The organism is Burkholderia lata (genome assembly GCF_000012945.1).
Classification (GTDB): Bacteria; Pseudomonadota; Gammaproteobacteria; order Burkholderiales; family Burkholderiaceae; genus Burkholderia; species Burkholderia lata.
Map to the genome: position 1 here is coordinate 172099 of NC_007510.1, position 57031 is coordinate 229129.

At 67.9% G+C, this 57031-nt stretch carries 50 protein-coding genes, 1 tRNA gene and 2 riboswitches (2 of these 53 running past the window's edge); of the genes, 31 read left to right on the forward strand and 20 right to left on the reverse strand.

Going from position 1 to position 57031, the window contains the following annotated elements; translation table 11 throughout:
• The 5 genes from gcvH to BCEP18194_RS06690 all read right to left on the reverse strand — a co-directional run.
• On the reverse strand, positions 1 to 175 hold the start of the coding sequence (gene gcvH / locus BCEP18194_RS06670) for a glycine cleavage system protein GcvH (protein WP_041492714.1). It extends 209 nt beyond the left edge of the window; the window shows 175 of its 384 coding nt (coding positions 1-175); its start codon is at positions 173 to 175; its stop codon lies beyond the left edge, outside the window.
• Positions 176 to 293: 118 nt separating this feature from the next.
• On the reverse strand, positions 294 to 1412 hold the full coding sequence (gene gcvT / locus BCEP18194_RS06675; protein WP_011350563.1) for a glycine cleavage system aminomethyltransferase GcvT: 1119 nt from the start codon (positions 1410 to 1412) through the stop codon (positions 294 to 296).
• A gap of 84 nt (positions 1413 to 1496) precedes the next feature.
• A riboswitch (glycine riboswitch) is annotated at positions 1497 to 1630 on the reverse strand.
• 34 nt (positions 1631 to 1664) lie between these two features.
• A riboswitch (glycine riboswitch) is annotated at positions 1665 to 1767 on the reverse strand.
• 113 nt (positions 1768 to 1880) lie between these two features.
• Positions 1881 to 2243: a hypothetical protein gene (locus BCEP18194_RS06680; RefSeq protein WP_011350564.1), complete on the reverse strand. Its 363-nt coding sequence runs from the start codon at positions 2241 to 2243 to the stop codon at positions 1881 to 1883.
• Between the two features lie 158 nt (positions 2244 to 2401).
• Complete coding sequence (locus BCEP18194_RS06685) at positions 2402 to 3454, reverse strand: oxidoreductase (protein WP_011350565.1); 1053 nt, start codon at positions 3452 to 3454, stop codon at positions 2402 to 2404.
• Positions 3455 to 3688: 234 nt separating this feature from the next.
• Positions 3689 to 4396: an SGNH/GDSL hydrolase family protein gene (locus BCEP18194_RS06690; RefSeq protein WP_011350566.1), complete on the reverse strand. Its 708-nt coding sequence runs from the start codon at positions 4394 to 4396 to the stop codon at positions 3689 to 3691.
• A 286-nt stretch (positions 4397 to 4682) separates the two neighbouring features.
• On the opposite strand from BCEP18194_RS06690, the gene BCEP18194_RS06695 reads away from it, so the two are divergent.
• Positions 4683 to 6770 (forward strand): UvrD-helicase domain-containing protein, encoded by a 2088-nt coding sequence (locus BCEP18194_RS06695; protein WP_011350567.1) that lies wholly within the window; start codon positions 4683 to 4685, stop codon positions 6768 to 6770.
• 98 nt (positions 6771 to 6868) lie between these two features.
• Here the strand turns inward: BCEP18194_RS06695 and BCEP18194_RS06700 are convergent, their stop codons facing one another.
• On the reverse strand, positions 6869 to 7759 hold the full coding sequence (locus BCEP18194_RS06700; RefSeq protein ID WP_011350568.1) for a c-type cytochrome: 891 nt from the start codon (positions 7757 to 7759) through the stop codon (positions 6869 to 6871).
• 251 nt (positions 7760 to 8010) lie between these two features.
• Here BCEP18194_RS06700 and BCEP18194_RS06705 point away from each other — a divergent pair.
• The 3 genes from BCEP18194_RS06705 (at position 8011) to BCEP18194_RS06715 (ending at position 10339) form a co-directional block, all read left to right on the forward strand.
• A tRNA-Arg gene (locus BCEP18194_RS06705) sits at positions 8011 to 8086 on the forward strand.
• A gap of 222 nt (positions 8087 to 8308) precedes the next feature.
• On the forward strand, positions 8309 to 8638 hold the full coding sequence (locus BCEP18194_RS06710; protein WP_011350569.1) for a helix-turn-helix domain-containing protein: 330 nt from the start codon (positions 8309 to 8311) through the stop codon (positions 8636 to 8638).
• Between the two features lie 153 nt (positions 8639 to 8791).
• Positions 8792 to 10339, forward strand: a complete 1548-nt coding sequence (locus tag BCEP18194_RS06715) for a TIGR04222 domain-containing membrane protein (RefSeq protein ID WP_041492715.1) — start codon at positions 8792 to 8794, stop codon at positions 10337 to 10339.
• A gap of 70 nt (positions 10340 to 10409) precedes the next feature.
• On the opposite strand, the gene BCEP18194_RS06720 is transcribed toward BCEP18194_RS06715, so the two are convergent.
• The 6 genes from BCEP18194_RS06720 to BCEP18194_RS41110 all read right to left on the reverse strand — a co-directional run bounded on the left by BCEP18194_RS06720 (position 10410) and on the right by BCEP18194_RS41110 (position 18400).
• Entirely contained in the window at positions 10410 to 13775 is a 3366-nt protein-coding gene (locus BCEP18194_RS06720; protein WP_011350571.1) for a glycosyltransferase family protein, read from the reverse strand.
• 2 nt (positions 13776 to 13777) lie between these two features.
• A complete protein-coding gene (rffA, locus tag BCEP18194_RS06725; RefSeq protein ID WP_011350572.1) occupies positions 13778 to 14935 on the reverse strand; it encodes a dTDP-4-amino-4,6-dideoxygalactose transaminase in 1158 nt (385 codons plus the stop codon).
• Positions 14936 to 15076: 141 nt separating this feature from the next.
• Positions 15077 to 15799: a WbqC family protein gene (locus BCEP18194_RS06730; RefSeq protein ID WP_011350573.1), complete on the reverse strand. Its 723-nt coding sequence runs from the start codon at positions 15797 to 15799 to the stop codon at positions 15077 to 15079.
• A complete protein-coding gene (locus tag BCEP18194_RS06735; protein ID WP_011350574.1) occupies positions 15796 to 17181 on the reverse strand; it encodes an NAD(P)/FAD-dependent oxidoreductase in 1386 nt (461 codons plus the stop codon). Before BCEP18194_RS06735 ends, BCEP18194_RS06730 begins: the two co-directional genes overlap by 4 nt.
• On the reverse strand, positions 17181 to 17963 hold the full coding sequence (locus BCEP18194_RS06740; protein ID WP_011350575.1) for a class I SAM-dependent methyltransferase: 783 nt from the start codon (positions 17961 to 17963) through the stop codon (positions 17181 to 17183). The genes BCEP18194_RS06735 and BCEP18194_RS06740 overlap by 1 nt, the downstream gene beginning before the upstream one ends.
• A 194-nt stretch (positions 17964 to 18157) precedes the next feature.
• Positions 18158 to 18400 carry a hypothetical protein gene (locus BCEP18194_RS41110; RefSeq protein WP_157687157.1) on the reverse strand — a complete coding sequence of 81 codons (243 nt, stop codon included), beginning with the start codon at positions 18398 to 18400 and terminating at the stop codon, positions 18158 to 18160.
• Here BCEP18194_RS41110 and BCEP18194_RS06745 point away from each other — a divergent pair.
• From BCEP18194_RS06745 to BCEP18194_RS06755, 3 genes are all read left to right on the forward strand, one after another.
• Positions 18399 to 20186, forward strand: a complete 1788-nt coding sequence (locus tag BCEP18194_RS06745; RefSeq protein WP_011350576.1) for a tetratricopeptide repeat protein — start codon at positions 18399 to 18401, stop codon at positions 20184 to 20186. The genes BCEP18194_RS41110 and BCEP18194_RS06745 overlap by 2 nt on opposite strands.
• A 246-nt stretch (positions 20187 to 20432) precedes the next feature.
• Positions 20433 to 22631 carry a tetratricopeptide repeat protein gene (locus BCEP18194_RS06750; protein WP_011350577.1) on the forward strand — a complete coding sequence of 733 codons (2199 nt, stop codon included), beginning with the start codon at positions 20433 to 20435 and terminating at the stop codon, positions 22629 to 22631.
• The gene (locus tag BCEP18194_RS06755; protein WP_011350578.1) at positions 22628 to 25114 is read left to right on the forward strand and encodes a tetratricopeptide repeat protein; all 2487 of its coding nucleotides are present in this window, start codon (positions 22628 to 22630) and stop codon (positions 25112 to 25114) included. Before BCEP18194_RS06750 ends, BCEP18194_RS06755 begins: the two co-directional genes overlap by 4 nt.
• A 219-nt stretch (positions 25115 to 25333) precedes the next feature.
• On the opposite strand, the gene BCEP18194_RS06760 is transcribed toward BCEP18194_RS06755, so the two are convergent.
• From BCEP18194_RS06760 to BCEP18194_RS06770, 3 genes are all read right to left on the reverse strand, one after another.
• Positions 25334 to 25630: a flagellar protein FliT gene (locus BCEP18194_RS06760; protein WP_011350579.1), complete on the reverse strand. Its 297-nt coding sequence runs from the start codon at positions 25628 to 25630 to the stop codon at positions 25334 to 25336.
• 30 nt (positions 25631 to 25660) lie between these two features.
• A complete protein-coding gene (gene fliD / locus BCEP18194_RS06765) occupies positions 25661 to 27079 on the reverse strand; it encodes a flagellar filament capping protein FliD (protein WP_011350580.1) in 1419 nt (472 codons plus the stop codon).
• Positions 27080 to 27272: 193 nt separating this feature from the next.
• Entirely contained in the window at positions 27273 to 28091 is an 819-nt protein-coding gene (locus BCEP18194_RS06770; RefSeq protein WP_011350581.1) for a flagellin domain-containing protein, read from the reverse strand.
• A 545-nt stretch (positions 28092 to 28636) separates the two neighbouring features.
• Between BCEP18194_RS06770 and rpsU the strand changes: the two genes are divergently transcribed.
• A complete protein-coding gene (rpsU, locus tag BCEP18194_RS06775; RefSeq protein ID WP_006401410.1) occupies positions 28637 to 28849 on the forward strand; it encodes a 30S ribosomal protein S21 in 213 nt (70 codons plus the stop codon).
• 165 nt (positions 28850 to 29014) lie between these two features.
• Here the strand turns inward: rpsU and BCEP18194_RS06780 are convergent, their stop codons facing one another.
• On the reverse strand, positions 29015 to 31138 hold the full coding sequence (locus BCEP18194_RS06780; protein WP_041492717.1) for a TonB-dependent siderophore receptor: 2124 nt from the start codon (positions 31136 to 31138) through the stop codon (positions 29015 to 29017).
• Positions 31139 to 31364: 226 nt separating this feature from the next.
• Here BCEP18194_RS06780 and BCEP18194_RS06785 point away from each other — a divergent pair, with 226 nt between their 5' ends.
• Positions 31365 to 32600: a PepSY-associated TM helix domain-containing protein gene (locus BCEP18194_RS06785; protein WP_011350583.1), complete on the forward strand. Its 1236-nt coding sequence runs from the start codon at positions 31365 to 31367 to the stop codon at positions 32598 to 32600.
• A 99-nt stretch (positions 32601 to 32699) separates the two neighbouring features.
• On the opposite strand, the gene BCEP18194_RS06790 is transcribed toward BCEP18194_RS06785, so the two are convergent.
• Positions 32700 to 33302 carry a DNA-3-methyladenine glycosylase I gene (locus BCEP18194_RS06790; protein ID WP_011350584.1) on the reverse strand — a complete coding sequence of 201 codons (603 nt, stop codon included), beginning with the start codon at positions 33300 to 33302 and terminating at the stop codon, positions 32700 to 32702.
• A gap of 142 nt (positions 33303 to 33444) precedes the next feature.
• On the opposite strand from BCEP18194_RS06790, the gene BCEP18194_RS06795 reads away from it, so the two are divergent.
• Complete coding sequence (locus BCEP18194_RS06795) at positions 33445 to 34326, forward strand: BadF/BadG/BcrA/BcrD ATPase family protein (protein ID WP_011350585.1); 882 nt, start codon at positions 33445 to 33447, stop codon at positions 34324 to 34326.
• 183 nt (positions 34327 to 34509) lie between these two features.
• Positions 34510 to 35334 (forward strand): Cof-type HAD-IIB family hydrolase, encoded by an 825-nt coding sequence (locus BCEP18194_RS06800; protein ID WP_011350586.1) that lies wholly within the window; start codon positions 34510 to 34512, stop codon positions 35332 to 35334.
• A gap of 118 nt (positions 35335 to 35452) precedes the next feature.
• Here the strand turns inward: BCEP18194_RS06800 and aqpZ are convergent, their stop codons facing one another.
• On the reverse strand, positions 35453 to 36196 hold the full coding sequence (gene aqpZ / locus BCEP18194_RS06805) for an aquaporin Z (protein WP_011350587.1): 744 nt from the start codon (positions 36194 to 36196) through the stop codon (positions 35453 to 35455).
• Positions 36197 to 36496: 300 nt separating this feature from the next.
• Between aqpZ and BCEP18194_RS06810 the strand changes: the two genes are divergently transcribed.
• Positions 36497 to 36793, forward strand: a complete 297-nt coding sequence (locus BCEP18194_RS06810; RefSeq protein ID WP_011350588.1) for an H-NS histone family protein — start codon at positions 36497 to 36499, stop codon at positions 36791 to 36793.
• Positions 36794 to 36898: 105 nt separating this feature from the next.
• Here BCEP18194_RS06810 and BCEP18194_RS06815 read toward each other — a convergent pair whose 3' ends face one another.
• Positions 36899 to 37963 carry a glycosyltransferase family 4 protein gene (locus BCEP18194_RS06815; RefSeq protein ID WP_011350589.1) on the reverse strand — a complete coding sequence of 355 codons (1065 nt, stop codon included), beginning with the start codon at positions 37961 to 37963 and terminating at the stop codon, positions 36899 to 36901.
• A gap of 663 nt (positions 37964 to 38626) precedes the next feature.
• On the opposite strand from BCEP18194_RS06815, the gene flhD reads away from it, so the two are divergent.
• The 16 genes from flhD (at position 38627) to BCEP18194_RS06895 (ending at position 53604) form a co-directional block, all read left to right on the forward strand.
• Positions 38627 to 38947 (forward strand): flagellar transcriptional regulator FlhD, encoded by a 321-nt coding sequence (gene flhD / locus BCEP18194_RS06820; protein ID WP_011350590.1) that lies wholly within the window; start codon positions 38627 to 38629, stop codon positions 38945 to 38947.
• A 92-nt stretch (positions 38948 to 39039) separates the two neighbouring features.
• Positions 39040 to 39594, forward strand: coding sequence for a flagellar transcriptional regulator FlhC (gene flhC, locus BCEP18194_RS06825; RefSeq protein WP_011350591.1), 555 nt, complete (start codon positions 39040 to 39042; stop codon positions 39592 to 39594).
• Between the two features lie 181 nt (positions 39595 to 39775).
• On the forward strand, positions 39776 to 40636 hold the full coding sequence (gene motA, locus BCEP18194_RS06830; RefSeq protein ID WP_011350592.1) for a flagellar motor stator protein MotA: 861 nt from the start codon (positions 39776 to 39778) through the stop codon (positions 40634 to 40636).
• Between the two features lie 13 nt (positions 40637 to 40649).
• Entirely contained in the window at positions 40650 to 41666 is a 1017-nt protein-coding gene (gene motB / locus BCEP18194_RS06835) for a flagellar motor protein MotB (RefSeq protein WP_011350593.1), read from the forward strand.
• A gap of 24 nt (positions 41667 to 41690) precedes the next feature.
• The gene (locus tag BCEP18194_RS06840; protein WP_011350594.1) at positions 41691 to 42068 is read left to right on the forward strand and encodes a response regulator; all 378 of its coding nucleotides are present in this window, start codon (positions 41691 to 41693) and stop codon (positions 42066 to 42068) included.
• Between the two features lie 33 nt (positions 42069 to 42101).
• On the forward strand, positions 42102 to 44351 hold the full coding sequence (gene cheA, locus BCEP18194_RS06845; RefSeq protein WP_011350595.1) for a chemotaxis protein CheA: 2250 nt from the start codon (positions 42102 to 42104) through the stop codon (positions 44349 to 44351).
• Positions 44352 to 44402: 51 nt separating this feature from the next.
• The gene (cheW, locus tag BCEP18194_RS06850) at positions 44403 to 44918 is read left to right on the forward strand and encodes a chemotaxis protein CheW (RefSeq protein WP_011350596.1); all 516 of its coding nucleotides are present in this window, start codon (positions 44403 to 44405) and stop codon (positions 44916 to 44918) included.
• A gap of 37 nt (positions 44919 to 44955) precedes the next feature.
• On the forward strand, positions 44956 to 46923 hold the full coding sequence (locus BCEP18194_RS06855) for a methyl-accepting chemotaxis protein (RefSeq protein WP_011350597.1): 1968 nt from the start codon (positions 44956 to 44958) through the stop codon (positions 46921 to 46923).
• A 3-nt stretch (positions 46924 to 46926) separates the two neighbouring features.
• Positions 46927 to 47910, forward strand: a complete 984-nt coding sequence (locus tag BCEP18194_RS06860) for a CheR family methyltransferase (protein WP_011350598.1) — start codon at positions 46927 to 46929, stop codon at positions 47908 to 47910.
• A complete protein-coding gene (cheD, locus tag BCEP18194_RS06865; protein WP_011350599.1) occupies positions 47907 to 48632 on the forward strand; it encodes a chemoreceptor glutamine deamidase CheD in 726 nt (241 codons plus the stop codon). Before BCEP18194_RS06860 ends, cheD begins: the two co-directional genes overlap by 4 nt.
• A complete protein-coding gene (locus BCEP18194_RS06870) occupies positions 48629 to 49720 on the forward strand; it encodes a protein-glutamate methylesterase/protein-glutamine glutaminase (RefSeq protein WP_011350600.1) in 1092 nt (363 codons plus the stop codon). The genes cheD and BCEP18194_RS06870 overlap by 4 nt, the downstream gene beginning before the upstream one ends.
• 67 nt (positions 49721 to 49787) lie before the next feature.
• Entirely contained in the window at positions 49788 to 50183 is a 396-nt protein-coding gene (gene cheY / locus BCEP18194_RS06875; RefSeq protein ID WP_011350601.1) for a chemotaxis response regulator CheY, read from the forward strand.
• 1 nt (position 50184) lies between these two features.
• Positions 50185 to 50916, forward strand: a complete 732-nt coding sequence (gene cheZ / locus BCEP18194_RS06880; RefSeq protein ID WP_011350602.1) for a protein phosphatase CheZ — start codon at positions 50185 to 50187, stop codon at positions 50914 to 50916.
• 261 nt (positions 50917 to 51177) lie between these two features.
• Positions 51178 to 51681 carry a DUF2844 domain-containing protein gene (locus BCEP18194_RS06885; RefSeq protein ID WP_011350603.1) on the forward strand — a complete coding sequence of 168 codons (504 nt, stop codon included), beginning with the start codon at positions 51178 to 51180 and terminating at the stop codon, positions 51679 to 51681.
• 16 nt (positions 51682 to 51697) lie between these two features.
• A complete protein-coding gene (locus tag BCEP18194_RS06890) occupies positions 51698 to 52939 on the forward strand; it encodes a DUF3443 family protein (protein ID WP_011350604.1) in 1242 nt (413 codons plus the stop codon).
• 167 nt (positions 52940 to 53106) lie between these two features.
• Positions 53107 to 53604, forward strand: coding sequence for a VOC family protein (locus BCEP18194_RS06895; protein ID WP_011350605.1), 498 nt, complete (start codon positions 53107 to 53109; stop codon positions 53602 to 53604).
• Positions 53605 to 53712: 108 nt separating this feature from the next.
• Here BCEP18194_RS06895 and BCEP18194_RS42245 read toward each other — a convergent pair whose 3' ends face one another.
• Positions 53713 to 53838, reverse strand: a complete 126-nt coding sequence (locus BCEP18194_RS42245) for a hypothetical protein (RefSeq protein WP_279626930.1) — start codon at positions 53836 to 53838, stop codon at positions 53713 to 53715.
• A 401-nt stretch (positions 53839 to 54239) separates the two neighbouring features.
• On the opposite strand from BCEP18194_RS42245, the gene BCEP18194_RS06900 reads away from it, so the two are divergent.
• From BCEP18194_RS06900 to flhA, 3 genes are all read left to right on the forward strand, one after another.
• The gene (locus BCEP18194_RS06900; protein WP_011350606.1) at positions 54240 to 54620 is read left to right on the forward strand and encodes a DUF805 domain-containing protein; all 381 of its coding nucleotides are present in this window, start codon (positions 54240 to 54242) and stop codon (positions 54618 to 54620) included.
• A gap of 340 nt (positions 54621 to 54960) precedes the next feature.
• On the forward strand, positions 54961 to 56157 hold the full coding sequence (flhB, locus tag BCEP18194_RS06905) for a flagellar biosynthesis protein FlhB (protein ID WP_011350607.1): 1197 nt from the start codon (positions 54961 to 54963) through the stop codon (positions 56155 to 56157).
• Positions 56154 to 57031: the 5' portion of a flagellar biosynthesis protein FlhA gene (gene flhA / locus BCEP18194_RS06910; protein WP_011350608.1), read on the forward strand. Its footprint extends 1222 nt past the window's final position; the window shows 878 of its 2100 coding nt (coding positions 1-878); it begins with the start codon at positions 56154 to 56156; its stop codon lies beyond the right edge, outside the window. Before flhB ends, flhA begins: the two co-directional genes overlap by 4 nt.

A 57031-nucleotide genomic window follows, 5' to 3' on the forward strand; every position in this document is an offset into this window, starting at 1 on the left:
CGATGGCGTCGCCTGCCTTCACCTGCTTGCCGGCTTGCGGCAACTCGAGGAACACGATGTCGCCAAGCGTGCTCTGTGCGTGATCGGTGATGCCGACCGTCAGCGTGCCGTCTGCTTCGGTGCGGATCCACTCGTGTTCGTCGGTGTATTTCAGATCGGCCGGGACGTTGCTCATCGGAAGCTCCTGATTAAAAGGGTTTATTCGTTTTGCTGACGCGCCGCCGGGGCGCGCCGGGTGTGGTGTTGCGCCGGGCGCCATCTCCCGGCTTCCCGGGAGGCGGGCCTCCCGGCCGTTACGCAGCGAGGACCTTGCCGTTGCGCACGAACGGCAGTTTTACCACGCGCGCGGGAAGATTCTTGTCGCGAATTTGCACCTGGACCAGGTCGCCGATCTGGACGGCCGCCGGCACGCGCGCGAACGCGATCGATTCCTGCATCGACGGCGAGAACGTGCCGCTCGTGATCTCGCCTTCGCCGTGCGGCGTGACGACCTTCTGGTGCGCGCGCAGCACGCCGCCGGCCTTGCCGTTTTCCTTCTGCAGGATCAGGCCGACGAATGCGGCGCGGGTGCCGTTGGCTTCCAGTGCGGCGCGGCCGACGAAGTCGCGCGGCGCGGTAAGGTCGACCGTCCACGCGAGGCCCGCGTCGAGCGGCGACACGGTGTCGTCCATGTCCTGGCCGTACAGGTTCATGCCGGCCTCGAGGCGCAGCGTGTCGCGCGCGCCGAGCCCGCACGGGCGCACGCCGTTTTGCTGCAGCGCGTTCCACAGCGCTTCGACGTGCACGGCCGGGACGATCACTTCGAAACCGTCTTCACCGGTGTAGCCGGTGCGCGCGACGGTGAGATCGCCGAACGGCGTGCCGGCGACCTGCGCGGCGTTGAACGGCTTCAGTTCGCTGGTGGCGGCGCGCGCGGCGGGCACCGTCGACCACGCTTTTTCGCGGGCGTTCGGGCCCTGTACGGCGACGATCGCGAAATCGCGGCGCGGCGTGATCGTGACGCCGAAGCCGCCTTGCTCGTTCAGCTGGTTGAACCACGCGATGTCTTTCTCGGCCGTGCCGGCGTTGACGACGACGCGGAAGAATTCCTCGGTGAAGTAGTAGACGATCAGGTCGTCGATGACGCCGCCCTGCGGATTGAGCAGGCACGAGTAGAGGGCCTTGCCGGGCGTCTTGAGCTTGCCGACGTTGTTCGCGATCGCGTGCTCGAAGAACGCGCGCACGCGGCTGCCGGTGAAATCGACCACGCACATGTGCGACACGTCGAACATGCCGGCGTCGGTGCGCACGGCTTCATGCTCTTCGATCTGCGAGCCGTAGTTGACGGGCATGTCCCAGCCGCCGAAGTCGACCATGCGGGCATTGAGCGCGCGGTGCGCGGCGTTGAGCGGGGTGTGATTCAGTGCAGTCATCGAGGCCTCAGGCAAGGCGCTTGCGCGCGGATCAGAACGGCCATGTGCCGACCACCGCGGCCAACGGCCTGCGAGCGATCCGGTACATGCCCCTCTGTCCTCGATACCTGAGAGATTGCGCTGCCGGCCGAGCCTGGCGAACGCGCGCCCCTTCGGTGGGCAGCTTGCCCGCGCAGCGGATGCGCTGCGGGCTACTGCCGCTCTCCAGAGTGCGGGGAGAGTGTGGCCCGCGCAATGCGCGGACGGGATTCCCCGACGCGGTCGGTCCTTTTGCCTGAGAGTTTGCGGGTGTGCCCCTTCGGCGGCGCAACCGGTGCTGAAACAGCCTGGTTACACGCTCTCCCGACGCGTGCGGGCGACTGTACGCGAGCGGGTGGGCCTTGTCAATTTGAGCAAAAGAATGTCGCTTCGCGACAAGCGACGGCAACCGGTGCCGCCGCTTTTTCCGCTCCGGCGGGCGCCGGTGCGTTACTCGCCGATCGCGCGCGCGGCCGTGTCGAGTTCCTGGTTCAGCACGCGCTGCTCGTCGCCGGACAGGCCGCCGCTGTGTTGCGCGGACATGTCGTTCGATTCCTGGCGAATCACGTCGAGGCGGTGATGAAGCTGTGCGCCGTAGGGCGGCGGGTAGTAGCCGCCGTTCACGCGCGCATCGATGCGGCGGTGCAGGTTGTCGATCCGGCCCTGGATCTGCTGCATCCGCTCGTTCGCGACGACCTGCGGATTGGGCCGCGGCGGGGGTGCCGGGCGGACCGGCTGCTGCGGCTGCACGATACAGGCCGCAAGCGAGGAAACCAGGACGCAGCACGCTGCTGCGCGAATCAACCGTTGCATCAACATTCTCCTGACGGATTGGTGTCGGATCGACTTTTTTGAGAAACGCATCAGACCGGTCTACCGCTGACTTTCGTTCCCCCGGCATTTGTAACCGAATGTTCCGGTTGGTCCACGCGCACCCGCGCGGGCCGGCCGCTACCGGCCCGCGCGCGGTGTCAGATCGTGCGCCGTACGAACGGCAGCCGGCGGCCGTCGTGCTCGCTCTGCGCGGCGAGTTCGATGATCGTCATCACGTCGACGGCGTCCTGCGCGGTGACGGGGAACGGCGCGCCGTCGTGGATCGACGCGGCGAGCGCGCGGTAGAACTCCGCGTACTGGCCGTCGAGCGTCGGCACCGGGCGCTCGACCTCGACTTCGCCGTCGAGCACGCGCAGCAGGCCGGGCGGGTTGCCGCCGCCGAATTCGACGTCGTCCGTGGTGAGGCCGGCCTTGAGCTGGTCCTCCTGCGTGTCGAGCCCGAACTTCTGATAGCTGCCGCGGGTGCCGTGCAGCGTGAAGCGCGCGGGTTCGATCGCCGACAGCGCGCTCGCATGCAGCGCGACGTCCTTGTCCGGATAGCCGAGCTGCAGGTGCACGAAATCGGGCGCCGTGCCGTTGTCGCGGCGCGTCTTGACGGTCGCGCTCACCGTTTCCGGCAGGCCGAACAGCGCAAGCGCCTGGTCGATCAGGTGCGGGCCGAGGTCGAGCAGCAGGCCGCCACCACGGGCGGGCTCCTCGCGCCAGCGCGTGCGCGGCGTCGGGCGGAAGCGGTCGAAGTGCGATTCGAAACAGGTCAGCCGGCCGAGCTCGCCCGATTCGACGATGCGGCGCACGGTGAGGAAATCGCCGTCCCAGCGGCGGTTGTGGAACGGCGCGAACAGCCGGCTGCGCGCATTCGCGAGCCGCGCGAGCGCGAGCGCCTCGTCGGCGGTGAGCGTGACGGGCTTGTCGACGACCACGTGGCGGCCGGCTTCGAGCACCTGGCGTGCGAGCGCGAAGTGCGTGTCGTTCGGCGTGGCGATCACCACGCACTCGATGTCGTCGAGGCCGAGCAGCGTGTCGAGATCGGGGACGACGCGCGCGCCCGGATACGCCGCCTGCGCGCGATCGGGCTGCCCCGTCGCGATCGCGGCGACTTCAGTGCGGCCGCTCGTGGCGATCACGGGCGCGTGGAACGTCGCGCCGGCGAAACCGAAACCCATCAAACCAATCCTGAGCAATGACGACATGGCAATCCCTGGCTGCGAAGGAAACTAAAGGACGGTGCGCCGAGACGGCGCGAAGACGACCGGCTATTTTGGCATGGCGCCGCCGCTTGCACTGGCGCGTTCGGGCGAAACGCGCGTCGCGATGCGGCGTTTGCGCAAGGAAAGCCGGCATTTTGCGCGGGCCTGCTGGACGCCCGCGCCGGGTTGCCTGTCGGCTTGCACGGTGAACGGCCGGCGCTGGGGCGCCGCCCGGCGTCATGCCGCTGCCTGTCGCCGCACGGCGGCGGCGACCTGTGCGGCCCATACGGCGCAGGCGGTTTCGCCGGGATGGAAACCGTCGGTGGCCATCAGGCGGCGCTCGAGCGGCAGCTCGACGCGCAGGAACGTGCAGTGCGGCTGCGTGGCGGCCCATCCGGCGAGCGCCGTGTTGAGCCGCTTCGCGCGCAGCCCGAGATACCACGCGAGCGGCTGCGGCAGCGCCGGAAAGCGCTCCATCGGCGGCACCGCCGACAGGATCGCGTGCCCGACCCGGAAGCGTGCGGCGAGCAGCCGGACGAGCTCGGCCTGCTGCGCCTGCCAGCGGGCCGGCGGCACGCCGCCCGTCACGTCGTTGACGCCGAGCGACGTGACGGCCACGTCGAACGGCTCGGCCGGCTCGGCGGCGAGCCAGTCGACGAGCTCCCGCGTGGTCAGGCCGGTGCGCGCGAGCAGCTTCCAGCTCACGCGGTGGGTGGCCGCGAGCGCGTTCGCCAACTGCCCGGATAGCGCGTCGCGCTGCGTCGCGACGCCGACGCCCGCGGCGGCCGAATCGCCGACCACCAGCACGCGCAGCGGCGGGCCGTCGCCCGCCACGCCGTCGCGCGGGCCGGCCGCCTCGGGCAGCCGCGGCGTGACGCGGCGCACGTAGCGCCCCTGCGCGAACAGCAGCGGGCCGAGGGCAGCGGTGGCGAACGGGTATCCCATGAGGTCGATCCGGTGGCGGTTCAGGTGATGGAAACGGGCCGGCGCGGGGCGGCGCCGGCGTGGACATATTGTGGCCGATCGGTGCGCGAACGGGGCCGGATTGGCCGAACGGACAGGGGGCGGCCGGCCGGTCGGCCCGCGCAGCCCCGTCCGGCGGCGCTCCCGAAAAGCGCGCCGCCGACGTGTTAACATGCGCGTCCTGCCCGCGTGTCCGCCTGCTTCGCCAGCCCGCCGCGCACGGCATCCTCCCGGCGTTCCGCCGTCAACCGCAACACCATCCGCCATCATGTCCGCAGGCCTGAATCCCGCCCAGAACGAAGCGGTGCGCTACCTCGACGGTCCCTGTCTCGTGCTCGCCGGCGCGGGCAGCGGCAAGACCCGCGTGATCACGCAGAAGATCGCGCACCTGATCGAAGCGAAAGGCTTCGAGCCGCGCCACATCGCCGCCGTCACGTTCACGAACAAGGCGGCCGCCGAAATGCGCGAGCGCGTGTCGAAGCTGCTCGAGGGCAAGACGCTCACCACGCCCGGCAAGGAAGGCCGCAAGGTGCCCGTCAACCAGCTCACCGTCTGCACGTTCCACTCGCTGGGCGTGCAGATCCTGCGCCAGGAGGCCGAGCACGTCGGCCTGAAGCCGCAGTTCTCGATCATGGATTCGGACGACTGCTTCGGGATGATCCAGGAGCAGATCGGCACGACCGACAAGGGCCTGATCCGCAAGATCCAGAGCACCATCTCGCTGTGGAAGAACGGCCTGATCATGCCCGACGAGGCGATGACGATCGCGGCCAACGAGGACGAGCACCAGGCCGCGCTGGTCTACCGCAACTACGTCGCGACGCTGCATGCGTACCAGGCGGTCGACTTCGACGACCTGATCCGCCTGCCCGCCGAGCTGTTCGCGAAGAACGAGCAGGTGCGCGACCGCTGGCAGAACAAGCTGCGCTATCTGCTGATCGACGAGTACCAGGACACCAACGCGTGCCAGTACGAGCTGCTGAAGCTGCTCGCCGGCCCGCGCGCGGCGTTCACGGCGGTGGGCGACGACGACCAGGCGATCTACGGCTGGCGCGGCGCGACGCTCGAGAACCTCGCGCAGCTCGGCAAGGATTTCCCGAAGCTGCACCTGGTCAAGCTCGAGCAGAACTACCGGTCGACGGTGCGCATCCTGACCGCCGCGAACAACGTGATCGCGAACAACCCGAAACTGTTCGAGAAGAAGCTGTGGTCCGAGCACGGGATGGGCGATTCGATCACCGTCACGCCGTGCAACGACGAAGAGCATGAAGCCGAGTCGGTCGTGTTCCGGCTGTCCGCGCACAAGTTCGAGCGGCGCGCGCAGTTCCGCGACTACGCGATCCTGTATCGCGGCAACTTCCAGGCGCGGATCTTCGAGCAGGTGCTGCGGCGCGAGCGGATCCCGTACGTGCTGTCCGGCGGCCAGTCGTTCTTCGACAAGGCCGAGATCAAGGATCTGTGCGCGTACCTGCGGCTGATCGCGAACGCCGACGACGATCCCGCGTTCATCCGCGCGGTCACCACGCCGCGCCGCGGGATCGGCAACACGACGCTCGAAGCGCTCGGCTCGTTCGCGGGCCAGGCGAAGGTGTCGCTGTTCGAGGCCGTGTACATGGGCGGGATCGAGGCGCGGCTGTCCGCGCGCCAGGTCGAGCCGCTGCGGATGTTCTGCGACTTCATCCAGCGCCTGACCGAGCGCGCGGACAAGGATCCTGCCACCGCCGTGCTCGACGACATGATGGAGGCGATCCACTACGAGGCGTACCTGTATGACGCGTTCGACGAACGGCAGGCGCAGTCGAAGTGGCAGAACGTGCTCGAATTTCTCGAATGGCTGAAGCGCAAGGGCACCAAGCCCGAGACGGCGGCCGTCGACGGCGAGGCGGAAGGCTTCCACAACGCGGACGGCCTCGCCGATACGGGCAAGAACCTGCTCGGCCTGATCCAGACCGTCGCGCTGATGTCGATGCTAGAGGGCAAGGACGAGGACCCGGACGCCGTGCGGCTGTCGACCGTCCATGCGTCGAAGGGGCTCGAGTATCCGCACGTGTTCCTGGTCGGCGTCGAGGAAGGCATCATGCCGCACCGCGGCGGCTCCGAGGACGACGGCCCGATCGACAACGAGCGGATCGAGGAGGAGCGCCGGCTGATGTACGTGGCGATCACGCGCGCGCAGCGCAGCCTGCACCTGAACTGGTGCAAGAAGCGCAAGCGGGCGCGCGAGACGGTCGTGTGCGAACCGTCGCGCTTCATCCCGGAGATGGGGCTCGACGAGGCGCCGCCGCCGACGCCGGAAGAGGCGCCGATGTCGCCGAAGGACCGGCTCGCGAGCCTGAAGGCGTTGCTGCAGAAGTGATGCCGAGCGTTCCGGTGGAGCGCCGACAAAACGACAAAACAAAACCCCCGCGATGCGTAGGCGTCGCGGGGGTTTTTTACTGCACGGCCGGGCCGGTGTTATTTCGACGCGTTGACCATGTAGTCGACGGCGGCCTTCACATCGGCATCCGACGCGCTCGACCCGCCCTTCGGCGGCATCGCGCCCTTGCCGTGCAGCGCGTAGTTGTAGACCGTATCCATCGAGTCCTTCAGGCGCGGCGCCCAGTCTTCCTTGCTGCCGAACTTCGGCGCTCCGAGCACGCCCGCCGCGTGGCAGGCCTGACAGGTCGACGTGTACAGCGCCTTGCCGGCGTCGGCGCCGGCCGGGGCAGCCGCAGCCGCGGGCGCTTCACCGGCCTTCGGGATCGCAGCGATCGCGGCCTGGGCCGCGGCGATTTGCGCGCTGGCGGCGTCCGCCGTGCCCGACGCGGCTGCGGCGCCGCTGGCGAGCTGCGCCGCGTTGGCGGCCGGTGCGGCCGGTTCGGGGAAGTTCGCGCCGTCGTTGTTCGCCATGTAGACGATCGCACGGGCGATTTCATAGTCGCTGACGTCGTCGGGGCTCGTGCCGCCGCGCGGCGGCATCGCGCCCTTGCCGGCGAGCGCCGTCTTCAGCAGCGTGTCGAAGCCTTGCGAGATGCGCGGCGCCCAGTCGTCCTTGTTGCCGAACTTCGGTGCGCCGGCGGCGCCCGTGCCGTGGCAGGTCACGCAGACGGCCTTGTAGACTTCCTCGCCGGTCTTGTACGTGCGGGGCGCGTTGGCGTCCTTCACGTCGACCTTGGCGAGCGGGGCGACACGTGCGGCAACCTGTTCGTCGGATAGCGCGTCCGTGCCGGCGCCGTAACGGAACGCATGGTTCGCATAGTTGGCGAACAGGACGATCAGGATGATCGGAATCGCGAACGACGCGATGATGACGGCAATCAGCTGCCCGGGGGTTTTGACGGGAGATTCGTGGGGTGCTTCGCTCATGCTTGCCTCGTCTCCATGATTAGGAATTGTGAGCGCGGTGCAACGGCAAATGGCAGTCCAATGAAGCCCGGTCGATTATAGACGGAACGTTTACATCACGGCGAGCGGTGCGATGGCGCGTGTTTACCCGCACGCAGCGTGGCCCGGCGGGGATTCGTCGGGCAAGGTGGACGCGTCATGGGAAACCGGGTATCCTTGCCGTCTTGCCCATCGTGGGCGGCCTGTATATTGGGGTCGCTTCACTGTCACAGGCGCCCGTAGCTCAATGGATAGAGTACTGCCCTCCGAAGGCAGGGGTTGCTGGTTCGATCCCAGCCGGGCGCGCCAAAACATGCCTGTTCAGGCACTCTGCGGTTTCATCGCTTCGTCGTTTTCCCGTTTGCAGTAATATCCCGGCCGGTTAGCGGTTTTCGATCGCATGCGCATCCGATCCGGCTCAGTCGTTCGCCGGTCCGGTTCGACGTGCTCGAAGCCCGTCTGACGGCGCCGATTGAAAATGTCGACCGAAACGAGAAATAGCCGCGCCGCATCGCGGGCGGCGATCACCGCATGAGCAAATCACTCCCCGTTCAGTTCATCAACGGGCCGGACGGTACGCCGGCCTTCGTCGTGATTCCTTACGCCGACTATGTCGCGCAGCAGCGGATCACGCCCGATCCGGTTCCGCATGAAGTCGTGACGCGCGCCGTGTTCGACGGCAGTTCGCCCGCGCGCGCGTGGCGCGAGTATCTCGGGCTGACGCGGGCCGAGGTCGCGCAGCGGATCGGCATCAGTCGCTCGGACTACGCGAAACGCGAGAAGCGCGAGAAGCTGCGCAAGTCGGTGCGCAGGAAGATCGCGGCCGCGCTCGGCATCACGCTGGCGCAGCTCGATTTCTGACGCGCGGGCCGGCGAACGCGTCGGCCGCCCCGGATGCCCCGGACGCAGCCGGCGTGCCGGTGCCGTGTTGCCTTGCCGTTGTGCGAGAATCGCCCGCAACGACAACTCCAAGCGACGATCGCGGCGGCCGTCCGCGCATCGCGCCGACCCCCGATGGCTGCCATCCCGTCTCCCTCGACCGCAGTCGATACCCGCGCGCTGACCGATGCGCAGCAGGCGCTGCTCGCGCGTCTGCACGACTATTCCCCCGACGACCCGACCGCGCCGCTGCCGTACAGCCGGCGCCTTGCCGAAGCCGAAGGCTGGTCGCATGCGCACGCGCTGGCGGTGATCGACGAATACAAGCGCTTCGCGTTTCTCGCGCAGGCGGCCGGACATCCGGTCACGCCGTCGGTCGCGGTCGATGCCGCGTGGCATTTCCACCTGCAATACACGCTCGAATACTGGGACGTCTTCTGCGCCGGCGTGCTGCGCGCGCGGCTGCATCACATGCCCGGCACGGGCGCGCCGGACGAAGCCGCGCAGTACGCGCGGCACTACCGGCAGACGCTTGACAGCTACCGCAGGCTGTTCGGCTGCGAGCCGCCCGAAGCGATCTGGCCTCGCCCCGTGGCCGAGCCGGCCGTGGCCGCCGACGCCCCGGTGCAGCGCGCAGGACTGCGCGACGGCCCGTCGAGCGCGCCCGCCGCGCGCCCGCGACGCTGGCGGCGCTTCGCGAAGTTCGCGTGGCCGACGGCGGCGATCAGCGTCGCGGCGACCTGCGCGAGCGCGAGCGATTTCAATGTGCTGGACTTCTCGGGGCCGGACTTTCTCGGGTTGTTCTACGTGCCGCTCTGCATCGCCGCGCTGCTGCTGATCGCCAGCCTGCAGTGGATCGAATACCGCCACCGTGCGTGGGGAACGCGCGCCCCCGAATCGTCGCCCGACCTGAGCGCGGAGGAAGCGGCATATCTCGCGGGCGGCGGCGCGCGGATGGCGCAGGTCGCGATGCTGTCGCTCGCGCATGCCGGTGCGATCGAGCTGCGGATGAGCAAGGTCCACGGCGCGCGGGTGCGGATCGGCGATCCGCGACACGCAGGCGCGTATGGCGCCGACTGGGAATGGCTGAAGAGGCAACCCGGCGGCGAGACGAGCTGCCACGCGTTTCGTCAGCGTCTCGCGTGGCGCGAAGCCGACTGCGCCGTAGCGTTGCAGCGCAAAGGCTGGCTCTGGGCGCCGGGCGAGATGCGGGCGACGCGGATGGCCGCGCGCGCGATCCTGCTGCTCGTGTTCGGCGCGGGCGCGGCGAAGCTCGCGGTCGGCCTGACCCGCGGCCGGCCCGTGCTGCTGCTGATGATTGTCATGACGGCGTTCATGGTCGCGTACCACTTCATGGTCGGACGCCTGCCCGGCTTCGGGCGCGGCGGCATGACGCGCGGCGGCGAGGCGGCGCTCGACGCGCACCGCGACCAACGCCGGGGCGACCGCGCGACGCCGGACGGGCTCTTGTGGACGGCCGCGTTGTTCGGCGCCGGCGCGCTCGCCGGCACCGTGTGGGCCGTGCATTCGAAAGTGCTGATGGCGCCGCCGCCCGTCGCCGTGAATACCGGCGGGTCGAGCGGGTCGTTCGACTCGGGCGCCGGGGACAGCAGCAGTTCGAGTTCGTGCGGAGCGTCGAGCTCATGCAGCTCGAGCAGTTGCGGCGGCTGTTCGAGCAACTGAGCACAGGGCGTGCTGCCGGGATAGCGCGCCGGGCCGCCAGCGTCAGGCAAGCGGCACGGCACGCGCCGAACTACGCGATCGCGGCATCGGCGTGCGTGCGTGCCTGCGCAGCCCGCCCGTCGCCCGCCTCGACGATCAGCGTCCAGTCGAACGCCGGCAGTGCGCAGAGCTGCTCGACGGTGGCCGTGTACTCGTGCGCGGGCGCGTGCAGATAGCGCACCTTGTCGGTCCATTCGGGCAGCGGCGCCTGCGACGTGGTCAGCACGACCGCCAGCAGATCCTGTTCCGGCCGCCTTGCGATTTCCTGCAGGCTCAGCCGGACCTTGTCGAGGTCGCCCTCTGCGTCCAGGATCAGCGCGCCGGGGATCGGCGCATCCGGCCGGGCGGGCGGGTTGCCGATCGCGCCTTTGTCGATGCACTGCTGATACACATGGCGATAGCGCGGCAGCGCCTGCTGCAGCGCGTGATGCTTGCGGACCTTCGCCTGCGCCGTGCGCGCGAGCCCGCGGCGCAGCGCCGGGTTCGCGATCAGCCGATCGAGCGCGTCGACCCAGGCCTGCGGCGCATCCGGGACCAGCAGGCCGTCGCAGCTGTCGTGCAGCGCGAAGCGATAGGCTGGCCGGTCGCTGACGATCGAGGCGATGCCGGCCGCCGCGTATTCCTGCCACTGGATCGTGCTCGTGCCGGCGTTGTAGTCGTGGTCGGCGAGCGGCAGCAGCGCAATGTCCCAGCGCCGTTCCGGCAGGCGTTGTGCGTACGCGTCGTAGTCGTGAAGCTCGGGCTCGCACCCGGCGGCCGGGTGGCCGGCCCAGCCCGGCGGGACGTCCGTGCCGACGAAACTCACCCTGACCTTGCCGGGATGGCGCGTGCAGATCGCCTGCAGCGCCGCGTCGACGAGCGCGAAGTTGTCGGCGCGCAGCGACGCGCCGGCGATGCCGATCGTCACGCAGTCGTCGCCGCGCGCCGTCACGGGGCGGTAGAACCGGTCGAAGTCCACGCTGTCGGGCAGCACGTGAACGCGCGGGTGCGACAGCCGGTAGCGGCTGGCGATGAACGGCGTGGATACGACCACGGCGTCCGCGTTGCGCAGCACGAGCTCGATCCCCGCGCGGGCCATCCCGCCTTGCGCGGCGAGCGGATGCGCGGCCGGCAGGTCGGTCAGCAGGTCGTCGGTCTCGTAGATCACCGGCTTTTCATGCTTGAAGATCGTATACAGGTCGTTGCCCGTCAGCATGCCGGGCGTCAGCCGGTGCAGCAGGATGGCGTCGGCCGTAGCCAGCGCGCTGCTGTCGATCTGGCCGTCCCGGAAGCCCGGGACGAGCTCCCATTCGTCGTTCAGCAGACCGAACGGCAGCGTGAGGCGAATTCGCGACGACGCGCATGCGTCCGGGTCGATCGAATACACGACCAGGCGCTTGCCGCGCGGTGCGGCGTCCGCAGTCGCGGCGACGGGCGCCAGCGTCCGGTTCTCCGCCAGCAGCCGCGCGTACAGCGCACCGTGGCGCGCGGCGTTGCGGCCGATGTCGTGCTGCGCGCGGATCGCATCCTGCGCGGCCGCGGCGAGTTGCGCGCGGGTTTGCGGATGCTCGATCAGGTGCGCGATCGCGTCGACCCACGCGTCGGCGGTGTCGGCGACGAGCCAGCCCGTGCGGCCGTGGACAACCGAGCAGCCTTGCGCCGGCGTGGCGACGAGCACCGTGGCCGCGCCGGCCGCCGAGCATTCGAGCCATGCGCGCGGCGGCGCATCGTCGCGCAACGTGACCGGCGCCGCGACCAGCGCGATGTCGAGGTCCGCGCGCTTCAGCGCGTCGGCGTAGCGGTCGTAAGGGGCAGGCTCCGCGATCAGCGTGACGTCCGGTTCGCGGTCCCAGCTGGCCGGCAGCGCCGCGCCGACGAACGACACCCGGAGCTTCCCCGGAAACCGGCGGCGGAGCTCGGCCAGCGCCTGGCGGACCTGCTCGAGACGCACGCCGTCGAGCCCGGTGCCGGAAACCGCGAGGTTCACGTGGTTGCGCACGCCGGGCGCCGCGCGGTGCAGACGCTCGAGATCGACGTCGGTCGGCAGCACGTGGACCGATGCGTTGACATGACGGTACTGCCGCACCAGCGCTTCCGACGGCACGACGAGCGCATGCGCGCGCTGCACGGCGCTGCGGATGCCCGCCTTGCGGCGCGCGTTGTCGGCCGCGCCGGGGAGGTCGGCGAGCAGGGTGTCGAGCGGCACGTCGATGTCGAGGACGACCGGCTTCCCGAACGAGAACAGGTGTTCCAGCGTGGCGGCGGACAGCAGGCCCGGCGTGTCGCCCTGCAGCACGATCAGGTCCGCGCGCTGCAGCGCGTCGGGATCGATGCCGGCTGGCGTGACAGGGAATGTCAGCGCCCATTCGCGGTCCAGCCGCGCGAACGGCTGCGCGAAGCGCAGGCTGGTGCGCGCGTGGTCGGCCGGTTCGGCGGTGACGACAGCGATGCACGAGCGCGGCGCGGTCGCGGGCTGTCCCTGGGCGGCGCCCGTCGCGACGGCCTGCGCATCCAGCTTGTCCGCGTGGGCCTGGGTCCGCTCGACGAAGTTCCGCAACTGCTGCCAGAACGTCTCCTCTTCCTTCAGGTAGACGCTGCGCGCTTCGTGAACCGTGGCCTTCGCGTGGGCGATCTCGTGTTCGTCGAGCCCCCACGCGATGCCCTTGCCGTCCATCACCCACCGGAACGGTTCCGGCAGCGACGCGTCATTCATGATGCATACGACCGGGCAGCCGCACAGCAGCGCTTCGAACACGGCGGTGGACCATTCGTACATGTACACGCACTCGACCTGTCGGAACAGCGCCGCGAGTTCGTGCGCCGAACGTTCCGGCACGCGGGTCGAGATTTCGATCGACTCGGCGGTGACCGGATGCAGCGTGCCGCCGCGCCGCAGGTGACGATTGATGAAGACGGCCGTGCCGTTGCGGCGGGCGTCGTCGACACCGTCGCTGTTGAAGATGCGCGTGTCGACCAGCGGCATGCGCAGCAGGTCCGCCTTCCATTCTTCGGGCACCAGCGACGGCCCGAACGTGAAGATGAGGTCGTCCGGCTGCAGGGTGATCGGTTCGCCGTTGATGCGGCCTGGCTCGGCCAGCAGGTAGCGCACGACGCAGCGCGCGTTGAACGGATTGCCGGTGACGACGTCCGGGTAGACGACGATCGGGCTGCGGTTCGCGCCGGCGTGCGCCTGCACGATGTCGTTGGTCAGCGGCGGCGTGCGCAGCTCAGGATGCACGACCGGCGTGCAGACGTACGCTTCGTGGCCGAGCAGGTTCAGCGCGTGGCACAGGTAGTGCATCGCGCGGATCCCGCCGGAGGTTTGCCGGAAATTCGGCGCGAGTATGTAGTACGGGTGGTCGAGTCGCGTAAAGATGCGCGAACCGCTGTGCGCCAAGCCAGGTTTGGGAGTCGTCATCGTTATCGGGTGCGGTAGAAATCGAAGACCACTTCGAGGATGCGATCCTGTTCGGCTTCGGTCATGTCGTGGTACAGCGGCAGCCGGACGAGCCGGTCGGCGACGAGGTCCGTCACCGCCATGCCGGACCCGCAGCGCCCGTAGCGCTGGCCGGCCGGCGAACTGTGCAGCGGCACGTAATGGAACACCGCGTTCACGCCCACCGCGCGGATCTGCTGCAGCAGATCGGTGCGTTCGGCGAGGTCGCGTGCGAGGAAATAGAACATGTGGCCGTTGCCGCGCTCGGCGAGCGAAATCGCGGGCAGCTCGATCAGCCCGTCCGCGTGCAGCGGCTGCAGCGCGTCCTGGTAGCGCTGCACGGTCGCGCGCCGCTGCGCGGTGATCACGTCCGCGTGCTCGAACTGCGCGTACAGGAATGCCGCGATCAGCTCGCCCGGCAGGAACGACGAGCCGACGTCGACCCATGTGTACTTGTCCACCTGCCCGCGGAAGAACTGACTGCGGTTGGTGCCCTTCTCGCGGATGATCTCCGCGCGCTCGACGAGGCGCGGGTCGTTGACCAGCAGCGCGCCGCCTTCGCCCGAGATCACGTTCTTGGTCTCGTGGAAGCTGAGGCACGCGAGGTGGCCGAGGCTGCCGAGCGGCTTGCCGTTCCACGTCGACTGCAGCGCCTGGGCGGCGTCCTCGATCACCCACAGGTCGTGGTCCGCCGCGAGCTGCCCGATCACGTCCATGTCGCATGCGACGCCCGCGTAGTGCACCGGCACGATCGCGCGCGTGCGCTGGGTGATCGCGGCGGCGATCTGCGTCTCGTCAAGGTTCAGCGTGTCGCGGCGGATGTCGACGAACACCGGCGTCGCGCCGCGCAGCACGAACGCGTTGGCGGTCGACACGAACGTGTAGGACGGCATGATCACTTCGTCGCCGGGCTGCACGTCGGCGAGGATCGCGGCCATCTCGAGCGCGGCCGTGCACGAGTGCGTGAGCAGCGCGCGCTGGCAGCCGATGCGCGCTTCCAGCCAGCGGTGGCAGAGCTTCGTGAACGCCTGGTCGCCGGCGAGGCCGCCCTGCTCGACCGCTTTCGCGATGTAGTAGAGCTCCTTGCCGACCACGAACGGGCGGCCGAATGGAATGCAGTCGAGATTGGGTGGGCCGAACATGGTCAGGCTCCTCGGAAAGTGACGGGCGATCGGCGGCGCGGGCGCGGCGCCGTTCAGGCGTCCTGCCGGACGGCAGCGCGCGAGCGCGCAGGGCCGTCGTCGTGCAGGCTTGCGTGACGGGATGCGTTCATCGGCATCGCTTCACGCGCCCCGATAAAGCGCGTACTGGCGAGCGTCGGGGCCGCAGTTGAACAGCACGTCGAGCACGGTGACGCCATGCACGAAGTCGCCCCACTGCTGCGGGTACTCGGGATAGGCCGGGTAGTCGAACCAGCGCACCGCGATGTTCGCGTCCGCGAACAGGTTCTCGTCCAGGTAGCTGCGGGCGGACGGGCCCGACAGGTACTCGGTCGCGCCCGCCTGCATGCACAGGTTCAACAGCTTCTCGGTGCGGTCGCCGTTCAGCGTGTAGTCCGACGACGACGAGATGCGCGTGTCGATTCCCAACTGCTGGTTGATCCACATCAGCAGCTTGCGGTTCAGCTCGCTGAGCGTGTCGTAGCGGCGGCCGAGATAAAGCGCTTCGAGCGCGTCCGCATAGCCCGCGAAGTGCGGCGCGCGCGCGTAGTTCTGCTGCAGCCGCTTCCAGTGCTGTGGCGCCCAGTCGTCGCCGTCGATCTCGGTTTCGCGAATCGTCTGGAGATACTTGCCCTTCACCTTCACCGGCACGCTCAGCCATTGCACGCCCTGCGGCGTCTTGATCTGGTTGCGGTTGCGCCAGTCGCGGCGCGTGTACTGCGCGTCGTCGTACAGGATGAATTCGTCGCTGGCGGCGATCAGGTCGAAATAGCCCTTCCACGGGATGTAGTTCGACTGGACGATCGCCACCCGCTTCGCAACCGCTTCCATGGGCGTGCCGCTCATGCCGGGATGTGGCCGTACCGGTACATGTCGACCAGCTCGGGCGGAATGCCCCAGTCGGTCGCGCCGATCCGGTCGTGCAGCGCTTCGAGGTCCGCGCGCATCGAGCGCTGCAACTGCTCGACCATGCGGTTCCTCGCCGGCTCGAAGTCGTGCTGGTACGCAGCGTTGATCTGGTGCCGCACGGTCTTCGCGATCGCGGCCTCGCGCGACATGTTGCGGATCAGCGGCCGTTCGGGCGCAAGCTCCGCGTAACGCGGATCGATCGGCTCGCCGCGCATCGCGGCGACGAGGTCGCGGCACAGCACCGGCGACAGGTGGAAGCCGTCCCGCTTGGTGCCGCCGAGGATCCACAGGTCCCGCACGCTGGTTTCGCCGAACAGCGGATACAGGTCGGATGTCATCGGCCGCCAGCCGACGTTCACGTTGACGAGGTTCGCGCGGTAGAACTTGCTGTTGATCTGGTCCATCGCCGCTTTCAGCAGCGAGTACGCGCTGCCGACGTGGCCGTGGTCGATCGGCACCGGGCTGATGTAGTTGCTGGCGCCGATCAGCGTGCGGTCCGGCCCGTACGGCGCCGAATAGACGCCGCATGCGAGGCCGCGGTTGGTGGTGCGGATGCAGTGCGTGTGTACGTTTTCCGCGCTCTGCAGCTCGATTGACATGCCGATGCCGTAGAACAGCCGCTGTACCGGCAGCTCGGGCGCGCTCGCGTGCAGCAGCTGGCCGAGGTTCGCGCCGTTGCAAAGGACGAAGCGGTCCGCGTCGAGCGTGCTGCCGTCGGAGAGCCGCGCCGCGACGACGCGCCCGCCGGCGATGTCGAGCCGCTCGACCTGGGCGTCGACGAGCGTCGTGTTGCCCGTCTGCGCGACGGATGCCGTCAGCGCGTCGAGAAACTGCTTCGGATTGACCCAGCCCTCGCGCTTCAGGTAGAGCGCGTTCAACGCGCGATAGCGCGGGTCGGGGTGATAGTTCGGAATGCTTGACGGATCGACCGCCTCGCAGGGTTCCTCGAATTCGCGGCAGAAGCGCTTCACAGCCGCGAAGTTCTCGTCGTCGAGCGCGTCGGTCGCCGCGTTGTTGAGCACGTACGTGCCGAACCCGTGGGCGACCTCGCGCGCCGGCGTGCAGATCTCGGCAAATACGCCCGGCCAGGCCGCAGTCGCCGCGCGGCTCAGCTCGAACTTGAAGCGGTCGAGCGGCGTGCCGAGCGAGTCGCCTTCGAGTTCGGTGAATGAGTTGAGCATCGCCGCCGCCGCGCGCGTCGCCGAGCCCGGGCGCAGTGCCGGGCCGACGATCACGAGTTCGACAGTCGGGTCCGCGCGTTGCCATGCCCGGGCCGTCATCAGCCCGAGAATGCCGTTGCCGAGGATCGCGATCTTCATTAGCGCCCCTGTCCGCCTTCGGGGAACGTCATGTAGCAGAGCGACGGATACGCTTGCGTCCGGTGAATCTGGTGCGGGTACTTGCCGAGCACCTTATGCAGGTAGTGCATGCCTTCCGCGGGGGCCTGATGGCCGCGCATCAGCTGCCACACCGCGACCACGCCGCCCGGCACCAGGCGCTGGAGCACCGCTTCGAACGCCTGCTCCGTCGGGCCCGGCACGTTCAGGTCGAACCATGCAAGCGCGATCGTCTCGCCCGGGTGAGCTTCGTCGAACGCCGCCAGCGTGTCGCGACAGTCGCCTTCCCACACGCGGTGCTTGCCGTTCACGTGGCCCATCGCGTTGTTGCGCTCGTGCAGCGACAGCAGCTTGCGCAGCAGGTCCGCGTAGCCGCTCGCCACCGAATAGGTGCCGTCGGAGAACAGCTTGCGGTCGCGCGAGTCGTCCTCGGAGAAGCCTGCGTAGCCGGTGAACGTATCGAACGCGTGAATGCGGCGCTGGAAGTTCAGCGGCTCGAGGATCGCGCGGAAGTTCTCGCACAGCACCGCGGTCTGCCCGCGCCATGTGCCGAGATCGAGGATCGAGCCCGGCAGCGGCACGATCTTCTGATACACCTCGAAGGTCGCCAGGATCCGCGCGAGCAGCGAACCGCGCACGAACAGACCGAGCGAGCGTTCCAGTTCCTCGGGGGTCGCGGGATACGCGTGCAGCAGGTCGAACAGTTCGCGGCGCGCGGCGAGCTGGTCGTCGTTCGAGTTGGTGATGATGGATGACTCGTGCATACAAAAGGCTCCAGGGACTATGAGTGATACCGAACGAAGTGCCGTGGCGGACCGGGGTCGCGTGCGCGGCCGGCATCCGATGCGGCAACCGGGCCCGCACGCGTCGCGGCTGTCCGCACGGTGCAATCCGGTCATCTTTCGGAATCGAGTCTAGCGAGCGCCGCCAGGATCGAATGTCGGATTAGCGGGTGGTTTCACCCCGCATTTCGATGGATGCGCGGGTGTCCGGCGCGGCGCCCGCGGATGCGGCTTGCCGTCGCGGGAATAGCGACCAATTCCAGCACCTGCTCGCCAAATTGGAACGCGGCGTGCGCGAGGAGAATTCGGACACGTCGGAGACCGTCGGTGCGTGCGTCCGCGGGCGAAGGCGTGCGCCGACGCAGCGGTGCCGGCGGCGATTCGAATCCCGTATTGGCTACCAGGACGACATAGCTCATGATGCCCACCTCCCCCGCCGCCGCCACGATCGAACAGGCGCTGGCGCACCATCAGGCCGACCGGCTGGAAGAGGCCGAGACGCTGTACCGGCAGATCATCGACACCGATCCCCGGCACGCGGACGCGCTTCACCTCCTCGGCCTGATCGGCCATCAGTACGGGCGCTATCGGGAGGCATCCGACCTGATCATGGCGGCGATCGAGATCAGACCGGACGCGATGTACTACTACAACCTCGGCAACGTGATGCAGGCGGACAACCGTCATGCCGCCGCCGCCGAGTGCTTCCGTCTCGCAATCGAGCTGCGACCCGACTACGTCGATGCGTACAACAACCTCGGCAACGCGCTGCGGCTCGCCGGCGACGCCCGCACGGCCGTCGATGCGTTCTGCCAGGCCATCGCGCTGAAGCCGGACAACGGCCAGGCCTACAACAACCTTGCGAATGCGCTGTTCGACCTGAACGAGATTCCGGCCGCGCTCGAGGCTTACCGGCACGCGGTCGCGCTGCGCCCCGAATTGCCGGAGCCGCGCAGCAACCTGCTGTTCGCGAGCCACTGCAGCGAAGCGTTCGACCACGACGCCTATCTCGCCGAGGCCGCGCGCTACGACGAAGTCGTCACGCGGTGCGCGACGCCGTGGACGGACTGGCTCGTCGACCTGACCGCCCGCGCCGGGCGGCCGCTCAAGGTCGGCATCGTGTCGGGCGACCTGAAGGCGCATCCGGTCGGCTATTTCATCGAGAGCATGCTGAAGCATCTCGACGCGAACCGGATCGAGATGCATGCGTACCCGACGCGCGACGTCGAGGACGACGTGACCGCCCGCATCAAGCCGGCCTTCGCGACGTGGACCTGCATTGCCGGCCTGAGCGACGAAGCGGCGGCCGCGCGTGTCCGCGCGGACCGCATCGACGTGCTGCTCGACGCGGCGGGCCACACGGTCTACAACCGCCTGCCGCTGTTCGCGTGGAAGCCGGCGCCGCTGCAGGCGAGCTGGCCCGGGTATTTCGCGAGCACCGGCGTGCGCGCGATCGACTACGTGATCGGCGACCGTCACGTACTGCCGCCCACTGAGGCCGCGCATTTCACCGAGCGGCCGTGGCATCTGCCGGACAGCTATCTGTGCTTCACGCCGCCGGCCGAGCCTGTCGACGTCGGCGCGCTGCCGATGCTCGCGAACGGCCATCCGACCTTCGGCTATTTCGGCAAGCTCGCGAAGATCACCGATCACGTCGTCGCGGTCTGGTCGAGCGTGCTGCGATCGGTCGCGGGCGCGAAGCTGTTCGTGAAGGCGGAGCATCTCGACGATCCGCGCGAGCAGCAGGCGCTTGCCGCGCGCTTCGCGGCGCACGGCATCGACGCGCAGCGCCTGATCCTCGAAGGCCGCTCGCCGCGCGCCGAATACCTGGCCGCGTACCGGCGCGTCGACCTGATGCTGAGCCCGTTCCCGTATCCGGGCGGCACGACGACCGCCGAAGCGCTGTGGATGGGCGTGCCCGTTCTGTGCCGGCGCGGCGAGCGCTTCCTGTCGCACATCGCCGAGAGCCTGCTGCATTCGGCGCGGCTGCCCGGGTGGATCGCGGACGACGACGACGCGTACGTCGCGAAGGCCGTCGCGCAGGTCGGCCAGCCTGCCGAGCTGGCGGCGCTGCGCACGACGCTGCGCGCGCAGGTGCTCGCGTCGCCGCTGTGCGACGCGCCCCGCTTCGCGCGCCACTTCGAGGACGCACTGCACGGCATGTGGGCGCAGCACGTCGAAGCCGCGCCGGGCGCATCCGTGTGAGGCCGCTCACGACGTGACGTGACGTGCGTGGGCATTTCCACGCCGGCGGCCAGCGGAACATGGCGCCCCTCGCGCTGAACACCGCGCCGGCCGACGCGATCGTCATTCCGACCGGTGGCGCGTGCGCGACACCGTCGTCGGGATGGCGCGCGATGGGATGGCGGCGTCGGCCGTGATGATCGGGCACGGCGGCAGGCTGATCGACTTCGGACGCGAACCGCATCCCTATTGAGCAGAGCAGACGAGATGGACGGAACAGGACAGGCATTGCAGGCGGCGCTCGCGCATCATGAGGCGGGGCGTCTCGCCGAAGCGAAGACGCTGTACGACGCGATCCTCACCGCGCAGCCGGGCCAGCCGGATGCGCTGCATTTTCTCGGGCTGCTGGCGTGCCAGCTGAAGCAGTACGACGCGGGCATCGCGCTGATGGAGCAATCGCTCGTCGAGCGACCGGACGCGTCGTACTTCAACAACCTGGGCAACATGCTGCGCGAAAACGGTCGGCTCGACGACGCGATCGCGCACTATCGGCGCGCGGTGGCGCTGCGGCCGGACTATCCGGAGGCGCACAACAATCTCGGCAACGCGTTGCGCGACGCGCGCGAGCCGGCGGCCGCGATGGAGAGCTGCGCGCGTGCGATCGAGCTGCGCCCCGGTTACGCGGAGGCGTACAACAACCTTGGCAACGCGCTGCAGGATCTGGGCGACTTTGATCGCGCCGCGTCGCACTACGGCCGCGCGATCGAGCTGGACCCGTCGATGGCGATGGCCCACGCGAACTTGAGCGCGGTGCGTCACCGGCAGCTGCGCTGCGCGGAAGCGCTCGCGCATGCGCAGGACGCGATCCGGCTCGCGCCGAACCTCGCCGACGCGCACAACCACGCGGGCAACGCGTATCACGGACTGGACCGGCTCGATGCGGCGCAGGCCAGCCACCGCACGGCTGTCACGCTGAATCCGGCGGACGCCGGCGCGTGCCACAACCTGTCCGTCGTGCTGCTGAAGCTGCAGCGGCTCGACGAGGCGCTCGTGTATTGCCGGCAGGCGTTGCAGGCCGGCCCGCCGGCCGCGTTGATGCACGTCAATCTCGGCGACATCCTGCGCGCGCAGGGCAACGTCGATGCCGCGGTCCACGCGTATCGCGATGCGCTTGCGCTGGTGCGCGACGACGCCGACGACGTCGCGGCGACCGTGCTGAACCGGCTGCTGTTCAGCGCGGCGGCGTCCGCTTGCGTGAACCCCGCCGACTACCTGGCCGACGCGCGGCGCTACGGCCGGCACCTGGCCGCGCGTTCGACGCGCCATGCGCACGATCCGCGTGAGCGGGCCGCGCGCGCGCAGGGGCGGCCACTGCGTGTCGGCTTCGTGTCCGGCGACCTGCGCCTGCATCCGGTCGGCATCTTCCTGGAAAGCGTGCTCGCGCACCTCGAGCGCACGCGCATCGACCTGCGCGTGTACGTGACCACGGACGAGGAGGACGCGATCACCGCGAAACTGAAGCCGCACGCGAGCGGCTGGCGTTCGATCGCCGCGCTGGGTCCGGACGCGGCCGCGCGGATGATTCACGACGACGAAATCGACGTCCTCGTCGACCTCGCCGGCCATACGCAGTCGAGCGGGTTGGCCGTTTTTGGCTGGAAACCCGCGCCGGTACAGGCGAGCTGGCTCGGCTTCTTCGCGTCGACCGGCTGCGACGCGATCGATTACTTCATCGGCGACCGCTACACGCAGCCGGACGCCGAAGCGCATCACTTCGTCGAGAAGCCGTGGCGGCTGCCGGACAGCTTCCTGTGCTTCACGCCGCCGGCCTGCGACGTCGAGGTCGGGCCGCTGCCGATGGCGGCGCGCGGCCATCCGACGTTCGGTTGCTTCGGCCAGCTCGTGAAGATCGGCGACGACGTCGTGCGCGCATGGTCGCGCATCCTGCACGCGCTGCCGGACGCGCGGCTGCTGCTCAAGGCGCACGAACTCGGCCGCGAGGGCGTGCGCGACGCGACCGCCGCGCGCTTCGCGCGGCATGGCATCGACCCGGACCGGCTGATCCTCGAGGGCGGTTCGCCGCGCGCGGAATACTTTGCCGCGTATAACCGCATCGACGTCGCGCTGAGCCCGTTTCCGTACCCGGGCGGCACGACCACCGCCGAAGCGCTGTGGATGGGCGTGCCGGTGCTCGGGATGAAGGGCGGCCGGTTCGTCACGCACATTTGCGAAAGCGTGCTGCACGCGGCGGGCATGGGCGAATGGGTCGCTGACGGCGAGGACGCCTACGTCGCGAAGGCGATCGCGGCGGTGCGCGACCGCGAGCCGCTCGCGACGCTGCGCGCCGGGCTGCGCGCGCAACTGCTCGCGTCGCCGCTGTGCGACGCGCGCCGGTTCGCGGCGCATCTCGAAGCGGCGTTCATCGGCATGTGGCAACGCTATACGAACTCGGAACACGAAGCATGAACGATATTCAAGACACGCTGCAGTCCGCGCTGGCGCATCATCAGGCGGGCCGTCTCGCCGAAGCGAAGACGCTGTACGACGCGATCCTCACCGCGCAGCCGGGCCAGCCGGATGCGCTGCATTTCCTCGGGCTGCTGGCGTGTCAGCTGAAGCAGTACGACGCGGGCATCGCGCTGATGGAGCAATCGCTCGTCGCGCGGCCGGACGCGTCGTACTTCAACAACCTGGGCAACATGCTGCGCGAAAGCGGCCGGCTCGACGACGCGATCGCGCACTACCGTCGCGCGGTGGGGCTGCGGCCGGACTATCCGGAGGCGCACAACAATCTCGGCAACGCGTTGCGCGACGCGCGCGAGCCGACGGCTGCGATGGAGAGCTGCGCGCGTGCGATCGAGCTGCGGCCCGGCTATGCGGAGGCGTACAACAACCTCGGCAACGCGCTGCAGGATCTGGGCGAGCACGAGGCGGCGGCGGCGAGCTACGCCAAGGCGGTCGCGCACCAGCCGCAATACGCGGATGCGTACTGCAATCTCGGCAACGCGCTGAATGCGCAGGAGAAATTCGACGATGCCGCGGATGCCTATCGTCGCGCCATCGCGCTGCAACCGGGCTTCCGTGTCGCGCACCAGGGGCTGAGCGAGACGCTGCGCGCGGCAGGTGATCTGCGGGGTGCGGTCGACCATGCGCGCGAGGGACTCGATCCGGGCGACGCGGACGCGCACTGCGTATTGGCCAGGCTCCTGCAGCGCATGAGCGAGTTCGACAAGGCGGTCGAACTGCTCGAGCGGGCGATCGCGATCGATCCCGCGCATGCACGGGCGTGGGCCTGGCTCGGCGACCTGCGCAACCAGCAGGGCGAATACGGTCAGGCTGTGCAGGCGTGCCGGCACGCGATCGAGCTCGATCCCGAACTGGCCGATGCGTACAATTTCCTCGGCTTCGCGTATCACAACCTCAATCGGCTGGCTGCGGCGGAGCTGAGCTACCGGCACGCGATCGACCTGAACCCCGACGATGCCGACGCCCATCAGAACCTCGCCGCCGCGCTGTTGCGGCTCGAGAAGCTCGACGAGGCGCTGAAGCACACCGAGATCGCGCGGGAACTCGGCATCGATCCGCTGAAGCTCCAGATGACGCTCGGCGACATCCTGTGGGCAAAAGGGGATCTCGCCGGCGCGCTGGACGCATTCCGCACGGCGATCCGGTACGACCTTCATCGCGCGTACTCGCGGATGCTGTTCAACATGTCGAGTTCGCCCGCGTTCGAGCCGCAGGAGTGGGTCGCTGAAGCGCGCCGCTATGGCGAACATCTCGAGCGCGACGCGCATCCGTTCGAGCACGACCGCGCGCAGCGCGTCGCGCGGGCGCAGGGGCGGCCGCTGCGCGTCGGCTTCGTGTCGGGCGACTTGCGGCAGCACCCGGTCGGCATTTTCCTGGAAAGCGTACTGGCGCGGATCGACCGGTCGCGCATCGAGCCACATGCCTATGTGACGTTCGTCGGCGAGGACGACGTGACCGCGCGGCTCAGGCCGAACTTCGCGAGCTGGAAGAAGGTGGTCGGCCTGGGCCGCGAGGAGGCCGCGCAACTGATTCGCGACGACGGCATCGATATCCTGATCGACATGGCAGGCCATACCGACTGGAGCGGCCTGCCGATTTTCGGGCACAAGCCCGCGCCGGTGCAGGCGAGCTGGCTCGGTTTCTTCGCGACGACCGGTTGCCGCGCGATCGACTATTTCATCGGCGATGCGCATACGCTACCCGCCGACGAGGCGCAACACTTCACCGAGCGGCCGTGGCGGCTGCCGGACAGCTATCTGTGCTTCACGCCGCCGCCGTACGATGTCGCGGTCGGCCCGCTGCCGATGGTGGCTCATGGCGGCGTCACGTTCGGCTGCTTCGGCAAGCTGATCAAGATCAGCGACGAGGTCGTCGCGCTGTGGTCGCGCATCCTGCACGCGCTGCCGGACGCGCACCTGCTGCTGAAGGCCCATGAGCTCGGCGCCGACGACGTGAACCAGGCGACGCTCAACCGCTTCGCGCGGCATGGCATCGGCGCGGATCGGCTGATCCTCGAAGGCGGGTCGCCGCGTGCGGAATACTTTGCCGCGTATAACCGCATCGACGTCGCGCTGAGCCCGTTTCCGTACCCGGGCGGCACGACCACCGCCGAAGCGCTGTGGATGGGCGTGCCGGTGCTCGGGATGAAGGGCGGCCGGTTCGTCACGCACATTTGCGAAAGCGTGCTGCACGCGGCGGGCATGGGCGACTGGATCGCGACGGACGAGGATGCGTACCTGACGAAGGCCGTCGCGTTCGCCCGCGATCGTGACCGGCTGGCGACGTTGCGGGCAACGCTGCGCGCGCAATTGCTCGCGTCGCCGCTGTGCGACGCGTCGCGCTTCGCGCGCAACCTGGAGGATGCGCTGCACGGCATGTGGGCCTGCTATGCGTCCGGCGAGACGGCGCCCGGGGGCGCGTGACGAGCGCGGCGCGCCGCGGCGGGAAGCGGCGTTGGCACCGTCGACGGGTGCGGCGATCGAGCGGGTGGAGCGGGCGTAGCCGGCGCGATCCGGCTCGCGCCCCGCCTGCCGGCGAAAAAAAAGCCGCATTGAAGCGGCTCGACGGTACGGCGACAACGGTCCGCTCGACTGGCGGCGTCTTTTAATTCGACAGGCGCGGCGGGCGAGACGCCCGGCCGGTCACAGCATGCCGGCCTTCTGGTACTGGCTCGCGGCCTTGATCCGCTCCTGGGACTGCGCAAATTCCGCAGCCAGGCGGTCACGGTCCGTCTGCGCATGCTCCGTGATCGACGCGTCGATCGCCATGATCTGCCGCACCTGGTCCAGCGCGTCCGGGGTCTGCTCGCCGGACAGGTTCATCAGCAGCGGCGAGCGTTCGTCGACGAGTGCCGCGACGCGCACCCAGTCGCGTGCGTCGGCCGCCGACTGCATGGCACGGGTCAGGTCGAAGGCGCGGGACAGGGTGTCGTTCGTCATGGTTCGGCTCCGAAGGGGTGTTGCCAAGGCTTACTTGTTGTTGGCCATCGCGCCGGAGCTGTTCTGGCCGCCGAACAGCTGGGTCAGGTAGCGGGTGTTGTTCGCCATCTGCGCCATCAGCGTGTTCAGCGCGGTGAACTGCGCGGTGTATTGCGTGGTCAGCTGGCTCGAGTAGGTCTGCAGTTGCGTGGCCTGACCCTGTACGCTCGTCAGATCGGCATTGATCGCGGTGGTGCGCTGGTCGATCAGGCCGGACGTCTGCGTGTACGAGGTGATGTTCGCATTGAGCGCCTGGGCGATGCCGTTCGTCTGGTTGAAGATCGCCGCCACCGCGGAACTGTTCGACTTGAGCGCGGTGGTCAGCGCGGCGGTGTCGACCGACATCGCGCCGGTCGAGTCCACGTTGATGCCGATGCTGCCGAGCGCATAGGTCGTGCCGCCCGTCGTGACGCCGCTGCTGAGCGTCGTCGCGAGCGTGTTCCTGATCGTGTTCATCATCGCGTCGCCGAGCAGCGGGCCGGCGGTTTGCGCCGTCGGGTCGTAGCTCGTCAGCGATTTCGCGGTGTTCACGAAGTTGGTATACGCGGTCGCGAAATTGTTGATCGCGGTCGTCGCCGCGGCCGTGTCCTGCGACAGCGTGATGGTTTGCGTCGTGCCGACGGCGGCCTGCGACAGCGCCAGGCTGACGCCCGTCAGCGCGCTCGAGACGTTGTTCGACGCACTCGACACCGGCGTTCCGTCGATCGTCAGCTGCGCATCGGCGGCCGGGGTGACCGTCGTGTAGCCCGACGTCAGTTTCGAGTTGACGCCCGTGCCCGTGATCGAGATCGTGTTGGCCGCGCCGGTGGCGTTCGATTGCATCACGAGATGCTGGCCGTCCGAACCGGTGATAACCGATGCGGTGACGCCGGCATTGCCGGACGCGGAGTTGATCGACGACGCGATGTCGGACAGCGACGCGCCGGCCGCCACGTTGACGTTGAACGCAGGGTTGCTGCCGAACGTGATGCTCAGCGAGCCGGCCGAGATCGTGTCCGCCGACGTCACGCCGGCCGACGTCAGCTTGTTGGCGGTCGCGAGCTGCGTGACATTGACTGAATACGAACCGGCCACCGCACCGCTGCCGCTCGTGACCGTCGTCGCGATGCCGCTGCCGCTCGCCGTCGCGGCCAGGCTGCTGAGCGTGGTGCCGTTCGAGAGGCCGGTGAGCGCGGTCTGCAGCGCGGACAGCGCACCCTTCAGTTGGCCGATCGCGGACAGCTGCGTATTGTCGTTCGTCTGGCGGGTCTGCAGGGTCTGCAATTGCCCGGCCGTCTTCGCGTTCACCAGCGTCGTGACGAGCGAATTGACGTCGAGCGACGAATTGGTCGCACCGCTGATGATCGACTGTCCGGCCTGCGACAGGAGGGTGGTGATGTCCGTGCTGCTGACGGGGGTCGTGGTGGCCATGCCGTTGCTCCGGTCGTCCGCGCAATCAACGTGCGCGATGCGGCGGGGTGCCGCGGTTCAATGCAAAGAGGGAGGCGTGCCTCCCTGGAAAATTCTGATCCGAGTGGTTTCGGCGGCGTCGCGATGCGTCGCATGGCGACGCCGCCGGGCCCGGAGGCGGGCGGGCACGTTGCCCGCCGCGCGTGCTGCTCGATTAACCGAGGAGCTTCAGGACTTGCTGCGGCAGCGAGTTCGCTTGCGCCAGAACCGAGATACCAGCTTGTTGCAGCACTTGCGCCTTGCTCAGGTTCGCCGTTTCCGTCGCGAAGTCCGCGTCGGTGATCTGCGAGCGAGCGGCGGTCATGTTGGTTGCCTGGGTTTGCGTCGTCGAGATCGCAGCCTGGAACGTGTTCTGTGCTGCGCCCAGCGTTGCCTGGAACGTGTTGACTTGCTTCAGTGCCGCGTCGATCGCCGTGATCGCCGATTGCGCGCCCGACTGCGTGGCGACGCTCAGGGTGTTCACGCTCATGCCCGTGCTGTTCCAGTTCGCCGTGCCGAAGTCGACGGTAACGACCTGGTTCGCTGCTGCGCCGATCTGGAACGTGACGCTGCCGGTGCCGCCCAGGATGGTCTGGCTGTTGAACGTCGTTTGCGATGCGACACGGTCGATTTCGCCGAGACGCGTCGTCACTTCCGCTTGCAGGTTCGCGCGAGCGCTCGAATCCAGCGAGCCGTCGCCTGCTTGTTGCGCCAGCGTACGGATACGCTGCAGGTTGTCGACCGTCGATTGCAGCGCGCCGTTGGCGGTCTGGATCATCGAGATGCCGTTGTTCGCGTTTGCAACACCTTGCGTCAGCGCATTGATTGCCGCCGTTTGCGACGTCGAGATCGCCAGGCCTGCTGCATCGTCAGCAGCGGTGTTGATGCGCTTGCCCGACGACAGGCGGTTGATTGCTTGCGACAGTGCGCTTTGCGAGCCCGACAGATTCGTCTGCGTCGTCAGCGAAAGGATGTTGGTGTTGATGTTCAGCATTTGCTTCCTCGTTTTGGAAAATGCCTGGGATACAGACAGGTTTTGATTTCGGCGTTGCGCTTTATCGCGACTGGCGCTGCCCCGCCTTTCCTGGTTGACGGCGGCACCCGGCGAAAACTTTAGAGGGATGTTTGGGTAAATTCGGGACGGAAGGATGGTTGGTGGCCGAAAGGCCCGCCCGGCTTGGCCAGTCGGGCCGCGGGCAGGCGCGGCACCCGGCCCCGTTCGATGGGGCGATCGGCCGCGCCATGCGGAGCGGCGAACCGGGAGATGCAAAAGGATGGTTTTGTCTGTGATTCTCTGCTATGATGGCGGGCTGAATTGAGATTTCTGTCAAGCCTCTGCCGTTTTCGGCATGTCTGCTGGCAGTCAAACGCGGCGCTGCACGCGGCTTGTGAAGCGTACTCGCGGTGCTTTCCGCCTCTCTTTTCCGGCCTCCGAGGCCGTATTTCCGCTCGTTTCGCCAGTTTGTGGGGACGCTCGGATGGCCGGTGCGTGGCGCTTGGCCGCTACGTTTTTGACCGTTTAAGCAATTTAGGAACGACATGACGACGATTCTTCTGAAAGAAAACGAGCCGTTCGAAGTGGCGATTCGCCGCTTTCGCCGTGCTATCGAAAAAAATGGCCTGATCGCTGAGCTGCGCGAACGCCAGTCCTACGAAAAGCCGACCGCAGTCCGCAAACGCAAGAAGGCAGCAGCCGTCAAGCGCCTGCACAAGCGCCTGCGCAGCCAGATGCTGCCGAAGAAGCTCCACTAAGAGCGTCTTACGGTTCGCCGCGAAACGGCGGAGCGTGCTTCGAAAGAAGCCGCTCCGCCGTTTTGCTTTTGGGGTCCGGGAAAATCCCGAGTCCCGCGGCCGCTGCGGTGCGGCCGTCCAAGCTGGTGGGCGATGGCCGGCGGTTTGCGCCTGCCGGCCCACCGTTCAGAAGTCGATCTTCGCGCTCAGGCTCACCGTGCGCGGGTCGCCCGGCTTCACATAGTCCGCGTACTGGTATTCCCAGTAGCGGCGGTTCAGCACGTTGTCGATCGACGCGCGCAGCGTCACATCGTGGCGGCCGACCCGTGTCAGGTAGCGCGCGCCCGCATTGACGACGAGAAAGCCCGGCGCGTCGAGGCCGCCGGCCGCGCGCAGCGGCGTTGCGCCGGTGAATTTCGCATCGACGCCGAGCGTCAGCCCCGGCACGCCCGGCACCGCATAGCCGATGTCGCCGGCGAGCACGAAACGTGGCGCGCCCGCAACACGGTTGCCGTTGTTACCGATCCCGTTCGCGTACCACGCGTCGAGCAGCATCGCGTCGACGCCCGCGGTCCAGCGCGCGCCGAATTTCGCGCGAGCGCCGAACTCGATCCCCTGGATGATCGATTCGCCGTCCTGCACGTAGACGTTCGCGGCGTTCGCATACTCGGCGCTGCGCTCGATGCGGAACAGCGCGGCCGTTGCGCTCCAGCGCGCGTGCTCGCTCTTGATCCCCAACTCGTATTGCTTGCTGCGCAGCGGTTTGAGCACCTGGCCGGCGTTCGCGTAGACGTCGTTCACGCGGCTGCCGGGCTCGAGCGATTCGGCGTAGCTCGCGTACGCGGTGGTGGTCGGCGCGAGCTTGAACATCACCGCGAACGTCGGCGTCACGACGCCGTTCTGGCGGTAGCCGGGATCCTCGACGCCGCTTGCCTGGAACGAGCGCTGCTCGTAGTTCATGTAGCGCACGCCGGCGAGCACCGACCACCGCTCGGTGAGCTGCACGGTGTCGCTCGCGAACAGCGATTTCTGGACGATCTCGCTCGTGCGGTACTGGACGAAGCCGTGCGGGCTGTCGTAGCGGTACGGGTTCGGCGCATACAGGTTGCCGGCGCCGAGCGGCACGAACACGCTGTTCGCCGAATAGTCGTTCGCCTGCTTCTGCCACGATGCGCCGAGCACGATCTGGTGGCTGAACGGGCCCGTGCGCACCTTGCCCTCGACCATCGCTCGCCATTGGCTGAAGCGGTGATCCTCCATCCCGACGTAGCGGCTGTCGGTGTAGTTGCCGGCCGCGTCCTGCAGGGTCAGCGTGCTTTCGTTGCGGCGGCGCGTCGCCTTGCTGTAGCTGTACGCGACGTCGAGCTGCCAGTCGGGCGCGAGCTGGTATTGCAGCCCGGCCGTGTAGAGCTGCAGGTTCGTGTTCAGGTACTGGTCCTTGCCGCCGAGGTTCGTCGTGCCGCCGCTGATGGTCGCGGGCAGCACGCCGCCCGGGTAGCTGCCGGTGAAGATCGACGGCGTCTGGCCCGTCGTGCGGCGGTCCTGGTACAGCGCGCCGAACGTCACCGACAGGTCGCGCGTCAGGTTCGCCTGCAGCGCGAGCGATACGCTGTCGCGGCGGATGTTGCCGTCGTTGTACGTCTTGCCTTCCTCGTGCGTCGCGTTCAGCCGCGCGCCGAACATGCCGTTCGGCCCGAAGCGCTGGCCGAGATCGACGTGCTCGGTCCACACGCTGGTGCTCCGGTAGCCGACGTCGACGCTGCGCACGGGTTCGGCGCCCGGCTGCTTCGTCACGTAGTTGACGACGCCGCCGGGCGTCACGAAGCCGTACAGGAAACCGCCGAGCCCCTTCAGCAGCTCGACGCGATCGAGCTGTTCGTACGGCATCGTGATCCCGTACGTGACGAACGGCAGCCCGTCGATCTTGAAGCCGTTCTGCCAGTCGAGCTGCATGCCGCGCACGGTCATGTAGCTGGCCCACGCGCTGTACGCGCCGCTGTTGTCGGACACCGACGCGTCGTTCGCGAACACGTCGCCGAGCTTGTACGGCTGACGTGCCTCGAGCTCCTCCGACGTGACGATCGTCGTCGAGAACGGCGTGTCGAGCTGGCGCCGCGTGCCGAGCGCGCCGGTGGAAATCGTGTCGGTCAGGTGCTGCGGCGAATCATGCGCAGCGGTGACGTTGATGGCCGGCAACGCCGTGGCGCCGCCGGGCGAATCGTCCGCGTGCGCGAGCGATGCGGCAACGCAGGCAAGGGCGGCGGCCACGCGACGTGGACGGACGGGAGGGCGGGCGAGGCTGACGGTCATGGCGGATAAGTAAAAATGCAAGTAAGAATCATTCGCATTGCGATAAAATGTCGCGCATCGTATCAAAACCCGTCGAACGCGCAACAATTCCATGCCGCGTGCAAGGGCATCCGGTCTCGCCAGCGGCGGCCGGCCGGCTCGTGCGCGGCGCCTGACCTCAAATGACCTGCATCCTGTTGAACCGGGGCCGCTCGTGCCGGCCCGCTTTCCCTTCGCAGTGCGCGCGATGAATGCGCTCCTGCGACCGTTTCTCGTCCGCCTGCATCGCTGGTTCGGTCTCGCGATCGCGTTGTTTCTATTCGTCGCGGGCCTCACCGGCGCGCTGATCGCGTGGGATCACGAGCTCGATGCGGCGCTGAACCCGGACTTCTACACCGCCCGCAGCGATGCGGCGCCGCTTGATCCGCTCGCGCTCGCGACGCGCATCGAGGCTGCGGACCCGCGCGTGCAGGTGACCTATCTGCCGCTCGCGATCGAGCCGGGGCACACGCTGCAGGCGGGCGTGATGCCGCGCACCGACCCGGCAACCGGCCAGCCGTACGCGCTCGACTTCAGCCAGGTCGCCGTCGATCCCGCGACCGGTGCGGTGCAGGGCCGCCGCGAATGGGGCGCGCTGTCGGTCGCGCGGCTCGACCTGATGCCGTTCATCTACCGGCTGCACTACTCGCTGTTCCTGCCCATGGTTGGCGGGATCAACTTCGGGTTCTGGGTGATGGGCGTCGTCGGCATCGTGTGGGCGATCGACTGCCTGATCGCGCTCGTACTCGCGTTTCCGAACCCGAAGAGCTGGCGCAAGTCGTTCGCGTTCCGCGTGCGGCGCGGCGGCTATCCGCTGGTGTTCGACCTGCACCGCTCGGGTGGCGTGTGGGTGTGGGGGCTGCTGCTGGTCGTCGCGATCACGTCGATCTCGATGAATCTCGCCGTGCCCGTCGTGCGACCGCTGGTCTCGCTGGTGTCGCCGCTCGCCGAGACGCCATACACGAATCCCGAACACTTCCCGCCCGCCGCGCCGGGCAGCAAGATGCTGCCGCGCGAGCGGATCGTCGAGATCGCGCGCGCGGCCGGGCGCGACGCGGGGATCGACGCGCCGCCGGGCGCACTGCTGTTCGCACCGGCGATGAATGCCTATGCGGTCGGGTTCTTCACGCCCGGCAACGACCACGGCGACGTCGGGCTCGGCAATGCGTGGCTCTACTGGGATGCGGTGACTGGCAAGCCCGTCGCCACTCAGGTGCCGGGCCGCGGCTCGGCCGGCGACCTGTTCATGCAGGCGCAGTTTCCGCTGCACTCGGGGCGGATCGCCGGCGTCGCGGGCCGCGTTGCGGTGAGCGTGCTCGGTATCGTCATCGCGATGCTGAGCGTGACCGGCATCTGCATCTGGGTGAAGAAGCGCAGCGCCCGCGTGCGGGCCGCGCGCAGCACGCGGGCGGTTGCGCCGGCGTCGTCGCGCGCCGCGAGGTGAGGGGTTGCGCGGTGCGCCCCGCTTCGTGAGCGGTGCGCGAGCGGTTCAACCAGCGCAGGGCCGCGGCACACGACGGGTGGCCGGCGGATGCCCGCGCCGTCAGCTCGCCTTGCGGCGGCGTGCGGGCTGCTTGCCGCCGAGCGCCGCGCATTGCGCGTGGCACGGGCAGCCGACCTCGTGATCGTTGACCATGCCGGTGGCCTGCATCAGCGCATAGCAGATCGTCGAACCGACGAACTTGCAGCCGTATGCCTTCAGCGCCTTGCTGAGCGCGTCGGACTGTTCGGTCGACGCGGGCGCGTCGCGGTACGACTGCCACGCGTTCTGGATCGTCGTGTTGTCGACGAACGACCACAGGAACGCGGCGAGCGATCCGTGCTCCTCGCGGATACGCTGCACGGCATGCGCATTGGTGACTGCTGACTCGACTTTCGCGCGGTTGCGCACGATGCCGGGATTCTCCAGCAGCTTCTCGATGCGCTTCGGCGTGAAGCGCGCGACGGCATCGACGTCGAAATCCGCAAAGGCTTCGCGGTAGCCCGCGCGCTTGTTCAGGATCGTCGACCACGACAACCCGGCCTGGGCCCCTTCCAGGATCAGCATTTCGAACAGGTGGCGATCGTCGTGCGACGGCACGCCCCACTCGGTATCGTGATAGTGAGCATCCGCTTCCGTCTTCACCCAGTTGCACCGCTGCGACATCGTCTGCCTCGCTTTCCGTATCGATTCGATCGCGTCAGCATAGCGGAAGCCCTTTTCACGGAACAGCCGGCCGAACGGCAGATGGGCGCGCGGCGCCGATCCGGTTAAGCTTGGCGCCTGTTCGAATCAGCGGGATGAAGGCATGGCGGCATTACTTTTTGCGATCGGCATCGACGGCGGCGGCACGGGCACGCGCGCGGTGCTGGCCGACCGGCACGGGCGCGAGCTTGCGCAGGGGCGCGGCGGCCCGTCGGGGCTCGGGCTCGGCATCGAGCGCGCGTGGGCGTCGATCGGCGCGGCCTGCGCCGACGCGTTCACCCAGGCCGGTCATGCATTCGACTGGTCGCAGTGCGCGCTCGGCTGCGGGCTCGCGGGCGTCAACAATGCGGCGTGGCTGGCTGCGTTCCGCGCACTGTCGCCGCTCGGCGCGCTCGCGATCGAGAGCGACGCGTATACGACCGTCGTCGGCGCACACGGCGGCGCGCCGGGGCTCATCGTCGCGCTCGGCACCGGCAGCATCGCGGCGGCACTCGATGCGGCCGGCGCGTGCCGGATTGCGGGCGGCTTCGGCTTTCCGTCCGGCGACGAGGCGAGCGGCGCGTGGCTCGGCGTGCGAGCGCTCGCGTATGCGCAGCAGGCGCTCGACGGCCGCGTGCCGCGCGATGCGTTCGCCAGCGCGCTGCTCATGGAAACGGGCGCGCAGGATCGCGACGCGCTCGTCCAGTGGTCGTGCGATGCGAACCAGACGATCTACGCGCGGCTTGCGCCGATCGTGCTCGCGCACCGTTCGCATCCGGTCGCGGGCGCGCTGATCGCGCAGGCGGGCGACGAGATCGGCAAGATGATCGACGCGCTCGATCCACAGCAGGCGCTGCCGGTCGCGCTGTGCGGCGGACTGGCGGACGCACTTGCCCCGGCCGTGCCGGAGCGCCATGCCGCCCGGCTGCGCGCGCCGCTCGACGATTCTGCGCACGGCGCGCTGCGGCTCGCGCTGCAGGCGCTGCGGGCGGCGGAAGGCCACTGATGGCCACCCATGGCAGCTGAAAGTTGCTGCGCGTCGCGTAACGCCTGAAGGCGTTCGACGGTGGTTGAAGGCGCACCAAAACCGGCCCGCTGGCGGCGATTGACCGGGAACCGCCCGGCGGGCAACCGGGCACGACGTTAGAATGGCCGTTCCGCAGAGCCCTGAGCGCCATTCTCCCGTCCCATGTACAAAGTCATCGCCACCGATCTCGACGGTACCCTGCTGAACAGCGACCACCAGCTCGATCCGTACACGATCGACACCGTCCGTCGGCTCGACCGCGACGGCCTGCAGTTCGTGATCGCCACCGGGCGCCATTACGCGGACGTCGCCGGCATTCGCGACGTGCTCGGCATCCGGCCGTACCTGATCACGTCGAACGGCGCGCGCGTGCATGCGCCGGACGACACGACGATCCACGCGCAGGACATCGATCCGGCAATCGTCCGCGGCCTCGTGCAGCCGGACATCGTCGGTGCGCACGGCCGCGTGATCGTCAACCTGTTCACCGACCAGGGCTGGCTGATCGACCGCGATGCGCCGCACCTGCTCGAATTCCACCAGGATTCGGGCTTCCGCTACGACGTGATCGACATGCCCGCGCACGACGGCGCGGATATCGCGAAGGTGCTGTACATCGGCGATCCGGCCGATCTGGCGGTCGTCGCCGAGCAGATGCGCGTGCGCTTCGGCGATGCGCTGTACGTCACGTACTCGCTGCCCGACTGCCTCGAAGTGATGACCGCGAACGTGTCGAAGGGCCGTGCGCTGCGCTCGGTGCTCGCGCGGCTCGGTGTCGACACCGGCCACTGCATCGCGTTCGGCGACAACATGAACGATATCGACCTGCTCGAAACCGCCGGCCACGCGTTCATGATGAACAACGCGAACCCCGACCTGGTCGCGCGGCTCCCGCACATTCCGCGGATCGGCAACAACTTCGACGCCGGCGTCGCCCGTCACCTGCGCGCGCTGTTCTCGCTCGAGGACAACGTCGCCGCCTCCTGAGCGTCCTGCCGGTGCGGAAATGAAAAACGGGCGCCAGTGGCGCCCGTCGAAATTACCTGCCTCGATCTTCTTTGACAGCGTGAGGCTCGCTGCTCTGCTCGCTTGACCCCGTAGTGTTTTATTCGCTTGTGCGAGCCGATGCCGGCAGCAGGTCGACGGCGTCGTCACGCCCCGCGACCAGCGGATAGATGATCCCGGCGAGTACCGCGCCGATGATCGGTGCCACCCAGAACAGCCAGAGCTGGCCGATCGCGTCGCCGCCCACGAACAGCGCGGGGCCGGTCGAGCGGGCCGGGTTCACCGACGTGTTGGTGACCGGAATCGAGATCAGGTGGATCAGCGTCAGGCACAGGCCGATCGCGATCGGCGCAAAGCCGGCCGGCACGCCGCGCTTGTCGGTGGCGCCCAGGATCACGAACAGGAAGAAGCCCGTCATCACGACTTCGCAAATGAACGACGCGCTGAGCGAGTAGTGGCCCGGCGAGCGCTCGCCGAAGCCGTTCGTCGCAAAACCGCTGCCGACGACGTCAAAGCCCGGCTTGCCGGTCGCGATCAGGTACAGCACGAATGCGCCGAGCGTCGCACCGACCACCTGCGCGACGATGTACGGCACGAGATCGCGGGCAGGAAAGCGGCCGGCGACCGTCAGGCCGACGCTCACCGCCGGATTCAGGTGGCAGCCCGAAATGTGGCCGATTGCGAATGCCATCGTCAGCACAGTCAGGCCGAAGGCAAGTGCGACGCCGGCAAAGCCGATGCCGAGGCCCGGAAAGGCGGCGGCCAGCACGGCGCTTCCGCACCCGCCGAGCACCAGCCAGAACGTGCCGAATACCTCTGCAGCGAGACGCTGAGAAAGATTCATGTAAGGACCTTGGTCAAGTGGATTGAAGACAACCGGACGACGTGACGGATTTAAACCGTCACCCGGAATTGGTCTGGATTATAGGAAATGAATCGGGTCGGGGAGGGTCAACGATTGTTAAATTTGAATAGCTGACGAATGCCTTTTATTAGAATAAGTCCGCATTCTCGATATAGCCGAATCGGTTAAAGATGACAGCATTAAATTCGAAGGGCAGGGCGGCAGTGCGGATGGCGTAACGGATGTTGGTGTCCCGGCTGGATTCGCCGGGGCCGCATCATCGAAAAGGGGAGTCGAAAAATGTCTCAATACGCGAAACTCAAGGCGCAGATCGCCGATCTGCAGGCCCAGGCGGACGATGTGCGCCGCCAGGAAGTGGCGGCGGTGATTGCGGAAGTCCAGCAAAAGATTGCCGAATATGGGCTGACTGCCCAGGATCTGGGCTTCGCGGAGCGAGCGAAGCGCGGGCGCCCGCCGAAGAAGGCGCCGCTACCCCCGAAATACCGCGATCCGAAGTCGGGCGCGACCTGGAGCGGGCGAGGCAAGCCGCCGAATTGGATCGTCGGTAAAAACCGCGATCGTTTCGTCATCGAATGACCGAAAACCCAAACAAAAGAGCCGCATCGAGATGCGGCTCTTTTGATTTGCGCGCCGATTCCGGCACGGATTGGATTACGGAATATTTCCTCGCGGAATTCCGTGTCAGGCGCCAGCGACCCGGCGCAATGCCGGTTGACGGGCTCCCGTGCAAAGCGATTCGTAAGTTTCGACATAACGCTGCGCCATTGCCTTCGAGCTGAAACGCGTGTCGAAACGTTCGCGGATGGCCGTGCGCGACAGGCTGTCGATCCGGTGCAGCGCGCCGACCGCGCCCTGTACGTCCTCGACGATGAAGCCGGTCACGCCGTCCTCGATCACTTCCGGCACCGAGCCGCGGTTGAACGCGACGACCGGCGTGCCGCAGGCCATCGCCTCGATCATCACGAGGCCGAACGGCTCCGGCCAGTCGATCGGGAACAGCAGCGCCTTCGCGCCCGAGAGGAACGCGGGCTTCTGCGCCTCGTTGATCTCGCCGATGAATTCGACGTGTGCCTGGCCGAGCAACGGCTCGATCACTTCCTTGAAATAGTCGGCGTCGGCCTTGTCGACCTTCGCGGCGATCTTCAGCGGCAGCCCGCTTTGCGCGGCGATCCGGATCGCGGTGTCGACGCGCTTTTCCGGGCAGATCCGGCCGAGGAACGCGAGGTACTCGGGCTTCACGCCCGGCTGCGGCGTGAGCAGCGTGTCGGGCAGCCCGTGATACACGGTGCCGGCCCACGCGGCCTGCGGCAGCGGCTTGCGCTGGTTGTTCGAGATCGACACGACCGGCGAGTCCGGGAACGCGTCGAACACCGGCTGCAGTTCCGGCAGGTCGAGGCGGCCGTGCAGCGTCGTCACGTACGGCGTGTCGAGGCGCGACATCAGCGGGAACGGCAGGTAGTCGAGGTGGAAGTGCAGCACGTCGAATTCGTGCGCGACCCGGGCGACCTTTTCGAGGAGCCGCATATGGGGCGCCATCGAATCGCGGATCGACGGGTCGAGCCGCAGTGCGCGCGGCCAGGCCGCCTCGAGACGGGCCGACGTGACGGAGTCGCCGCTGGCGAACAGGGTCACGTCGTGGCCGAGTTCGACGAGCGCCTCGGTGAGGTAGGACACGACACGCTCGGTGCCGCCGTAGAGTTTCGGCGGAACGGCTTCGTAAAGCGGCGCGATCTGGGCAATTCGCATGGATTTCTCCTGTTTCGATCCGGGGGCGCGGTGGCGCTGATGCGGATCCCGTGCAAGGTTGCGGAACTCGCCGACGTACGCGGTTGGCGCTACGTGGCCGGGCCCTGGGCGGGGTGCGCGGGGCGCCGGACGGCAAGCTGCGGGGCGGGCCGGCACGGCTCGCGCCGCCGCCCATTGGAGTCCATTATCGATATCGCCCTGAGGGGTTCGAGTGTTTTTTCAAACACTTAAGGCTTGTTACACGATGAAATACGCGAAAACCCCGAGAAAAAGGGTGTGGAAACAGGAATGGAGATAGACGCAACTATTGTTGCGTCATCGTGAAAAAGCACTATAATTTTTACCGATCCGATTGTCGGCAGCCTTGCCGGCAAGCCTTCGATTACCGCCTGAAGGCCATTGGACCCATCGCAGCCGAATCCTTGCTGCCACACGCTTCCCCGCTTGCACCTTTCAATTCGCCTTGTCGGAAAAATTCCTACACGGTTTACAGAGAAATCCTGCATGGCATACGCCACTTCGCTGATACCGGCATAAATGCCGTTTGGCCAAAATTCGCCCTGTAAGACTATAAACGAGCCGACTGAGCGCCAAGCGCGTCCTGATCGAGCAAACGTTTTCATAACACGAATGGCCAAAGCAAAGCTCTTTAACGGGGGAATCATGAGCGCTACCAGCGAAATGCTCAGTGAGATCAAAGAGGTCAACCTGTCGTACCTCCTCCTCGCGCAACGCCTGCTGCGGGAAGACAAAGCGATGGGCATGTTCCGCATGGGAATCTCCCAGGAACTCGCCGACGTGCTCGCCAACCTCACGCTCGCACAGACCGTGAAGCTGGCCGCGTCGAACCAGATGCTGTGCCGCTTCCGCTTCGATGATCACGCGCTGCTGTCGTCGCTCGCCGACAAGGGCCGCAGCGATGTCGTCGCGCACGCCCACTCGGCCATCCTGATGGCCGGGCAGCAGGTCGAAGGCGTCCGCTGATCCATCCCGCCTTGCGTGTGTCCCGGCGTGCCGCGCCGGTGGGCAGCGTATTGGCCATCCATCCGAATAACGTCAAGCGGACGGTTATCACCATGGCAAGCAAAAGCGTCGTGATCGAGGTGAAGGAAATCACCCTCGCCATCGAACTGATCGAACTGGGCGCCCGGCTGCAACTGCTGGAAGCGGAGACGAGCCTGTCGCGGGACCGTCTGATCAAGCTGTACAAGGAACTGAAGGGCGTGTCGCCGCCGAAGGGGATGCTGCCGTTCTCGACCGACTGGTTCATGACGTGGCAGCCGAACATCCACTCGTCGCTGTTCTACAACATCTACCGGTTCATGCAGGACCACGGCCGCTGCGAGCCGATCCAGTCGATCGTGAAGGCGTACCGGCTCTATCAGGAGCACGTGAACCTGTCCGGCGACGAGGCCGCGCTGAGCCTCACGCGCGCGTGGACGCTCGTGCGCTTCTTCGATTCGGGGATGCTGCAGATGACCCCGTGCACGCGCTGCGGCGGCCACTTCGTCGCGCATGCGCATGATCCGCATCAAGGTTTCGTCTGCGGCCTCTGCCAGCCGCCGTCACGCGCGGGCAAGACCCGCAAGGCCGCCGCCGCGCGCGCCGAACTGGCCGCCGCCGCGGCCTGAGCGCCGGGCCGGGCAGGGCTGGGCGGGGCGCGAGCGGTCGCGCCGGGTGGCGCGAATCGTCTGCAAATTGCTGGTAAACACCGTCGGGCCGCCGCCTGGCCGCCCGCGAAAGTTTTCCTGCCGACTGCCGTAAACCTGTTTAACGGCGGTCTCCCCGCCGGTCATTCGTGAGGGACAGGCAGTGCTGATTATCGTGGGAACACTCGTGACGCTGTTGTCCGTCTTCGGCGGTTATGCGCTGGCAGGCGGGCATCTGGGCGCCTTGATCCAGCCGGTCGAGATCCTGATGATCGTGGGTGCCGGTGTCGGCGCGTTCATCCTCGGCAATGGCGGCAAGACCATCAAGGCCACGCTGCGCGTGCTGCCGACGCTCTTCAAGGGCTCGAAATACACGAAGGATGTCTACATGGAGCTGATGGCGCTTCTTTACGTGCTGCTCGCGAAGGCACGCAAGGAAGGCACGCTCACGCTCGAGGCCGACATCGACGATCCCGAAAAGAGCCCGATCTTCACGCAATACCCGAAAATCCTCGCCGATCATCACATCGTCGAATTCCTGACCGACTACCTGCGCCTGATGGTGGGCGGCAACATGAACGCGTTCGAGATCGAAAGCCTGATGGACGAGGAGATCGAGACGCACCACGCGGAAGGCGAAGGCCCCGCGCACGCACTGATGCGCGTCGGCGACGCGATGCCGGCGTTCGGTATCGTCGCGGCCGTGATGGGCGTCGTGCACACGATGGCGTCCGCCGACAAGCCGCCCGCGGTGCTCGGCGCGATGATCGCGCAGGCGCTGGTCGGCACGTTCCTCGGGATCCTGCTGTCGTACGGGCTGATCGGGCCGCTCGCGAGCCTCGCGGAGCAGCGCGTCGCCGAGTCGACCAAGATGTTCCAGTGCATCAAGGTGACGATCCTCGCGACGCTGAACGGCTATGCGCCGGCGATCGCGGTCGAGTTCGGCCGCAAGGTGCTGTTCTCGACCGAGCGCCCGTCGTTCTCCGAGCTCGAAGAACATGTGCGCCGCGTGAAGGCGAAGTGACGCGGAGCGCCCAATGAGCAAGAGCAAGGATCGCGCAATCGTCGTCAAGCGGGTGGCCCCGTCGAAGAAGGGCCACCACGGCGGCGCATGGAAGCTCGCGTACGCGGACTTCATGACCGCGATGATGGCGTTCTTCCTGCTGATGTGGCTGCTGAGCTCGGTCACGCCGGTGCAGATGAAGGGGATCGCCGAATACTTCAACACGCCGCTGAAGGCCGCGCTGTTCGGCAGCGGCGACCGCAGCTCGCAGGATTCCAGCATCATCAACGGCGGCGGCCGCGACCTGTCGAGCGTCGACGCCGGCACGCTGCGCCGCACCGACGGTACGACGCAACTCGCCGAACGCCTCGCGAAGGTGGGCGACGAGCATTCCCGGTCGCAGGAGCAGGGTGCGCAGGACCGGCTCGAACAGGCGCGCCTGCACGACCTGCAGATCAAGCTGATGGCCGCAATCGAGGCCAACCCGACGCTGCGCCAGTTCAAGCAGCAGATCCGCATCGATTCCACGCTGATGGGGCTGCGCATCGAGATCGTCGACACGCAGAAGCGGCCGATGTTCGCGATGTCGAGCGACAACGTCGAGCCGTACATGCGCGACATCCTGCGCGAGATCGGCAAGACGCTGAACGACGTGCCGAACCGGATCATCGTCCAGGGCCACACCGACGCCGTGCCGTACTCGGGCGGCGAGGGCGGCTACAGCAACTGGGAGCTGTCGGCCGACCGCGCGAACGCGTCGCGCCGCGAGCTGATCGCCGGCGGCATGGACGAGGCGAAAGTGCTGCGCGTGCTCGGCCTCGCGTCCACGCAGAACCTGAACAAGGCCGACCCGCTCGATCCGGAAAACCGCCGGATCAGCGTGATCGTGCTGAACCGCAAATCCGAAGAGGCGCTGATGCGCGACGATGCGACGACCACGACGCTGTCGGCCGATGCGGCCGGCTCGCAGCAGCTCGCGCAGCAGCTGGCCCCGGCGCCGGCCGCGCGCCCGGCGCTCGCGGCGTCCGCCGTCGCCGTGCCGAAACCCTGACGTTTACAAGATTCCGAGACAGACATGATCCGAACCATTCTCGCCATCGACGACTCCGCGACCATGCGTGCGCTGCTGCAGGCAACGCTGATGCAGGCCGGCTACGACGTGACGGTGGCGCCGGACGGCGAGGCCGGCTTCGACCTGGCGGCCACCGTGCCGTACGACCTGGTGCTGACCGACCAGAACATGCCGCGCAAGAGCGGGCTCGAAGTGATCGCCGCGCTGCGCAAGCTGACCGCCTATACGGAAACGCCGATCCTCGTGCTGACGACGGAAGGCAGCGACGCGTTCAAGGACGCCGCACGCGACGCGGGCGCGACCGGCTGGATCGAGAAGCCGATCGATCCCGCCGTGCTGGTCGACCTGGTCGCGACGCTGTCCGAACCGGCCGCCTCCTGACATTCACGCGACGCATTCAACCCGGGACCGGGCATGACTCTCGACATCACTCAGTTCTACCAGACATTTTTCGACGAAGCGGACGAGCTGCTCGCGCAGATGGAGCAGTTGCTGCTGAACCTCGACGTCGGCTCGCCCGACCCCGAGGATCTGGCCGCGATCTTCCGCGCCGCGCATTCGATCAAGGGCGGCGCGGCGACGTTCGGCTTTTCCGCGCTGACCGATACGACGCACATCCTCGAATCGCTGCTCGACCGCGCGCGCAACCATGAGCTGACGCTGACCAAGGAAATGGTCGACGCTTTCCTGGAGACGAAGGACGTGCTGTCCGACCAGCTCGTCGACTACCGTGCAAGCGCCGAACCGGACGCGGCCGCTGCCGCGACGATCTGCGCGAAGCTCGAACGGCTGAAGGCCGAGAGCGGCGCGGGTGCGCCGGCTGCGGCAGCGCCCGTGGCGCCGGTCGTTGCCGCCGTTGCGCCGGCTGCGCCGGCCGTGGAACCGGCCGCCGGCGATGACCGCGCGCCCGACCACGTGATCGAGCAGGCCGTCGCGGCCGCGCATCCGGCGGGCGACGCCGATGCAGGCGAAGGCGGCCCGCACCTGAAGATCACGCTCGTGGGCGTCGACGCGAAGGATCGCGAGCTGCTCACCGAAGAACTCGGCAACCTCGGCCGGATCGTGGCCCGCGAGGAAGCGGGCGGCGACCTGACGCTGTGGGTCGAATCGGACGTGCCGTCCGACGACATCGTCGCCGTGTGCTGCTTCGTGATCGACGAAAGCCAGATCCGCGTCGGGCACGGCACGGCGCCGGCCGCACCGGCTGCCGCGCAGGACGCCGCGGCACCGGCAGCCGAACCGGCCGCCGCCGCGCAACCGGTGCGCGCCGAGGTATTCGCGCCGCAGGCCGCGGCACCGCAGCCGGCCGCATCGGCACCGGCGGCGCCCGCCGAGCCGGCCGCCGCTGCGCCCCAAGCGCAGCAGCCGGCCCAGCCGGCGCACGCCGACCACGCGCCGCAGGCCGCCGCGCATCACGACGACAAGCGCGCCCGCCCGGCGGCCGCGGCCGCATCGGGCGCCGAAGGCAGCTCGATCCGCGTCGGCGTCGAGAAGGTCGACCAGTTGATCAACCTGGTCGGCGAACTCGTGATCACGCAGGCGATGCTCGCGGAAACCGCGAGCGCGTTCGATCCGGCGCTGCACGACCGCCTGTTCAACGGGATGGCGCAGCTCGAGCGCAACGCGCGTGACCTGCAGGAAGCCGTGATGTCGATCCGCATGATGCCGATGGACTACGTGTTCAGCCGCTTCCCGCGTCTCGTGCGCGACCTCGCCGGCAAGCTCGGCAAGCAGGTCGAACTCGTCACGTTCGGCCAGGCGACCGAGCTCGACAAGAGCCTGATCGAACGGATCATCGATCCGCTGACCCACCTCGTGCGCAACAGCCTCGACCACGGGATCGAGACGGTCGACAAGCGCGTCGCCGCCGGCAAGGACGCGGTCGGCCAGCTCGTGCTGTCGGCCGCGCATCACGGCGGCAACATCGTGATCGAGGTGAGCGACGACGGCGCGGGCCTGAACCGCGAACGCATTCTCGCGAAGGCCGCGAAACAGGGCATGCAGGTGTCCGACAACATCAGCGACGACGAAGTCTGGCAGCTGATCTTCGCGCCGGGCTTCTCGACCGCCGAGACGGTGACCGACGTGTCGGGCCGTGGCGTCGGGATGGACGTCGTGAAGCGCAACATCCAGTCGATGGGCGGCCACGTCGAGATCACGTCGGTGGCCGGCCGCGGCACGACCACGCGGATCGTGCTGCCGCTCACGCTCGCGATTCTCGACGGGATGTCGGTGAAGGTCGGCAACGAGATCTTCATCCTGCCGCTGAACTTCGTGATGGAGTCGCTGCAGCCGTCGAACGACGACATCTACACGGTCGGCAACGGCGAACGCGTGGTGCGCGTGCGCGGCGAATACCTGCCGCTCGTCGCGCTGCACGAGGTGTTCTCGGTCGACGATGCGCGTACCGACCCGACGCAAGGGATCGTCACGATCATGGAAACCGAGGGACGCCGCTTCGCGATGCTGATCGACGAACTGGTCGGCCAGCAGCAGGTGGTCGTGAAGAACCTCGAAACCAATTACCGCAAGGTGCACGGCATCTCGGCGGCGACCATCCTCGGCGACGGCAGCGTCGCGTTGATCGTCGACGTCGCGGCGCTGAACCGCGAAACCCGTGCGATGCACGGCGCCCGTGCCGGCGCCGAGCTCGCGATGTTCTGATGTCTCTCGCCATTCAACCGCTTGGGGGCCAACGTGGCTGCTGAAGTCCAAATGATCAATCCGGCCGCGGCGAACGCGGCAACGAGCCGTCGCGACACGGAGCAAGGCGACGCGACGGGCCAGGAATTCCTCGTGTTCACGCTCGGCGACGAGGAATACGGGATCGACATCCTGAAGGTGCAGGAAATCCGCGGCTACGACAGCGTCACGCGCATCGCGAACGCGCCGGAGTTCATCAAGGGCGTGATCAACCTGCGCGGGATCATCGTGCCGATCGTCGACATGCGGATCAAGTTCCATCTCGGCCGCGTCGAGTACGACCACCAGACCGTCGTGATCATCCTGAACGTCGCGCATCGCGTGGTCGGGATGGTGGTCGACGGCGTGTCGGACGTGCTGACGCTGCAGACCGACCAGATCATGCCGGCGCCGGAATTCGGCGCGACGCTGACGACCGAGTACCTGACGGGCCTCGGCACGGTCGACGGCCGGATGCTGATCCTGATGGACATCGAGAAGCTGATGTCGAGCCGTGAAATGGCGCTGATCGAGACGCTCGGCGGGTAAGCGCGCCGCGCGCGCAGGAATTTCGGGAGAATCTGCAATGTTGCATAACTGGTCGATCCGCACGACGCTCACGGCGGTCGGACTCATCCTCGTGGCGCTGGCCGCAGCTGTCGGCGGGCTCGGCCTGTACGCGCTGAATCACGCGAGCCGCTCGCTCGACGAGATCGCGCACGTCGACCTGCCGGCGATCCACACGCTCGACGACACGTCGTCGTACCTGCTGCGCGCGCGCGTGTCGCTCGACCGCTTCCGGTCGCTGACGGAAGGCGGCAACACGGCCGAAGCGGCCAAGGTGCTCGACCGCGCGCAGGAGCTGTACGCGAAGTCGAACCAGAACTGGCAGGCGTTCCAGTCGACGCCGAAGCTCGGCGTCGAGCAGGCGCTCGTCGACGAACTGACCACCCGCTACACGACGATCGTGAAGGAAGGCGTCGAGCCCGAATTCGCGGCCGCACGCGCGGGCGACATGGCCGCGTACCACGCGGTCGCCGATACCAAGATCAGCCCGATGTTCGTCGCGTACGACCAGGCCGCGTCGGCCGTGATCGCATCGCTGCAGAAGCGTGCGGAAGATCGCCAGGCCGCGACGCAATCGCAGATCTCGCTGATGATCGGGCTGATCGCGGCCGGCATCGCGATCGCGTTCGTCGTCGTGATCGCGATCCGCTTCGCGCTGCGCGGGCTGATCGTGCAGCCGCTCGAGGACGCGATCGCGCACTTCGAGCGCATCGCCGGCGGCGACCTCACGCAGCCGGTCAACGTGTTCAGCACGAACGAGATCGGCCGCCTGTTCGGCGGCATCAAGCGGATGCAGGACGCCGTCACGACGATGGTGCAGGCCGTGCATCGCGGCACCGAATCGATCGACGTCGGCGCGCGCGAGATCTCGACCGGCAACACCGACCTGTCGCAGCGTACCGAGGAGCAGGCCGCATCGCTGCAGGAAACCGCGTCGAGCATGGAGCAGTTGACGGGCACCGTGCGGCAGAACGCGGAGAACGCGCGGCAGGCCAGCCAGCTCGCGGTGAACGCATCGGACATCGCGACGCAGGGTGGCGACGTGGTCGGCCAGGTCGTGTCGACGATGCAGGACATCGCGGCGAGCTCGGGCAAGGTCGTCGACATCATCGGCACGATCGAAGGCATCGCGTTCCAGACCAACATCCTCGCGCTGAACGCGGCGGTCGAAGCCGCCCGCGCGGGTGAACAGGGCCGCGGCTTCGCGGTGGTCGCGGGCGAAGTGCGCTCGCTCGCACAGCGCAGCGCGAGCGCCGCGAAGGAAATCAAGACGCTGATCGGCGATTCGGCCGAGAAGGTCGAAAGCGGGTCGGCGCTCGTGTCGCGCGCCGGCTCGACGATGGACGAGATCGTGCAGGCCGTGCGCCGCGTGACCGACATCATGGGCGAGATCAGCGCCGCGTCGGACGAGCAGTCGACCGGCATCGAGCAGGTCAACCGCGCGGTCGGCCAGATGGATTCGGTCACGCAGCAGAACGCGGCGCTCGTCGAGCAGGCGGCGGCCGCGGCTGCGTCGCTCGAAGAGCAGACGCGCCAGATGAAGACGATCGTGTCGGGCTGGCGCGTGATGGGCGGCATCACGCTCGCGCCGTCGCGCGGTGTGGCGCGGCCGGTCGCGCACGCGCCCGCGCCGGCGCTGACGTCGGAGCCGCGTGTCGATGCGGCACCGGTCGCCGCGCTGCCGGCCCCGCAGGCCGCCGCACAACCGGCACGGCGCGCCGCGCCGGCGCCGCGTGCCGCCGCTGCGGCTGCGACGGGTGCGGGCCACGAACCGAAGCGTGCGGCCGATACGGGCGCACACGCGCAGAAGGATGCACCGGCTTCCCGCGGCACGGCTGCGGGCGGCTACGGTCCGCGTCTCTCGAAGACCGCCGCACCGGCCGACAAGCCGGCCGCGAAGCCCGCGCTCGTGCGCCCGGCGCTGAACGGCGAGAAGCCGGCGGCGGCCACGGCCGGCACGTCCGACGATGATTGGGAGACCTTCTAAGCCATGCCGCACGCGCGCGCGCCGTTTCGACCCGATGCACCGGATGCCTCGCCTCGCGCGGGCGAGCCGGGGCGCGACTTCGCGTTCACGGGCGCGGATTTCGCACGCATTCGCGCGCTGATCCATCAACGCGCGGGGATCTCGCTGTCCGAGCACAAGCGCGACATGGCGTACAGCCGTCTCGCGCGCCGCTTGCGGGCACGCGGCCTCGACACGTTCCGCGACTACCTCGACCTGCTCGAGCAGGAAGACGATCCGCTCGAGTGGGAAGCGTTCACCAATGCGCTGACGACGAACCTGACCGCGTTCTTCCGCGAGTCGCACCATTTCCCGATCCTGTCGGATTTCGTGAAGGGGCGGCCGGCGCCGGTATCGGTCTGGTGCTCGGCGGCGTCGACCGGCGAGGAGCCTTTCTCGATCGCGATCACGCTGATCGAGGCGCTCGGCGAATCGGCCGCGCGCGGTGCGTCGATCCTCGCGACCGACCTCGACACGCAGGTGCTCGCGAAGGCGGAAGCCGGCATCTACACGTACGACCAGGTCAAGCACCTGGCGCCGGAGCGGCTGAAGCGCTTCTTCCTGAAGGGCACGGGCCCGCAGGCCGGCCGCGTGAAGGTGCGCCCCGAGCTGCGCGCGATGATCCGCTTCGAGCAGCTGAACCTGACCGACGCGGATTACGGGATCGCGAAGCCGTTCGACGCGATCTTCTGCCGCAACGTGATGATCTATTTCGACAAGCCGACGCAGGGGCAGGTGCTGTCGCGCTTCGAGCCGCTCGTGAAGCCGGGCGGGTTGCTGTTCGCCGGCCATTCGGAAAACTTCACGTATGTCACGCAGGCGTTCCGGCTGCGCGGGCAGACGGTGTATGAACTGACCCGCGACGCCGCCCAGGGCGCGCGGCCGCGTAGTGCGCAAGCACTTGCGATGTCGTCTCCCGCGCGCATGCATGCCGCGGGTGCCGCATCAGCTCTTGGAGAGCGCGGATGAGCGCCCTGCCGATCGCCACCAATCGCTACTTCGACAACCACTTCGGCCGTCCCGGCGTGAAGCTGTTGCCGAACGAGTTCTACACGACGTCCGAGGACATGGTGCTGATGACCGTGCTCGGCTCGTGCGTCGCCGCGTGCCTGCACGACCCGTACGCGGGCATCGGCGGGATGAACCACTTCATGCTGCCCGACGACGGCGCCGATCCGGGCGCAGCCGCGTCGGAATCGATGCGCTACGGCGCGTATGCGATGGAAGTGCTGATCAACGAGATGATCAAGGCCGGCGGGCGCCGCGAACGCTTCGAGGCGAAGGTGTTCGGGGGCGCTGCCGTGCTGGCCGGGATGACGACGATCAACATCGGTGACCGCAATGCGGATTTCGTCCGCCGCTACCTCGCGCTCGAACGCATCCGCATCACGGCGGAAGACCTGCAGGGCGTGCATCCTCGCAAGGTCGCGTTCATGGCGGCTACGGGGCGCGCGGCGGTGAAGAAGCTGCGGCTGCAGGTGCCGGGCGTCACCGAGCGCGAAGCCGCGCTCGCCCGCGAGGCCGATCGCGCCCGCACCGCACGGCCGCGTCCGCAGGTCGAGCTGTTCGCGGCGAAGCGTCCGGCTGCGCCGCCACCGGCGCGCCCGCGCATCGAGCTGTTCGGCGCGCGCAGCGCGGCGCCGGCCGGCGGCGTGCGGGCGGCGAACCTATCAAGAAAGCAGGAGGCATGACCGCAGTGCAGAAGATCAAAGTATTGTGCGTCGACGATTCGGCGCTGATCCGCAGCCTGATGACCGAGATCATCAACAGCCAGCCGGACATGACGGTGTGCGCGACCGCGCCCGATCCGCTCGTCGCGCGCGAGCTCATCAAGCAGCACAACCCCGACGTGCTCACGCTCGACGTCGAAATGCCGCGCATGGACGGGCTCGACTTCCTCGAGAAGCTGATGCGCCTGCGGCCGATGCCGGTCGTGATGGTGTCGTCGCTGACCGAGCGCGGCTCGGAAATCACGCTGCGCGCACTCGAACTCGGCGCGGTCGATTTCGTCACGAAGCCGCGCGTCGGGATTCGCGACGGGATGCTCGACTACGCGGAAAAGCTCGCCGACAAGATCCGCGCGGCGTCGCGTGCGCGCGTGCGCCAGGCGCCGCAGCCGCAGGCCGTGGCGCGCGCGGCGGACAGCCACCCGGCCGCACCGATGATCAACAACCCGCTCGTCAGTACCGAGAAGCTGATCATCATCGGCGCGTCGACGGGCGGCACCGAGGCGATCCGCGAAGTGCTGACGCCGCTGCCGCCGGATGCGCCGGCGGTGCTGATCGCGCAGCACATGCCGCCGGGCTTCACGAAGTCGTTCGCGCAGCGCCTGAACGGCCTGTGCCGGATCGCGGTGAAGGAAGCCGAGCACGGCGAGCGCGTGCTGCCGGGCCACGCGTATATTGCGCCGGGCCACGCGCACCTGTTGCTTGCGAGAAGCGGGGCGAACTATATTGCGCAACTGTCGGACGAGCCGCCGGTGAACCGGCACCGTCCGTCGGTCGACGTGCTGTTCCGCTCGGCGGCGACGCACGCGGGCAAGAACGCGATCGGGGTGATCCTGACCGGGATGGGCCGCGACGGCGCGGCCGGCCTGCTGGAAATGAAACGCGCGGGCGCTCACACGTTCGCGCAGGATGAAGCAAGCTGCATCGTGTTCGGCATGCCGCGCGAGGCGATCGCGCTCGGCGGCGCGGACGAGATCGTGCCGCTCGCCGAGATGAGCCGCCGCGTGATGGCGCGCCTGGCGACAATGGGCGACCGCGTGCAGCGCGTTTGAATGGAATGTCACGGGGCGCGTGCCACGATACGCGTCCCGACGGAAACGAATCTGGAAAGGAACGACGATGGACAAGAGCATGAAAATCCTGGTGGTGGACGATTTCCCGACGATGCGCCGGATCGTCCGCAACCTGCTCAAGGAACTGGGCTACTCGAACGTCGACGAGGCCGAAGACGGCGCGGCCGGCCTGGCGCGGCTGCGCGGCGGCGGTTTCGACTTCGTGATCTCCGACTGGAACATGCCGAACCTCGACGGCCTCGCGATGCTGAAGGAAATCCGCGCGGACGCGACGCTCACGCACCTGCCGGTGCTGATGGTCACGGCCGAGTCGAAGAAGGAGAACATCATCGCGGCCGCGCAGGCCGGCGCGAGCGGCTACGTCGTGAAACCGTTTACGGCGGCGACGCTCGACGAGAAGCTGAACAAGATCATCGACAAGATGGCGAAGGCCGGGAGCTGACGTGAACGAGCCGATCCATGCCGCGCTGACCGGCGCCGGGTTCAGCGCCGACGGCCAGGCCGAAGGCGCCGATTTCGCGAGCGACCGCATCCTCGCGCGTATCGGCCATGTCACGCGCACGCTGCGCGATTCGATGCGCGAGCTCGGGCTCGACAAGCACGTCGAGCGGGCGGCGGAAGCCGTGCCCGATGCGCGCGACCGGCTGCGCTACGTTGCGACGATGACCGAGCAGGCCGCCGTGCGCGTGCTGAATGCGATCGAGGTCGCGAAGCCGATGCAGGAGCGCATCCAGAACGAGGCCGAGGCACTCGACGCGCGCTGGGCGCAGTGGTACGCGGCACCGATCGAGCACGCGGAAGTGCGCGAGCTGATGGACGACACGCGCACGTTCCTGCGCACGCTGCCCGAATCGACGTCGGCGACCAGCGCGCAACTGCTCGAGATCATGCTCGCGCAGGATTTCCAGGACCTGACCGGGCAGGTGATCAAGAAGATCATGGACATGGTCTACCTGATCGAGCAGCAGCTCCTCACCGTGCTCGTCGAGAACATCGCGCCCGAGCGGCGCGAGCAGTTCGCGGCCACCGCGGCTTTGCTCGCCGCCGAGCAGATGAGCTCGACCGGCAGCCCCGAGTCGCTGCTGAACGGCCCGCAGATCGCGCCGGAAGGCAAAACCGACGTGGTCCAGGATCAGGGGCAGGTGGACGACCTGCTCGCCAGCCTGGGCTTCTGATCCTGCTGCATGCATCGGCGCGCCGCGTGTCGCGGTGCCGCCCGATGCACGCGTCACACGTTCCCCACACCGCTTTCCCGCGCGCGTTTCACTGGCGAGGCCCAAGGTCGTCCTGCGTCAAATTGACACTTCGACACACTCAGCAGGCATACTACGCGTCAGCAGCAACGTCGCGTCATTCGTAAGATTTCATATGTTGGCAGGTGGCGCGGGCCCGATGGCCGCACTACCGGCAACGAAGCCAGTCCCTTGGGGGGGAACGTGAAGCTGAAACGCTTGGGCTGGGCTGTCGCGCACGCGACGGCTGCAATGGGTGTGCTGTGGAGCCTCCACGCACACGCGGAACTGGGCGGCGCACCGATGTCGCCGCCGGCGGACGATCAGGCCGCATCCGTGCGCGCGCTGCAGCGCGCGATGCGTTCGGCGGACGGCGTGCAGGCGAGCACGGCCGCCTATACCGTCCGCGAGATCACGCTGGGATCGGGCACCGTCATCCACGAATACACGTCGGCCGCCGGCAGCGTGTTCGGCCTCGCGTGGCAAGGGCCGACGATGCCGGACCTCGCGTCGCTGCTCGGCAGCTATTTCCCGCAGTACACCGCAGGCGTCCAGGCGGCGCACAAGGCGCGCGGCTGGCGCGCGCCCGTGTCCGTCGACACGAGCGGCCTCGTGATCCGGACAGGCGGCCACATGGGCGCCTTCTCGGGCCAGGCGTGGCTGCCGGCGGCGCTGCCTGCCGGCTTGACCGGCACCGACATCCAGTGACAGCGGGAGAGCGATCTTGAGAATTCCTCGTACATTCAAGCGCTGGCTCGGCGTGCTGGGCCTCGCGGCGGCCACGGCCGTCCTCGTGACGGCATGCGGCGGCGGCGACGGCGGTGGCGGCAGCAGCTCGGGCAACAACGGCAACAACGGTAACGGCGGCTCGGACGGCAATTCCGGGAGCACGGCCGTCATCACCGTCAACGCCGGCGTCGCGAACGTGATCAACATCCCGACCGTCAGCCTGAAGGTCTGCGCGCCGGGCACGTCGAACTGCCAGGTGGTCAACAACGTGCTCGTCGATACCGCGTCCTACGGGCTGCGGCTCGTCGGCAGCGCCGTGTCGGGCGTGCTCGGCAGCCTCCCGCAGGTGACGAGCGGCGGCGCGCCGGTCGCCGAGTGCGGCAAGTTCGTGTCGAGCTACACGTGGGGTTCGGTGCGCACGGTCGACCTGTCGATCGGCTCCGAGCAGGCGAGCTCGCTGCCCGTGCAGATCATCGGCGACCTCGGCACGACGAACGTGCCGAGCTCGTGCACGAACGGCGGCACGTCGGCCAACTCGGCGAGCGCGCTCGGCGCGAACGGGATCCTCGGCATCGGGCCGGCGCCGGTCGATTGCGGCACGACCTGCGCGACGTCGACGTCGACGAACAACAACTACTACGCATGCCCGAACGGTGACAACGCGAACTGCACGGTGGCGCTCGTGCCGGTGGCGCAGCAGGTGGCCAACCCGGTGCATCGTTTCGCCGACAGCAGCGGCGTGAGCGTGACGATGCCGAGCATTTCGAACAGCGGGCAGGCCAGCGCAACCGGGACGCTGACGTTCGGCTTGCCCGACCTGACCGGGAAGACCGTGATGACGTCGACCACGACGGGCGACGTCAGTGCGACGTTCCAGGGGCGCAACGTGATGGCGTTCTTCGATACGGGTTCGAACGCGTATTTCTTCAACGATTCGACGAACCAGTCGACGACCTGCCCGAAGAACGTGCAGTTCTACTGCCCGGTATCGCCGCCGGCCAGCTACTCGGCGACGTTGACCGGCCAGAACGGCGTGAGCGGTACGGTATCGATGTCCATCGCAAACGCGGATGTGCTGTTCTCGAACTCGTCGACGTTCGCGTTCAACGACATCGCGGGCCCGTTCGGTTCGTCCAGCTGGCTCGACATCGGCATGCCGCACTTCTACAACCGGACGATCTACTTCGGGATGGACAAGACCGCGAGCGGCGGTGCGGCGCCTTTCGTCGCATTCTGACGCGGCACGGCGGGACGCAGGAACAAGGGGGCGAGCGATCGCCCCCTTTTTTATTCGGCGGCCGTGCGCGGCATGACGGGTCGGACCGGCACGCCGCCGCGTGCAGGCACAGCGCCTACGATGTAATACCGGCATCCGTGCCGGCACGACATCGAGGAGGCAGCGCCATGAACCCGCGCATACAACGCATCACGCCGTTCCTGTGGTTCGACAGCGACGCCGAGGCGGCCGCCCGTTTCTACGTATCGGTGTTCGACAACGCGCGCATCGTGCACGTCGCGCGCTACGGCAAAGCCGGCGCGCACGCGTCCGGCAGCGCGGAGGGCGCGGTGATGACCGTCGCGTTCGAGCTCGACGGGCAGGCGTTCGTCGCGCTGAACGGCGGCCCCGTGTTCCAGATCACGCCGGCCGTGTCGTTCGTCGTCAACTGCCGGGATCAGGACGAAATCGACCGCTACTGGGCGCGCCTGTCGGAAGGCGGCGACGAGCGCGCGCAGCAGTGCGGCTGGCTGCGCGACCGCTTCGGCGTGTCGTGGCAGGTCGTGCCGGTGCAGATGAGCGACCTGATGACGGGCGATCCGGCGCGCGCGGAGCGCGTGATGGCGCAGGTGATGACGATGAAGAAGCTCGATCTCGGCGCGCTGCAGCGGGCGGCGGCGGGCTAGGGGCCGGGCAGGAGCCCGCTGCCGGCGCGAACCGGCGACGGCGAACCGGCGAACCGGTGCCGATGCCGATGCCGGGCCGCGCAAGCCCGTGAGCGGCCGGAACGGGCGCTAGACCGGTGACCGGCCGGCGCGCGTCAGGCGCGTGTGGTCGAGGGGCAGGGCCGGCGAGGCCGCGCAGCCGGCTACCAGCACGCAGGCGAGCGACAGCAGCGCAACGAGCGGATGACGGAGCATGGTGTGGTTCGACCGAAATCGGGAATCGGGAATCGGCAATGGCGAAGGGTAGCGCGCTTTGCACGCCCGCGTAATGCCGGCCGGTTAATCGAATGCGGCACAGGTTCATCGATTATCGATCGCACCCGATTTCATTCGGATGTAATCAAATGCTGGATTATCCGGGGCTGTCGTTTCTGTCAGGTATTCAAGATTATTAAAATGACGCGGCATGCAAGCCGATGGTGTCGCATTCCGTTGTTGCAGTCGTTGCTGTGCCGCTCCCGCGCCGTGCCTGGGGGAGGTGCGGCCGGGTGCGCGCACTGCCCGGCATGTGAAAAGAGATGGAGCCCGTCGAAATTCAAACATATAATGCCGGCGTTGTTTCCGGGGTCGTCTATATAAAACAGGAGGGTAATAAAATGAATTTTTCCGAAGCCGTTCGTTCCGCACTCAATAAATACGCGACATTCGAAGGCCGTGCGCGTCGTGCCGAATACTGGTATTTCGCGCTGCTGACCTGTGTGCTGTCGATCGTCGCGCAGATCATCGGCGCGGCCGGCCGCGACGGCGGCCTGATCACGCTACTGCTGCTCGGCGTGCTCGCCCTGGTTTCGCTGGCGCTGATCATTCCGGGTATCGCGGTCAGCGTCCGGCGCCTGCACGATACGGGCCGCTCGGGCTGGTTCCTGCTGCTCGCGCTGATTCCGATCGTCGGCGGCATCCTGCTGCTGGTATGGACGTGCACGCGCGGCACCGAAGGTCCGAACCGCTTCGGCGCGGACCCGATCGTGGCGGCCTGACCGACGCCTGCCCCGACGCGCGACGCCGTCGCGTCGGGGCCCGGTTTCGCGTCGCACCCGCCACGTCGTTTCACCGCTTCACCGTTTCCTCGCCTTTTCCCCGCTTCACGTCGTCGCCGCTCCGTCCGGAGCCGACACCTCGCGACCGCACCCGCCGGCACGTTTTTCCACCGCGCCGCACACCGTTCCGTCCCCCGTCCAGCCGCGTTCGCGCCGGCTCGCCCGATTCCCCGAAATACCCCCCTTTCCCGGCTTTGCTCGACCGATCGGCGTTTGACGCCTCCATGAATAATCGGTGTCACTGGAAAGCGGCATTCCGCCGTACCCGACTGGAGGCCCCGTGGCAGACGAGAGCGATCTCGACAAGACCGAAGCCGCCACTCCCAGGCGCCGCGAGAAGGCGCGCGAGGAGGGGCAGGTCGCGCGTTCGCGCGAGCTGGCTTCGTTCGCGCTGCTCGCGGCCGGGTTCTATGGCGCGTGGCTGCTCGCGGGCCCGTCGGGCGGGCATCTGCAGGCGATGCTGCGCGGCGCGTTCACGTTCGATCGCGCGACCGCGTTCGACACGAACCGGATGCTGTCGGCGGCCGGCAGCGCGAGCCTCGAAGGCTTCGCCGCGCTGCTGCCGATCCTCGCACTCACTGGCGTCGCCGCGCTGCTCGCGCCGATGGCGCTCGGCGGCTGGCTGATCTCGTCGAAGACGTTCGAGCTGAAGTTCGACCGCCTGAACCCGATCTCGGGCCTCGGCCGGATCTTCTCGATCCAGGGGCCGATCCAGCTCGGGATGTCGCTCGCGAAGACGCTGGTCGTCGGCGGGATCGGCGGCATCGCGATCTGGCGCAGCAAGGACGAGTTGCTCGGCCTCGCGACGCAGCCGCTCGGCGTGGCACTGCCCGATGCGCTGCACCTGGTCGCCGTGTGCTGCGGCACGACGGTCGCCGGGATGCTGGTGGTCGCCGCGCTCGATGTGCCTTACCAAATCTGGCAGTACAACAAGAAGTTGCGCATGACGAAGGAAGAAGTGAAGCGCGAGCATCGCGAGAACGAAGGCGATCCGCACGTGAAGGGGCGGATCCGCCAGCAGCAGCGTGCGATCGCGCGCCGCCGGATGATGGCGGCCGTGCCGAAGGCCGACGTGGTCGTCACGAACCCGACGCACTTCGCCGTCGCGCTGCAATACACGGACGGCGAGATGCGCGCGCCGAAGGTCGTCGCGAAGGGCGTGAACCTCGTCGCCGCGCGCATCCGCGAACTCGCGGCCGAACACAACGTGCCGCTGCTCGAAGCGCCGCCGCTCGCGCGTGCGCTGTATCACAACGTCGAACTCGAACGCGAGATTCCCGGCTCGCTGTACTCGGCCGTCGCCGAAGTGCTCGCGTGGGTCTACCAGCTCAAGCGCTTCCGTTCGGAAGGCGGCGCGTTCCCGGCGATGCCGGTCGATCTGGAAGTGCCGGCCGACCTCGACAAGGGCTCGTCGGTGTCCGCCGAAGACGAACGCGAAGAGCAGGACGACACGCTCGGTAAGGGAGGTGTGGCATGAGCACCCCGACCGGCCTGTTCGCGAAGCGCCCGAACGTGCTCGCGGGTACCAACCTGCGCGCGCTCGCGGGCCCGATCCTCATCTGCATGATTTTGGGGATGATGATCCTGCCGCTGCCGCCGATGCTGCTGGATCTGCTGTTCACGTTCAACATCGCGCTGTCCGTGATGGTGCTGCTCGTCAGCATGTACACGATGAAGCCGCTCGACTTCGCGGCGTTCCCGAGCGTGCTGCTGTTCTCCACACTGTTGCGCCTGTCGCTGAACGTCGCGTCGACGCGCGTCGTGCTGCTCGAAGGCCACACGGGCCCGGACGCGGCCGGCCAGGTGATCGAGGCGTTCGGCCACTTCCTCGTCGGCGGCAACTTCGCGGTCGGCATCGTCGTGTTCGTGATCCTGATGATCATCAACTTCATGGTGATCACGAAGGGCGCGGGGCGGATCGCCGAAGTGTCCGCGCGCTTCACGCTCGACGCGATGCCCGGCAAGCAGATGGCGATCGACGCTGATCTGAACGCGGGCCTCATCAACGAAGAGCAGGCCCGCAAGCGCCGCCTGGCCGTGTCGCAGGAAGCCGAGTTCTACGGGTCGATGGACGGCGCGTCGAAGTTCGTGCGCGGCGACGCGATCGCCGGCCTGATCATCATGGCGATCAACGTGATCGGCGGGCTGATCGTCGGGATGGTCCAGCACGACATGAGTTTCGCCGCGGCCGGCACGAACTACACGCTGCTGACGATCGGCGACGGCCTCGTCGCGCAGATCCCGTCGCTCGTGATCTCGACCGCGGCCGGCGTGATCGTGTCGCGCGTCGCGACCGACGAGGACATCGGCACGCAGATCACCGGCCAGCTGTTCACGAACCCGCGCGTGCT

Bases quoted from the DNA above. Each gene is read 5' to 3' on its own strand.
- gcvT (WP_011350563.1), bottom strand. From the start codon at position 1,412: ATGACTGCACTGAATCACACCCCGCTCAACGCCGCGCACCGCGCGCTC.
- BCEP18194_RS06680 (WP_011350564.1), bottom strand. From the start codon at position 2,243: ATGCAACGGTTGATTCGCGCAGCAGCGTGCTGCGTCCTGGTTTCCTCG.
- BCEP18194_RS06685 (WP_011350565.1), bottom strand. From the start codon at position 3,454: ATGTCGTCATTGCTCAGGATTGGTTTGATGGGTTTCGGTTTCGCCGGC.
- BCEP18194_RS06690 (WP_011350566.1), bottom strand. From the start codon at position 4,396: ATGGGATACCCGTTCGCCACCGCTGCCCTCGGCCCGCTGCTGTTCGCG.
- BCEP18194_RS06695 (WP_011350567.1), top strand. From the start codon at position 4,683: ATGTCCGCAGGCCTGAATCCCGCCCAGAACGAAGCGGTGCGCTACCTC.
- BCEP18194_RS06700 (WP_011350568.1), bottom strand. From the start codon at position 7,759: ATGAGCGAAGCACCCCACGAATCTCCCGTCAAAACCCCCGGGCAGCTG.
- BCEP18194_RS06710 (WP_011350569.1), top strand. From the start codon at position 8,309: ATGAGCAAATCACTCCCCGTTCAGTTCATCAACGGGCCGGACGGTACG.
- BCEP18194_RS06715 (WP_041492715.1), top strand. From the start codon at position 8,792: ATGGCTGCCATCCCGTCTCCCTCGACCGCAGTCGATACCCGCGCGCTG.
- BCEP18194_RS06720 (WP_011350571.1), bottom strand. From the start codon at position 13,775: ATGACGACTCCCAAACCTGGCTTGGCGCACAGCGGTTCGCGCATCTTT.
- rffA (WP_011350572.1), bottom strand. From the start codon at position 14,935: ATGTTCGGCCCACCCAATCTCGACTGCATTCCATTCGGCCGCCCGTTC.
- BCEP18194_RS06730 (WP_011350573.1), bottom strand. From the start codon at position 15,799: ATGAGCGGCACGCCCATGGAAGCGGTTGCGAAGCGGGTGGCGATCGTC.
- BCEP18194_RS06735 (WP_011350574.1), bottom strand. From the start codon at position 17,181: ATGAAGATCGCGATCCTCGGCAACGGCATTCTCGGGCTGATGACGGCC.
- BCEP18194_RS06740 (WP_011350575.1), bottom strand. From the start codon at position 17,963: ATGCACGAGTCATCCATCATCACCAACTCGAACGACGACCAGCTCGCC.
- BCEP18194_RS06745 (WP_011350576.1), top strand. From the start codon at position 18,399: ATGATGCCCACCTCCCCCGCCGCCGCCACGATCGAACAGGCGCTGGCG.
- BCEP18194_RS41110 (WP_157687157.1), bottom strand. From the start codon at position 18,400: ATGAGCTATGTCGTCCTGGTAGCCAATACGGGATTCGAATCGCCGCCG.
- BCEP18194_RS06750 (WP_011350577.1), top strand. From the start codon at position 20,433: ATGGACGGAACAGGACAGGCATTGCAGGCGGCGCTCGCGCATCATGAG.
- BCEP18194_RS06755 (WP_011350578.1), top strand. From the start codon at position 22,628: ATGAACGATATTCAAGACACGCTGCAGTCCGCGCTGGCGCATCATCAG.
- BCEP18194_RS06760 (WP_011350579.1), bottom strand. From the start codon at position 25,630: ATGACGAACGACACCCTGTCCCGCGCCTTCGACCTGACCCGTGCCATG.
- fliD (WP_011350580.1), bottom strand. From the start codon at position 27,079: ATGGCCACCACGACCCCCGTCAGCAGCACGGACATCACCACCCTCCTG.
- BCEP18194_RS06770 (WP_011350581.1), bottom strand. From the start codon at position 28,091: ATGCTGAACATCAACACCAACATCCTTTCGCTGACGACGCAGACGAAT.
- rpsU (WP_006401410.1), top strand. From the start codon at position 28,637: ATGACGACGATTCTTCTGAAAGAAAACGAGCCGTTCGAAGTGGCGATT.
- BCEP18194_RS06780 (WP_041492717.1), bottom strand. From the start codon at position 31,138: ATGACCGTCAGCCTCGCCCGCCCTCCCGTCCGTCCACGTCGCGTGGCC.
- BCEP18194_RS06785 (WP_011350583.1), top strand. From the start codon at position 31,365: ATGAATGCGCTCCTGCGACCGTTTCTCGTCCGCCTGCATCGCTGGTTC.
- BCEP18194_RS06790 (WP_011350584.1), bottom strand. From the start codon at position 33,302: ATGTCGCAGCGGTGCAACTGGGTGAAGACGGAAGCGGATGCTCACTAT.
- BCEP18194_RS06795 (WP_011350585.1), top strand. From the start codon at position 33,445: ATGGCGGCATTACTTTTTGCGATCGGCATCGACGGCGGCGGCACGGGC.
- BCEP18194_RS06800 (WP_011350586.1), top strand. From the start codon at position 34,510: ATGTACAAAGTCATCGCCACCGATCTCGACGGTACCCTGCTGAACAGC.
- aqpZ (WP_011350587.1), bottom strand. From the start codon at position 36,196: ATGAATCTTTCTCAGCGTCTCGCTGCAGAGGTATTCGGCACGTTCTGG.
- BCEP18194_RS06810 (WP_011350588.1), top strand. From the start codon at position 36,497: ATGTCTCAATACGCGAAACTCAAGGCGCAGATCGCCGATCTGCAGGCC.
- BCEP18194_RS06815 (WP_011350589.1), bottom strand. From the start codon at position 37,963: ATGCGAATTGCCCAGATCGCGCCGCTTTACGAAGCCGTTCCGCCGAAA.
- flhD (WP_011350590.1), top strand. From the start codon at position 38,627: ATGAGCGCTACCAGCGAAATGCTCAGTGAGATCAAAGAGGTCAACCTG.
- flhC (WP_011350591.1), top strand. From the start codon at position 39,040: ATGGCAAGCAAAAGCGTCGTGATCGAGGTGAAGGAAATCACCCTCGCC.
- motB (WP_011350593.1), top strand. From the start codon at position 40,650: ATGAGCAAGAGCAAGGATCGCGCAATCGTCGTCAAGCGGGTGGCCCCG.
- BCEP18194_RS06840 (WP_011350594.1), top strand. From the start codon at position 41,691: ATGATCCGAACCATTCTCGCCATCGACGACTCCGCGACCATGCGTGCG.
- cheA (WP_011350595.1), top strand. From the start codon at position 42,102: ATGACTCTCGACATCACTCAGTTCTACCAGACATTTTTCGACGAAGCG.
- cheW (WP_011350596.1), top strand. From the start codon at position 44,403: ATGATCAATCCGGCCGCGGCGAACGCGGCAACGAGCCGTCGCGACACG.
- BCEP18194_RS06855 (WP_011350597.1), top strand. From the start codon at position 44,956: ATGTTGCATAACTGGTCGATCCGCACGACGCTCACGGCGGTCGGACTC.
- BCEP18194_RS06860 (WP_011350598.1), top strand. From the start codon at position 46,927: ATGCCGCACGCGCGCGCGCCGTTTCGACCCGATGCACCGGATGCCTCG.
- cheD (WP_011350599.1), top strand. From the start codon at position 47,907: ATGAGCGCCCTGCCGATCGCCACCAATCGCTACTTCGACAACCACTTC.
- BCEP18194_RS06870 (WP_011350600.1), top strand. From the start codon at position 48,629: ATGACCGCAGTGCAGAAGATCAAAGTATTGTGCGTCGACGATTCGGCG.
- cheY (WP_011350601.1), top strand. From the start codon at position 49,788: ATGGACAAGAGCATGAAAATCCTGGTGGTGGACGATTTCCCGACGATG.
- BCEP18194_RS06895 (WP_011350605.1), top strand. From the start codon at position 53,107: ATGAACCCGCGCATACAACGCATCACGCCGTTCCTGTGGTTCGACAGC.
- BCEP18194_RS42245 (WP_279626930.1), bottom strand. From the start codon at position 53,838: ATGCTCCGTCATCCGCTCGTTGCGCTGCTGTCGCTCGCCTGCGTGCTG.
- BCEP18194_RS06900 (WP_011350606.1), top strand. From the start codon at position 54,240: ATGAATTTTTCCGAAGCCGTTCGTTCCGCACTCAATAAATACGCGACA.